Annotated in this window: 55 protein-coding genes; 35 read left to right on the top strand and 20 right to left on the bottom strand. The window is 73.7% G+C overall.

Going from position 1 to position 52,985, the window contains the following annotated elements:
* A partial coding sequence (locus LFA75_RS05045; protein WP_225232595.1) for an antitoxin occupies positions 1-401 on the bottom strand: 401 nt, incomplete at its 3' end.
* Positions 402-447: 46 nt separating this feature from the next.
* On the opposite strand from LFA75_RS05045, the gene LFA75_RS05040 reads away from it, so the two are divergent.
* The 5 genes from LFA75_RS05040 to ligD are packed head-to-tail and all read left to right on the top strand — an operon-like array spanning position 448 to position 3,711.
* The gene (locus LFA75_RS05040) at positions 448-663 is read left to right on the top strand and encodes a DUF4287 domain-containing protein (protein WP_225232594.1); all 216 of its coding nucleotides are present in this window, start codon (positions 448-450) and stop codon (positions 661-663) included.
* Between the two features lie 20 nt (positions 664-683).
* The gene (locus LFA75_RS05035) at positions 684-1,448 is read left to right on the top strand and encodes a DUF4184 family protein (RefSeq protein WP_225232593.1); all 765 of its coding nucleotides are present in this window, start codon (positions 684-686) and stop codon (positions 1,446-1,448) included.
* Positions 1,449-1,457: 9 nt separating this feature from the next.
* The gene (locus LFA75_RS05030; protein ID WP_225232592.1) at positions 1,458-1,904 is read left to right on the top strand and encodes a nitroreductase family deazaflavin-dependent oxidoreductase; all 447 of its coding nucleotides are present in this window, start codon (positions 1,458-1,460) and stop codon (positions 1,902-1,904) included.
* Positions 1,808-2,752, top strand: coding sequence for an SDR family NAD(P)-dependent oxidoreductase (locus LFA75_RS05025; protein WP_225232591.1), 945 nt, complete (start codon positions 1,808-1,810; stop codon positions 2,750-2,752). The genes LFA75_RS05030 and LFA75_RS05025 overlap by 97 nt, the downstream gene beginning before the upstream one ends.
* A complete protein-coding gene (gene ligD / locus LFA75_RS05020) occupies positions 2,749-3,711 on the top strand; it encodes a non-homologous end-joining DNA ligase (protein WP_225232590.1) in 963 nt (320 codons plus the stop codon). Before LFA75_RS05025 ends, ligD begins: the two co-directional genes overlap by 4 nt.
* A gap of 19 nt (positions 3,712-3,730) precedes the next feature.
* Here ligD and LFA75_RS05015 read toward each other — a convergent pair whose 3' ends face one another.
* From LFA75_RS05015 to LFA75_RS05000, 4 genes are all read right to left on the bottom strand, one after another.
* Positions 3,731-4,624 carry an IS982 family transposase gene (locus LFA75_RS05015; RefSeq protein WP_225232589.1) on the bottom strand — a complete coding sequence of 298 codons (894 nt, stop codon included), beginning with the start codon at positions 4,622-4,624 and terminating at the stop codon, positions 3,731-3,733.
* 83 nt (positions 4,625-4,707) lie between these two features.
* On the bottom strand, positions 4,708-5,601 hold the full coding sequence (locus LFA75_RS05010) for an IS982 family transposase (protein ID WP_225232589.1): 894 nt from the start codon (positions 5,599-5,601) through the stop codon (positions 4,708-4,710).
* 60 nt (positions 5,602-5,661) lie between these two features.
* A complete protein-coding gene (locus LFA75_RS05005) occupies positions 5,662-6,438 on the bottom strand; it encodes a putative hydro-lyase (RefSeq protein ID WP_225232588.1) in 777 nt (258 codons plus the stop codon).
* Positions 6,435-7,142 (bottom strand): GntR family transcriptional regulator, encoded by a 708-nt coding sequence (locus LFA75_RS05000; protein WP_225232587.1) that lies wholly within the window; start codon positions 7,140-7,142, stop codon positions 6,435-6,437. The genes LFA75_RS05005 and LFA75_RS05000 overlap by 4 nt, the downstream gene beginning before the upstream one ends.
* Positions 7,143-7,269: 127 nt before the next feature.
* On the opposite strand from LFA75_RS05000, the gene LFA75_RS04995 reads away from it, so the two are divergent.
* Genes LFA75_RS04995 through LFA75_RS04980 form a run of 4 tightly spaced genes read left to right on the top strand, consistent with a single transcriptional unit; the run spans position 7,270 to position 10,727 of the window.
* Positions 7,270-8,520 carry an NRAMP family divalent metal transporter gene (locus tag LFA75_RS04995; protein ID WP_225232586.1) on the top strand — a complete coding sequence of 417 codons (1,251 nt, stop codon included), beginning with the start codon at positions 7,270-7,272 and terminating at the stop codon, positions 8,518-8,520.
* On the top strand, positions 8,517-9,290 hold the full coding sequence (locus LFA75_RS04990) for a LamB/YcsF family protein (protein WP_404820932.1): 774 nt from the start codon (positions 8,517-8,519) through the stop codon (positions 9,288-9,290). The genes LFA75_RS04995 and LFA75_RS04990 overlap by 4 nt, the downstream gene beginning before the upstream one ends.
* Positions 9,290-9,898 (top strand): 5-oxoprolinase subunit B family protein, encoded by a 609-nt coding sequence (locus tag LFA75_RS04985; RefSeq protein ID WP_225232584.1) that lies wholly within the window; start codon positions 9,290-9,292, stop codon positions 9,896-9,898. The genes LFA75_RS04990 and LFA75_RS04985 overlap by 1 nt, the downstream gene beginning before the upstream one ends.
* A gap of 1 nt (position 9,899) precedes the next feature.
* Positions 9,900-10,727: a 5-oxoprolinase subunit C family protein gene (locus tag LFA75_RS04980; RefSeq protein ID WP_225232583.1), complete on the top strand. Its 828-nt coding sequence runs from the start codon at positions 9,900-9,902 to the stop codon at positions 10,725-10,727.
* Positions 10,728-10,799: 72 nt separating this feature from the next.
* Here the strand turns inward: LFA75_RS04980 and LFA75_RS04975 are convergent, their stop codons facing one another.
* Positions 10,800-12,905, bottom strand: coding sequence for a catalase (locus LFA75_RS04975; RefSeq protein ID WP_318249961.1), 2,106 nt, complete (start codon positions 12,903-12,905; stop codon positions 10,800-10,802).
* A 98-nt stretch (positions 12,906-13,003) separates the two neighbouring features.
* Entirely contained in the window at positions 13,004-14,509 is a 1,506-nt protein-coding gene (locus tag LFA75_RS04970) for an FUSC family protein (RefSeq protein WP_225232582.1), read from the bottom strand.
* Between the two features lie 141 nt (positions 14,510-14,650).
* On the opposite strand from LFA75_RS04970, the gene LFA75_RS04965 reads away from it, so the two are divergent.
* From LFA75_RS04965 to LFA75_RS04950, 4 genes are all read left to right on the top strand, one after another.
* Entirely contained in the window at positions 14,651-15,235 is a 585-nt protein-coding gene (locus tag LFA75_RS04965; RefSeq protein ID WP_225232581.1) for a class I SAM-dependent methyltransferase, read from the top strand.
* Positions 15,236-15,415: 180 nt separating this feature from the next.
* Positions 15,416-16,561 carry a dimethylsulfone monooxygenase SfnG gene (gene sfnG / locus LFA75_RS04960; RefSeq protein WP_225232580.1) on the top strand — a complete coding sequence of 382 codons (1,146 nt, stop codon included), beginning with the start codon at positions 15,416-15,418 and terminating at the stop codon, positions 16,559-16,561.
* Positions 16,562-16,781: 220 nt separating this feature from the next.
* Positions 16,782-18,401 carry an ABC-F family ATP-binding cassette domain-containing protein gene (locus LFA75_RS04955; RefSeq protein WP_225232579.1) on the top strand — a complete coding sequence of 540 codons (1,620 nt, stop codon included), beginning with the start codon at positions 16,782-16,784 and terminating at the stop codon, positions 18,399-18,401.
* A 46-nt stretch (positions 18,402-18,447) separates the two neighbouring features.
* Positions 18,448-19,758, top strand: a complete 1,311-nt coding sequence (locus tag LFA75_RS04950; protein ID WP_225232578.1) for a D-arabinono-1,4-lactone oxidase — start codon at positions 18,448-18,450, stop codon at positions 19,756-19,758.
* Here LFA75_RS04950 and LFA75_RS04945 read toward each other — a convergent pair.
* Together LFA75_RS04945 and LFA75_RS04940 are read right to left on the bottom strand one after the other, a co-directional pair.
* Entirely contained in the window at positions 19,716-21,578 is a 1,863-nt protein-coding gene (locus LFA75_RS04945; protein WP_225232577.1) for a bifunctional sugar phosphate isomerase/epimerase/4-hydroxyphenylpyruvate dioxygenase family protein, read from the bottom strand. The two genes, LFA75_RS04950 and LFA75_RS04945, sit on opposite strands and share 43 nt — an antisense overlap.
* Positions 21,571-22,455 carry a shikimate dehydrogenase gene (locus tag LFA75_RS04940; RefSeq protein ID WP_225232576.1) on the bottom strand — a complete coding sequence of 295 codons (885 nt, stop codon included), beginning with the start codon at positions 22,453-22,455 and terminating at the stop codon, positions 21,571-21,573. The genes LFA75_RS04945 and LFA75_RS04940 overlap by 8 nt, the downstream gene beginning before the upstream one ends.
* 160 nt (positions 22,456-22,615) lie before the next feature.
* Here LFA75_RS04940 and LFA75_RS04935 point away from each other — a divergent pair, with 160 nt between their 5' ends.
* On the top strand, positions 22,616-23,266 hold the full coding sequence (locus LFA75_RS04935) for a TetR family transcriptional regulator (protein WP_225232575.1): 651 nt from the start codon (positions 22,616-22,618) through the stop codon (positions 23,264-23,266).
* Positions 23,267-23,554: 288 nt separating this feature from the next.
* The gene (locus tag LFA75_RS04930; RefSeq protein WP_225232574.1) at positions 23,555-24,955 is read left to right on the top strand and encodes an MFS transporter; all 1,401 of its coding nucleotides are present in this window, start codon (positions 23,555-23,557) and stop codon (positions 24,953-24,955) included.
* 45 nt (positions 24,956-25,000) lie between these two features.
* Here LFA75_RS04930 and LFA75_RS04925 read toward each other — a convergent pair whose 3' ends face one another.
* Together LFA75_RS04925 and LFA75_RS04920 are read right to left on the bottom strand one after the other, a co-directional pair.
* A complete protein-coding gene (locus tag LFA75_RS04925) occupies positions 25,001-25,870 on the bottom strand; it encodes an oxidoreductase (protein ID WP_225232573.1) in 870 nt (289 codons plus the stop codon).
* A gap of 26 nt (positions 25,871-25,896) precedes the next feature.
* Positions 25,897-27,108, bottom strand: coding sequence for an MFS transporter (locus tag LFA75_RS04920; protein ID WP_225232572.1), 1,212 nt, complete (start codon positions 27,106-27,108; stop codon positions 25,897-25,899).
* A gap of 390 nt (positions 27,109-27,498) precedes the next feature.
* On the opposite strand from LFA75_RS04920, the gene LFA75_RS04915 reads away from it, so the two are divergent.
* Positions 27,499-28,677 carry a M23 family metallopeptidase gene (locus tag LFA75_RS04915; protein WP_225232571.1) on the top strand — a complete coding sequence of 393 codons (1,179 nt, stop codon included), beginning with the start codon at positions 27,499-27,501 and terminating at the stop codon, positions 28,675-28,677.
* A 229-nt stretch (positions 28,678-28,906) separates the two neighbouring features.
* Positions 28,907-29,860: a cytochrome c oxidase assembly protein gene (locus LFA75_RS04910; protein WP_404820931.1), complete on the top strand. Its 954-nt coding sequence runs from the start codon at positions 28,907-28,909 to the stop codon at positions 29,858-29,860.
* A 64-nt stretch (positions 29,861-29,924) separates the two neighbouring features.
* Here the strand turns inward: LFA75_RS04910 and LFA75_RS04905 are convergent, their stop codons facing one another.
* A complete protein-coding gene (locus LFA75_RS04905) occupies positions 29,925-31,433 on the bottom strand; it encodes an MFS transporter (protein WP_225232569.1) in 1,509 nt (502 codons plus the stop codon).
* Positions 31,434-31,523: 90 nt separating this feature from the next.
* Here LFA75_RS04905 and LFA75_RS04900 point away from each other — a divergent pair, with 90 nt between their 5' ends.
* Both LFA75_RS04900 and LFA75_RS04895 read left to right on the top strand, forming a co-directional pair.
* The gene (locus LFA75_RS04900; protein WP_225232568.1) at positions 31,524-32,033 is read left to right on the top strand and encodes a metallophosphoesterase family protein; all 510 of its coding nucleotides are present in this window, start codon (positions 31,524-31,526) and stop codon (positions 32,031-32,033) included.
* Positions 32,030-32,875 carry a putative RNA methyltransferase gene (locus tag LFA75_RS04895; protein ID WP_225232567.1) on the top strand — a complete coding sequence of 282 codons (846 nt, stop codon included), beginning with the start codon at positions 32,030-32,032 and terminating at the stop codon, positions 32,873-32,875. Before LFA75_RS04900 ends, LFA75_RS04895 begins: the two co-directional genes overlap by 4 nt.
* A gap of 108 nt (positions 32,876-32,983) precedes the next feature.
* Here LFA75_RS04895 and LFA75_RS04890 read toward each other — a convergent pair whose 3' ends face one another.
* Positions 32,984-33,253: a GlsB/YeaQ/YmgE family stress response membrane protein gene (locus LFA75_RS04890; protein WP_225232566.1), complete on the bottom strand. Its 270-nt coding sequence runs from the start codon at positions 33,251-33,253 to the stop codon at positions 32,984-32,986.
* Between the two features lie 357 nt (positions 33,254-33,610).
* Between LFA75_RS04890 and ctaD the strand changes: the two genes are divergently transcribed.
* Together ctaD and serB are read left to right on the top strand one after the other, a co-directional pair.
* On the top strand, positions 33,611-35,425 hold the full coding sequence (gene ctaD, locus LFA75_RS04885) for an aa3-type cytochrome oxidase subunit I (protein ID WP_455428473.1): 1,815 nt from the start codon (positions 33,611-33,613) through the stop codon (positions 35,423-35,425).
* Between the two features lie 71 nt (positions 35,426-35,496).
* The gene (gene serB / locus LFA75_RS04880; protein ID WP_225232564.1) at positions 35,497-36,753 is read left to right on the top strand and encodes a phosphoserine phosphatase SerB; all 1,257 of its coding nucleotides are present in this window, start codon (positions 35,497-35,499) and stop codon (positions 36,751-36,753) included.
* Between the two features lies 1 nt (position 36,754).
* On the opposite strand, the gene LFA75_RS04875 is transcribed toward serB, so the two are convergent.
* Together LFA75_RS04875 and LFA75_RS04870 are read right to left on the bottom strand one after the other, a co-directional pair.
* Positions 36,755-37,333 (bottom strand): isochorismatase family protein, encoded by a 579-nt coding sequence (locus LFA75_RS04875; protein WP_225232563.1) that lies wholly within the window; start codon positions 37,331-37,333, stop codon positions 36,755-36,757.
* Positions 37,330-38,613: a nicotinate phosphoribosyltransferase gene (locus LFA75_RS04870; protein ID WP_225232562.1), complete on the bottom strand. Its 1,284-nt coding sequence runs from the start codon at positions 38,611-38,613 to the stop codon at positions 37,330-37,332. Before LFA75_RS04870 ends, LFA75_RS04875 begins: the two co-directional genes overlap by 4 nt.
* Positions 38,614-38,638: 25 nt before the next feature.
* Between LFA75_RS04870 and clpS the strand changes: the two genes are divergently transcribed.
* Both clpS and LFA75_RS04860 read left to right on the top strand, forming a co-directional pair.
* Positions 38,639-38,935: an ATP-dependent Clp protease adapter ClpS gene (clpS, locus tag LFA75_RS04865; RefSeq protein WP_225232561.1), complete on the top strand. Its 297-nt coding sequence runs from the start codon at positions 38,639-38,641 to the stop codon at positions 38,933-38,935.
* Positions 38,932-39,423: a DUF2017 family protein gene (locus LFA75_RS04860; protein WP_225232560.1), complete on the top strand. Its 492-nt coding sequence runs from the start codon at positions 38,932-38,934 to the stop codon at positions 39,421-39,423. The genes clpS and LFA75_RS04860 overlap by 4 nt, the downstream gene beginning before the upstream one ends.
* Here the strand turns inward: LFA75_RS04860 and LFA75_RS04855 are convergent.
* Complete coding sequence (locus LFA75_RS04855) at positions 39,362-39,721, bottom strand: hypothetical protein (RefSeq protein ID WP_225232559.1); 360 nt, start codon at positions 39,719-39,721, stop codon at positions 39,362-39,364. The two genes, LFA75_RS04860 and LFA75_RS04855, sit on opposite strands and share 62 nt — an antisense overlap.
* 91 nt (positions 39,722-39,812) lie before the next feature.
* Here LFA75_RS04855 and LFA75_RS04850 point away from each other — a divergent pair, with 91 nt between their 5' ends.
* The 10 genes from LFA75_RS04850 to LFA75_RS04805 all read left to right on the top strand — a co-directional run bounded on the left by LFA75_RS04850 (position 39,813) and on the right by LFA75_RS04805 (position 47,647).
* Complete coding sequence (locus LFA75_RS04850; protein ID WP_225232558.1) at positions 39,813-40,286, top strand: Mov34/MPN/PAD-1 family protein; 474 nt, start codon at positions 39,813-39,815, stop codon at positions 40,284-40,286.
* 160 nt (positions 40,287-40,446) lie between these two features.
* Positions 40,447-40,722: a MoaD/ThiS family protein gene (locus LFA75_RS04845; protein WP_225232557.1), complete on the top strand. Its 276-nt coding sequence runs from the start codon at positions 40,447-40,449 to the stop codon at positions 40,720-40,722.
* Positions 40,723-40,744: 22 nt separating this feature from the next.
* Entirely contained in the window at positions 40,745-41,695 is a 951-nt protein-coding gene (locus LFA75_RS04840; protein ID WP_225232556.1) for a PLP-dependent cysteine synthase family protein, read from the top strand.
* On the top strand, positions 41,686-42,381 hold the full coding sequence (locus LFA75_RS04835) for an HAD-IA family hydrolase (RefSeq protein ID WP_225232555.1): 696 nt from the start codon (positions 41,686-41,688) through the stop codon (positions 42,379-42,381). The genes LFA75_RS04840 and LFA75_RS04835 overlap by 10 nt, the downstream gene beginning before the upstream one ends.
* A gap of 10 nt (positions 42,382-42,391) precedes the next feature.
* The gene (gene murI / locus LFA75_RS04830; RefSeq protein WP_225232554.1) at positions 42,392-43,198 is read left to right on the top strand and encodes a glutamate racemase; all 807 of its coding nucleotides are present in this window, start codon (positions 42,392-42,394) and stop codon (positions 43,196-43,198) included.
* A complete protein-coding gene (locus LFA75_RS04825; protein ID WP_225232553.1) occupies positions 43,195-43,935 on the top strand; it encodes an MBL fold metallo-hydrolase in 741 nt (246 codons plus the stop codon). Before murI ends, LFA75_RS04825 begins: the two co-directional genes overlap by 4 nt.
* Positions 43,935-44,891, top strand: coding sequence for a DNA polymerase domain-containing protein (locus LFA75_RS04820; RefSeq protein ID WP_225232552.1), 957 nt, complete (start codon positions 43,935-43,937; stop codon positions 44,889-44,891). The genes LFA75_RS04825 and LFA75_RS04820 overlap by 1 nt, the downstream gene beginning before the upstream one ends.
* The gene (locus LFA75_RS04815) at positions 44,888-45,262 is read left to right on the top strand and encodes a hypothetical protein (protein ID WP_225232551.1); all 375 of its coding nucleotides are present in this window, start codon (positions 44,888-44,890) and stop codon (positions 45,260-45,262) included. The genes LFA75_RS04820 and LFA75_RS04815 overlap by 4 nt, the downstream gene beginning before the upstream one ends.
* A gap of 137 nt (positions 45,263-45,399) precedes the next feature.
* A complete protein-coding gene (locus LFA75_RS04810; protein WP_225232550.1) occupies positions 45,400-45,885 on the top strand; it encodes a DUF4262 domain-containing protein in 486 nt (161 codons plus the stop codon).
* 91 nt (positions 45,886-45,976) lie between these two features.
* The gene (locus LFA75_RS04805) at positions 45,977-47,647 is read left to right on the top strand and encodes an HNH endonuclease signature motif containing protein (RefSeq protein ID WP_225232549.1); all 1,671 of its coding nucleotides are present in this window, start codon (positions 45,977-45,979) and stop codon (positions 47,645-47,647) included.
* Between the two features lie 107 nt (positions 47,648-47,754).
* On the opposite strand, the gene gndA is transcribed toward LFA75_RS04805, so the two are convergent.
* From gndA to LFA75_RS23780, 3 genes are read right to left on the bottom strand one after another with little or no spacing between them, the layout of a single operon-like run.
* Entirely contained in the window at positions 47,755-49,191 is a 1,437-nt protein-coding gene (gene gndA, locus LFA75_RS04800; RefSeq protein WP_225232548.1) for an NADP-dependent phosphogluconate dehydrogenase, read from the bottom strand.
* A 56-nt stretch (positions 49,192-49,247) separates the two neighbouring features.
* Complete coding sequence (bcp, locus tag LFA75_RS04795) at positions 49,248-49,733, bottom strand: thioredoxin-dependent thiol peroxidase (RefSeq protein WP_225232547.1); 486 nt, start codon at positions 49,731-49,733, stop codon at positions 49,248-49,250.
* A gap of 42 nt (positions 49,734-49,775) precedes the next feature.
* Positions 49,776-50,807, bottom strand: coding sequence for a YjbQ family protein (locus LFA75_RS23780; RefSeq protein ID WP_263639351.1), 1,032 nt, complete (start codon positions 50,805-50,807; stop codon positions 49,776-49,778).
* 164 nt (positions 50,808-50,971) lie between these two features.
* Here LFA75_RS23780 and rph point away from each other — a divergent pair, with 164 nt between their 5' ends.
* Together rph and rdgB are read left to right on the top strand one after the other, a co-directional pair.
* A complete protein-coding gene (gene rph, locus LFA75_RS04785) occupies positions 50,972-51,709 on the top strand; it encodes a ribonuclease PH (protein ID WP_225232546.1) in 738 nt (245 codons plus the stop codon).
* Positions 51,706-52,308 (top strand): RdgB/HAM1 family non-canonical purine NTP pyrophosphatase, encoded by a 603-nt coding sequence (rdgB, locus tag LFA75_RS04780; RefSeq protein WP_225232545.1) that lies wholly within the window; start codon positions 51,706-51,708, stop codon positions 52,306-52,308. Before rph ends, rdgB begins: the two co-directional genes overlap by 4 nt.
* Before the next feature lie 6 nt (positions 52,309-52,314).
* Here the strand turns inward: rdgB and LFA75_RS04775 are convergent, their stop codons facing one another.
* A complete protein-coding gene (locus LFA75_RS04775) occupies positions 52,315-52,887 on the bottom strand; it encodes a hypothetical protein (protein WP_225232544.1) in 573 nt (190 codons plus the stop codon).
* Between the last annotated feature and the right edge of the window lie 98 nt (positions 52,888-52,985).

The raw sequence follows: 52,985 nt of genomic DNA, 5'->3' as shown, positions 1-52,985 counted from the left end.
GACGGGGTGGCCGAGGGGACGGTCGGGGTGGTGCCCGGCGGTGCCCAGGACGGCGCGCTGGTGTCCGGCGCCGTGTGCGTCGGCAGCGGGTCGGGGGCAGCGGTCGGCGCGGTGGGGGTCGCCGTCGACGCCGGGGCCGCCGTCTCGGTGTCCGTCGCGAGCGGGATGTCGGGGGTCGCCGAGGTGCCGTCCGCGTGGCGGGGGACGGCGGCCTTGGCCTTCTGGGTGGCGTTGTCGATCTGGGCCGCGCGGTCGGGCATCTTGTCCTTGGCGAACTGGCCGGCCTTGTCCACCGCGCCCTCGATCCGCCCGGCGTTGTCCTTGACCGCCGTCTCGAGCTTGTCCGCACCCTGGGCCAGGGCGTCCTGCGCCTGCTTCGCGAGCTTGCCGAAATCCACCATGGCGCCCACCCTGCCGTCCGCGGGCCGAGCGCGCCACACTGCACCGGTGACCGAGAAGGTGCAGGGACCCGCCAGCTACTTCCCCGCGATGGAGAAGAAGTACGGCCGGCCGATCGGTGAGTGGCAGGAGGCGGTGCGTGCCCGCCGGGCGGAGCAGCCCGGGGCGAAGCACATGGAGCTGGTCGCCTGGCTCAAGACCGAGCACGGCATGGGCCACGGGCACGCCAACGCACTGGTCGCGCACACCCTCGCGCAGGGCTGAGGACAGCGCGGGCTGAGCCGGTGCCCTTCACCGGCAGCCACCCGGCCGCCGTCCTCCCGTTCCTGCGAACCCGCCTGCCGGCGTCGGCGCTGGTGATCGGCAGCGTCGTCCCCGACCTGCCGGCCTACCTGCCGGTGGACCCGCTGTGGAGGACCCACACCTGGACGGCGGTCGTGACCGTCGACCTGCTCACCGGACTGCTGGTCTGGGCGCTGTGGCACGGCGTCCTGAGCCGGCCGGTGGTGGCGTCCTCGCCCGCGCCGCTGCGGGCCCGGCTGGCCGGCGTCCCGCTCGGGCTGCGCGGCCGGCTGACCGGGTGGCGGGACCTGCTCGTGGTGGCGCCGGCCGTGGTGGTGGGCGCGGCGACCCACGTCGTGCTGGACGCCTTCACCCACCCGCGGCGGTGGGGCGTGGACCTGGTGCCGGCGCTGTACGAGCCGGTGGCCGGGGTGCCGGTCTACAGCTGGCTGGCCGACGGCGGCGGCGTGCTGGGCGGCCTGGTGCTGCTGGGCTGGTGCGCGCTGTGGTGGCGCCGGACGCCGGCGGCTCCGGTGGTGGCCGGTCGCGGCTGGGCGTGGGGAGTGGTGGGGCTGGCTGCCCTGGCCGGGGGCCTGGCCGGTGCGCCGGGGGAGCCGGACACCCGCAGCGCGGCGGTCGCAGCGGCGTTCGCCGGCGGGGGAGCGGCGATGGCGACCGCGGCCGTGCTGGTCCTCGGCTGGCAGGCGCGCCGGTTCCGCGATCGGGGGCGCTGCGGTGCTGGTGCCGGGCCGGCCGGGCGGCCCTAGGGGCGGGGCATGCCACTGGAAGGCGAGTACGAGCCCAGCCCGGAGAAGTGGGTCCGCGACCAGGTCGAGGCCTACGAGCGCAGCGGCGGACGCGAGGCCAACACCCTCCCGAACCGCCCCGAGCCCGTCGTGGTGTTTACCACCCGCGGTGCCAAGAGCGGCAAGGTGCGCAAGAACCCGCTCATGAAGGTCGAGCACGACGGCGTCTACGCGATGGTCGCCAGCCAGGGCGGCGCGCCCAAGCACCCGACCTGGTACTTCAACGTGACCGCGCACCCCGACGAGGTGACGGTGCAGGACGGCGACCAGGTCTGGGACGGCGTCGCCCGCGAGATCCACGGCGAGGAGAAGGCGGTCTGGTGGGAGCGCGCCGTCGCCGCGTTCCCCGACTACGCCGACTACCAGCGCAAGACCGACCGCTCGATCCCGGTCGTCCTGGTGGAGCGCCCGAGCTGACGCAGGCCCGCGTCGCCGTCGTCACCGGTGCCTCCGACGGCATCGGGGCGGCGGCGGCCCGCCGGCTGCACCGCGACGGGTGGCAGGTGGTCGTCGTCGGCCGGTCGCCGGACAAGACCGCCGCCGTCGCCGACGAGCTGCAGACCCAGGGCCACCCCGACGACCACCGCGAGGTCGAGCGGCACACCGTGGACTTCTCGCGGCTGGACGACGTCCGGGCGCTGGCCGCCGACCTCGTGGCCCGGCACCCGCGGATCGACGTCCTGGCCAACAACGCCGGCGGGTCCTTCCCGCGGCGGGTGACCACGGTCGACGGGTTCGAGACCACGTTCCAGGTCGACCACCTCGCCCCGTACCTGCTGACCCGCCTGCTGGAGGAGCCGCTGCGCGCGGCCCGCGGACGGGTGGTGGCGACGTCGTCCTTCATGCACCGGATCGGTCCGCTGCCGCGGACGGTCACCGCGGACCCGCCGCGCCCCTACTCGGGGATGCTCGCCTACTCGCGGGCCAAGACGATGAACGCGCTGACCACCCGCGAGCTGGCCCGTCGCTGGGCGCCGGACGTGACCGCTACCTGCTACACCCCGGGCGCGGTCGCGACGTCGTTCGGGGCGCGGTCGGGCGGGCTGTCCGGGCTGGCCTGGAAGCTGGGGCTGTCCCGCAGCTTCCGCACCCCGGCGCAGGGCGCGGACACCCTGGTGTGGCTGGCGACAGCGGACGAGGGCTGGCGCAACGGCGGTTTCCACGCCGACCGGTCACCGGCCCCCGCGATGCCCTGGGCCACCGACGACCGCCGCGCGCGCTCGTTGTGGGACCTGTCGGCCGGTGCGGTAGGACTGCCCGCATGACCAAGGCCGGCGACGCGATCGAGGTCGAGGTGGACGGTCTGGACGTGCGGCTGTCCAGCCCGGACCGGGTGTACTTCCCAGCGCGCGGGGAGACCAAGAAGGACCTGCTCGACTACTACCTCGCCGTCGGCCCCGGGATCGTGAACTCCCTGCGCGAGCGGCCGTGCATGCTGCACCGGTTCCCCAAGGGCGTAGAGGGCGACAAGGTGCACCAGAAGCGGGTCCCGGCCGGGGCGCCGCCCTGGATCGAGACCGTGCGGGTGCACTTCCCGCGCTGGAACCGGACCGCCGACGAGCTGTGCGTGACCCACCTGGCGCACGTGGCCTGGGCGGTGCAGATGTCGACGGTGGAGTTCCACCCGTGGAACAGCCGCCGGGCCGACACCGAGCTGCCCGACGAGTGGCGGATCGACCTGGACCCGATGCCCGACGCCGACTACGCCGCGGTCCGCCGGGTCGCCTCCGTGGTGCACGAGGTGCTCGACGAGCTGGGCGCGGTCGGCTTCCCCAAGACGTCGGGCGGCAACGGCCTGCACGTCTACGTCCGCATCCCCCCGGTGCACGGCTTCACCGACGTCCGCCGGGGCGCGCTGGCCTTCGCCCGCGAGGTCGAGCGGCGCACGGCCGACGTGACGACGACCTGGTGGCGCAAGGACCGCGACCCGACCGCGGTGTTCGTGGACTACAACCAGAACGCGCGGGACCACACCATCGCCGCGGCCTACAGCGTGCGCGGCAACGCCGAGGGCACCGTGTCCACGCCGATCCGCTGGGACGAGGTGGACGACGCCCACCCGCGTGACTTCACCATCGCCACGGTGCCGGCCCGCTTCGCCGAGCTCGGCGACCTGCACGCCGACATCGACCGCGAGGTGTTCGACATCGCGCCGCTGCTGGAGTGGGCCGAGCGCGACGAGCGCGAGGGGGCCGAGACCCCGCCGGAGCCGGACGAGGCCTAGATGAGTAAGTCCGATTGGATCAGTGGTCGTAGGCGATCAGTGATCTTGTGACTGGTTGGCCGGTGGCGCGGTTGTGCCAGATCGCGGCGGTCAGGGCCAGCAGTCGTTGAGCGATGCGTGCGGTGACACCGGTGAGGGTGCGACCGCCGTGGAGTTCCAGGTCCAGCTGGCCTTTGAGGGTGTCGAAGACCGATTCGACCAGTTGTCGGACCGGTTTGAGCAGGTGCTGGCCGGGGCGTGGTGGGCGGTTGCGGTAGGAGGGGCGCAGTAGGTCGGCGCCGCGGGCGTGCAGGTAGTCGTCCAGTTCGGCGGAGATGTAGCCCTTGTCGGCCAGCACCAGTAGCCCGGGCCGTTCGGTGATCAGGTCACCGTCGTAGTCCAGGACGCACATCAGCACCTGCCGTTCATCGATCTTGGGATCGGCCAGCGCCCAGGTGACCGGGAGTCCGGCCGGGGTACACACCAGGTGCAGGCGTAGGCCCCAGAACCAGCGGGAGTGGCTGGCGCAGTAGCCGTAGCCGGCGACCCCGGCCAGCTCCGAGCGCCGCACGGTGGGCCGGGATCGGGCGCACTCCACCGGGGTGGAGTCCACCAGCCACACCGGGTCGGCCCACAGGTCGGTGTCGGTGGCCAGGACCCGGATCAGCCGCTTGAGCAGCGGTAACGCCCCACGCAGCCGCTTGTTGTAACCGGACTGCTCGGGCAGGTAGGGGAATGCACCGGGCAGTGCAGCCGGGACCTGCCGCAGCCAGCGGGCCTCGGAATGGACTCCCAGTAGCGCTTGGGCCACGGCCAAGGTGAGCAGCTCGGCGTCGGTCAGCCGCGGAGGGCGCCCGACACGTGAGCGAGGGCCCAGGTAGTCGTCGATGCGGACATAGAGTGAGGTCAGGAGGGTGTTGAGGTCGGTCGTCACAACCCGTACCCCAGCACCCTCCGCCCTGAAATCACACCCGTGTCATTCGGACTTACTCATCTAGATGAGTAAGTCCGATTGGATCAGTGGTCGTAGGCGATCAGTGATCTTGTGACTGGTTGGCCGGTGGCGCGGTTGTGCCAGATCGCGGCGGTCAGGGCCAGCAGTCGTTGAGCGATGCGTGCGGTGACACCGGTGAGGGTGCGACCGCCGTGGAGTTCCAGGTCGAGCTGGCCTTTGAGGGTGTCGAAGACCGATTCGACCAGTTGTCGGACCGGTTTGAGCAGGTGCTGGCCGGGGCGTGGTGGGCGGTTGCGGTAGGAGGGGCGCAGTAGGTCGGCGCCGCGGGCGTGCAGGTAGTCGTCCAGTTCGGCGGAGATGTAGCCCTTGTCGGCCAGCACCAGTAGCCCGGGCCGTTCGGTGATCAGGTCACCGTCGTAGTCCAGGACGCACATCAGCACCTGACGTTCATCGATCTTGGGATCGGCCAGCGCCCAGGTGACCGGGAGTCCGGCCGGGGTACACACCAGGTGCAGGCGTAGGCCCCAGAACCAGCGGGAGTGGCTGGCGCAGTAGCCGTAGCCGGCGACCCCGGCCAGCTCCGAGCGCCGCACGGTGGGCCGGGATCGGGCGCACTCCACCGGGGTGGAGTCCACCAGCCACACCGGGTCGGCCCACAGGTCGGTGTCGGTGGCCAGGACCCGGATCAGCCGCTTGAGCAGCGGTAACGCCCCACGCAGCCGCTTGTTGTAACCGGACTGCTCGGGCAGGTAGGGGAACGCACCGGGCAGTGCAGCCGGGACCTGCCGCAGCCAGCGGGCCTCGGAATGGACTCCCAGTAGCGCTTGGGCCACGGCCAAGGTGAGCAGCTCGGCGTCGGTCAGCCGCGGAGGGCGCCCCACACGTGAGCGAGGGCCCAGGTAGTCGTCGATGCGGACATAGAGTGAGGTCAGGAGGGTGTTGAGGTCGGTCGTCACAACCCGTACCCCAGCACCCTCCGCCCTGAAATCACACCCGTGTCATTCGGACTTACTCATCTAGAGCTGCCGGTAGGCCGAGTCGGGGACGTCGGTGACGAACATGTGCCCCGGTGCGTGGGTGATCGCGAACGGCGGCCGGGAGGCCATCAGCGCCGCCTGCGGGGTCACCCCGCACGCCCAGAACACCGGGACGTCGCCGGGCTGCACGTCGACCGGGTCGCCGAAGTCGGGCCGGTCCAGGTCGGCGATGCCCAGCGCTCCGGGCGACCCGACGTGCACGGGCGCGCCGTGCACCTCGGGCATCCGGGCGGTGACCTGCACGGCGGTGGCCACCAGGTGCGCCGGGACCGGCCGCATCGAGACCACCAGCGGCCCCGACAGCCGCCCGGCCGGCCGGCACTCCCGGTTCGTCCGGTACATCGACACGTTGCGGCCCTGCTCGATGTTGCGCACCGGGACGCCGGCGTCCAGCAGCGCGGTCTCGAAGCTGAAGCTGCAGCCGACCAGGAAGGCCACCAGGTCCTCGGTCCACAGGTCGACGACATCGGTGGGCTCGTCGACCAGCTCGCCGTCCCGCCACACCCGGTAGCGCGGCAGGTCGGTCCGCAGGTCGGCGTCCGGTGCGAGCACGGTCGTCGTGCTGCCGGGGTCGGTGACGTCCAGCAGCGGCACCGGGCGCGGGTTGCGCTGGCCGAACAGCAGCATGTCCCACGCCCAGTCGCGGGACAGGACGACCAGGTTGGCCTGGGTGAGGCCGGGCGCCCAGCCCGAGGACGGGACGGCGAGGCCGCCGCGGAACGCCGCGCGGGCCTGGGCAGGGGTGGTCGCGGTCATGGCTGCTCCTCGTGGTCACGGCGGAGATCGGTCAGGTGGGCGAGGGACACGTCGAGGTAGTCCTCCAGCGCCGCGGCGGCCTCGGCGGTGCGGCCGGCGGCGACCAGGTCCAGCAGGGCGCCGTTGCGCTCGACGTAGGGCGCGTGCATCGCCTCGGCGTCCGCGCCCTGGAAGGCCAGCCGCAGCTCCGCGAGCAACCGGCTCGTGGTGGCGTCCAGCCGGGGGCTGCCGGCGAGGGCGACGAGGTGGGAGTGGAAGTGCATGTTCGCCGTCCCGACGCCGGTCCAGTCGCCGCGGGCGGCGGCCGCGGCGCCGTCGGCGACGTCGGCGCGCAGCGGCTCGAGCACCTCGGGGTCCGGGGCCGTCCCGCCCAGCCGCCGGACGACGTCGCACTCGATCGCCCGGCGCACGCGGTAGACGTCGGCCAGCTCGTCGTCGCTGAGCTCGGTGACGAACACCCCGCGGTGCAGCCGGTGCACCAGCAGGCCCTCGTGGCCCAGCAGCCGGAACGCCTCGCGCAGGGTGTTGCGGGAGACCTGCAGGACGGCGCTGAGCTGCTCCTCCGAGAGCTGGCTGCCCGGCGGCAGGTCGCCCTCCGTGACCCGGCGGCGCAGGATCTCGGCCACCCGCTCGGCGGTGCTCGCCCGGCGCAGCCCGGAGACCTCGGCGGCCAGCTCGTCGAGGAAGGACTGCTGGGTGCTCACGCCGCCATCGTGCCGTGACGGTCGCGTGTCCGGCTAGTCAATCGTTGATGTCACCTCTTGTCGGATTGTTCAACAACTCTCTAGGTTGAGGCGCAGCTCACCCCCCGTCCTGCCGAGGAGACCCGCGATGACCCAGCCCGACGACGCGCCCGCCACCGGCGCGGCACCACCGGCCGGGGGCGGGCGGTTGGCCACGAGCACCCGGTCCACCCTGCTCGGCGCCATGTTCCTGATGGCCACCTCGGCCATCGGCCCGGGCTTCATCACCCAGACCACGACCTTCACCGTCCAGCTGGGCGCGGCCTTCGCCTTCGCGATCGTCATCTCGATCCTGGTGGACATCGCGCTGCAGCTGAACGTGTGGCGGGTCATCGGCGTCAGCGGACGTCGGGCGCAGGAGCTGGGCAACCTGGTCCTGCCCGGCCTGGGCTGGGTGATGGCGGGGTTCCTGCTGGTCGGCGGCCTGGTGTTCAACATCGGCAACGTCAGCGGCGCCGGCCTCGGGCTGGACGCCATGCTCGGCCTGGACCCGAAGATCGGCGGCGCGCTGTCCGCGCTGGTCGCGATCGGCATTTTCCTGTCCAAGAAGGCCGGGGTGGCCGTCGACCGGATCGTCGTCGTCCTCGGGCTGGTCATGATCGCGCTGACCACCTACATCGCGATCACCTCAGGACCGCCGGTCGGGCAGGCGCTGCGGAACGTGGTGCTGCCGGAGGACGTGTCGATCCTGGCGATCACCACGCTGGTGGGCGGCACGATCGGCGGCTACATCGTCTACGCCGGGGCGCACCGGCTGCTGGACTCCGGCGTCACCGGGCCCGAGCACGTCCGCGACATCACCCGGGGCTCGGTCACCGGCATCCTGATCACCGCGGTCATGCGGATCGTGCTCTTCCTGGCCATCCTGGGCGTCGTCACCGGAGGCGCGGCGCTCGACCCGGAGAACCAAGCGGCGTCGGCGTTCGGCCAGGCAGCCGGCGAGGTGGGCATGCGGGTGTTCGGCGTCGTGCTCTGGGCCGCGGCGATCACCAGCGTCATCGGCGCCAGCTACACCTCGGTGTCCTTCGTGACCTCGCGGACCGGGACGTCGGACCGCACCCGGACGCTGCTCGTCGTCGGGTTCATCGCGGTCACCTCCGGCGCGTTCCTGCTGATCGGGGCCGCACCGACCACGCTGCTGGTCTTCGCCGGGGCGTTCAACGGGCTGCTGCTGCCGATCGGGATCGCCGTCCTGCTGTGGGTGGCGACCCGGCGCACCGACCTGCTCGGCGGCTACCGGTACCCGCGCTGGCTGCTGGGCATCGGCTGGGTGGCCTGGCTGCTGACCCTGTACCTCGCGGTCAACTCCGTCCGCCCCGTCATCGACCTGTTCTCATGAGTGCCGTGGACCCTGCGACCGTGGACCTCAACTCCGACCTCGGCGAGGGCTTCGGCTCCTGGACCCTCGGCGACGACGACGCCCTGCTGGAGATCGTCACCAGCGCCAACGTGGCCTGCGGCTTCCACGCCTCCGACGCGAAGATCATGCGGCGCGTCTGCGAGCGGGCCGTCGAGCACGACGTCGCGATCGGTGCGCAGGTCGGCTACCGCGACCTGCCCGGGTTCGGCCGCCGGTTCATCGACGTCGACCCGCACGAGCTGACCCAGGACGTGATCTACCAGCTCGGCGCGCTCGACGCGTTCGCCCGGGTGGCCGGCTCGCGGGTCCGCTACCTCAAGCCGCACGGCGCGCTCTACAACGCGATCGTCACCCACGAGGAGCAGGCCGCCGCCGTGGTCGCCGCCGTCGTCGACGTCGACCGCACCCTGCCGGTGCTGGGGCTGCCCGGCTCGGCCTGGCTGCGGCTGGCCGAGGAGGCCGGGCTGACCACGGTCGCCGAGGCCTTCGCCGACCGGGCCTACACCCCCGAGGGGGCGCTGGTGTCGCGGCGGCTGCCGGGCGCGGTGCTGCACGACGTCGAGGAGATCGCCGCGCGCTGCGTCGCGATGGCGACCGGGCAGCCCGTCCGGGACGTCGACGGCGGCGAGCTGGTGCTTCAGCCGGGCTCGATCTGCGTGCACGGGGACACCCCCGGCGCGGTGCAGATCGCCCGCCGGGTGCGCGAGGCACTCACCGGTGCGGGGCTGTCGCTGGCCCCGTTCAGCTGATGCGGGTGCTGCCCAGCGGGGACGCCGCCGTCCTCGCCGAGCTCGACGACCTGGATCAGGTGCTCGCGCTGCACGCGGCGCTCGGGCAGCCCCCGGACGGCGTGCTGGACGTCGTCCCGGCCGGGCGCACCGTGCTGGTGGCGCTGGACCCGACCCGGACGTCGGTCGACGCGGTCACCCGGTGGGTCCGGGACGCCCGACCGGTGCCCGGGGCGCGGCCGGAGGCCGAGGAGCTGGAGGTGCCGGTGGTCTACGACGGCGCGGATCTCGCCGACGTGGCGGAGGTGCTGGGCTGCTCGCCGGCCGAGGTGGTCGCCCGGCACACCGGCACGGTCTGGACGGTGGCGTTCTGCGGGTTCGCGCCCGGGTTCGGCTACGCCACGGCGGCGGACGGCGACTGGGCGATCCCGCGGCGGGCGAGCCCCCGCACCCGGGTGCCGGCCGGGTCGGTCGCGCTGGCCGGGGAGTTCAGCAGCGTCTACCCGCGGGAGTCCCCGGGCGGGTGGCAGCTGCTGGGCCGCACCGACCTGGCGATGTTCGACGTCGACCGCGAGCCCGCGGCCCTGCTGCGGCCGGGCGTGCGGGTCCGCTTCCGGGACGTGTCCTGACGTGCTGACGGTGCTCTCCGCGGGGCCGCTGACCACCGTGCAGGACCTCGGCCGACCGGGGCGGGCGGCCGAGGGCATCGGCCGGTCCGGTGCCTGCGACCGGACGTCGGCGGCGCTGGCCAACCGGCTGCTGGGCAACGACGTCGGTGCGGCGGTGCTGGAGGTGACCGCCGGCGGGCTCGCGGTGCGGGCCGAGACCGGGGTGTGGGTGGCGCTGACCGGCGCCCGGTGCGCGGGGACGCCGTACGGGGCGCCGACCTGGTTGCCGGCGGGTTCGACGCTCCGGCTGGGGCCGCCGACGACGGGGTTGCGCAGCTACCTGGCGGTGCGCGGCGGGATCGCCGTCGAGCCGGTGCTGGGGTCGCGGTCGACCGACCTGCTGTCCGGGCTGGGTCCGGCGCCGCTGGCGGTCGGCGACGTGCTGCCGGTCGGCACGGCGGGGAACTGGCCCGGGGTCGACCTCGCCCCGGTCGCCCAGCCGGTCCCGGAGGAGCTGGTGGTCGCCGTCCGGCCCGGGCCGCGGGCGGACTGGTTCGCCGACGCCGTGCACCGGACCCTCACGGCCACTGCCTGGGAGGTCACCGGCGACAGCAACCGGGTCGGGCTGCGGCTGGCCGGGCCGGCGCTGGAGCGCCGGCGCGACGGCGAGCTGGCCAGCGAGGGCATGGTGCGGGGGGCGCTGCAGGTGCCGCCGTCCGGGCAGCCGGTGCTGTTCCTGGCCGACCACCCGGTCACCGGCGGCTACCCGGTCATCGGCTACGTCGCCGACGCCGACGTCGACCGCTGCGCCCAGCTCGCCCCCGGCCAGACCCTGCGCCTGCGTCCCTGACCCCGAGAACGGGGTTCCCGCCCTCATCCAGAGCTGGATGAGGGCGGAAACCCCGTTCTGCAGTTCAGGCGGTCAGACGGCCGGGGGGACGGCGGAGGCGGTGACCAGGTCGGCCCGCTCCCACACCCGGTGCTGGCCCATGGCGGCGACCAGGTCGGCCACCACGTCGTCGACGCCCTTGCCGGTGAACACACCGGGTCCGGACACGCCGGCCGTGGTCAGCACCTCGGCGCCGTCGCCCCAGGCCGCGAACGGCTTGAGCTGCCGCAGCGCCTCCTGGAGCAGGACGGTGGCCTTGATGTCGCCGTCCTTCGGTGCTCCGTCGGCCACGACGACGGCGTCGAACTCGATCGACCGGGCGGTCACGTTGGTCCGCTCGACCACCTGCTGGTTCTTGCCCGTGCCGAGCTTCCCGCCGCGCGGGGCCAGCACCTTGAGCTGCACGCCCTCGGCGTCCAGCGCCTCGCGGAGCGCGGCGATCCCGGCCAGGTCGGAGTCCGGCCCGGCGACGACGGCGACGAGCCGGCCGTCCAGCGGGAACGACTCGCCCGTCACCTGGGCCAGTGCCGGGGACGGCGGCAGGTGCTCGGCCACCTTCCCCTTCGGCGCCGGCAGGCCGAGGCCCTCGGCGACGAGGGTGGCCAGCTCGGTGTCGATGTTGGCGAGGACGCCGAGCACGCGCTCCTTGATCGCCTGCTCGTACACCTTGCCGAGCTCGAAGGTGTAGGCCTCGATCGTGTGCGTCTTCTCCACGTCCGAGAGCGACGCGTAGAACATCGCCGGCTGGCTGAAGTGGTCCTCGAAGGACGCGGCCACCTCGCGCACGACCTGGCCCTGGACCTCCCGCGGCACGACGACGTAGCCGCCCTCCTCCCAGTCGGCGGGCTGCGGGCTCTCGCCGTCCACGGTGTTGGGGCTGTAGGGCGCCTCCCCGGTGGGGATCCCCTGCTGCATGAAGCCGTCGCGGTGGTTGTCGTTCACCGGCACCTGCGGCCGGTTGATCGGCAGCTGGGTCCAGTTGGGGCCGCCCAGGCGGGTCAGCTGGGTGTCCTGGTAGGAGAAGTTGCGGCCCTGCAGCAGCGGGTCGTTGGTGAACTCGATGCCCGGGACGACGTGGCCGGTGTTGTAGGCGACCTGCTCGGTCTCGGCGAAGTAGTTCGTCGGGTTGCCGGTCAGCCGCAGCGTCCCGATGGTCTGCACCGGGACCATCTCCTCGGGCACGATCTTCGTGGAGTCGAGCAGGTCGATGCCCTCGTAGGTCTGCTCCTCGTTGTCCGGGAACACCTGGACGCCGAGCTCCCACTCAGGGAACGCGCCGGCCTCGATGGCGTCGGCGAGGTCGCGGCGGTGGAAGTCCGGGTCGGTGCCCATCGCCAGCTGCGCCTCCTCCCAGGTCAGGGAGTGCACACCCAGCTTCGGGGTCCACTTGAACTGCACCAGCACGGTCTCGCGGTCCTGGTTGACCAGCCGGAAGGAGTGGACGCCGAAGCCCTCCATCATCCGGTAGCTGCGGGGGATGCCCCGGTCGCTCATGTTCCACAACGTGTGGTGGGTGGCCTCGGTGTGCAGGGACACGAAGTCCCAGAACGAGTCGTGCGCCGACTGCGCCTGCGGGATCTCCCGGTTCGGGGAGGGCTTCGCGGCGTGGATCAGGTCGGGGAACTTGATGGCCTCCTGGATGAAGAAGACCGGCATGTTGTTGCCGACCAGGTCCCAGGTGCCCTCCTTCGTGTAGAACTTCGTCGCGAACCCGCGGGTGTCCCGGGCGGTGTCGGCCGAGCCGCGCGAGCCCAGCACGGTGGAGAACCGCACGAAGACCGGCGTCTCCAGACCCTTCTCCGCGAGCACGGGCGCCCGGGTGATGCTGGCCGCCGAACCGTTGGCGGTGAACACGCCGTGCGCGCCGGCGCCGCGGGCGTGCACGGCCCGCTCCGGGATCCGCTCGTGGTCGAAGTGGCTGATCTTCTCCCGCAGGTGGAAGTCCTCGAGCAGGGTCGGCCCGCGCCGGCCGGCCTTGAGCGCGTGGTCGGTGTCCGGGATGCGCACGCCGTTGGGCGAGGTGAGGTGGTCACCGCCCTGGGCCCGCGGGTCGCGGTCGACCTCGGCGGCCTCGAAGGGGACACCCGAGGCGCTGACCTGGGCGGGGGCGGACTGGTCGGCCTTGCGGACCGGAGGCATGGTTCTCCCTGGAGAAGGGGGACAGGGGGGACGACGACGCCGTTCTCTGGACGCGCAGCCTCCCGGACCTCCCCGGCCCAGGGGGGGTCCGAAACGGTTCAGCGCCCGGCGCGCACCCGGTCGGCCAGGACGTCCGCCAGGTCGTCCTCGCCGCGCGCCCGAGCGGCCAGCAGGCCCCAGCCCAGGTCGCTGGTCCACCGACCGCGGCGCAACCACTCCGCCGTCCCGGGTGCCGGGCGGAGCTCGGCGCGGGCCGCCGTCGCCACCTCGTTGAGCGTGTCCAGGGCCGCGTGCAGCGCCTGCTCGTCGCCCGTCCCGGCCACCAGCTCGGCGGTGCGGCGGCCGGCCAGCGCGACGACGCCGGGCAACCGCCGGCTGGCCGCGCGGGGGAGCAGCAGCAGGCCGGCCGCCAGCGCCAGCGCGATGCCGACCAGCGTCTCCGCCAGCCGGGTGGTGATCAGCTCGGTGCCGGTCCGGTCGGGCACGCCGACGTGCACCAGCAGCAGCGACAGCGGGGTGATGAAGGAGACGGCGAGGGTGTACTGGTGGGCGACCAGCAGCTCGACGCCCATCAGCAGCACGCCGACCACGGCCACCTCGACCCCCACCGGCAGGTCGGCGGCCAGCAGCAGCGCGGCGACGCCCACGCCGACGAGGGTGCCGGTGATCCGGTGCACCGACCGGGCGCGGGTGGCCCGGGCGTCGGTGCCCAGCAGGATGGCCACCGCGGTCGTCGAGGCCCAGTACGTGCTGGCCAGGCCCAGCCCGGCCGCCAGCAGCCCGGCCGCGGTGACCCCGACGGTGATCCGGGTCGAGGTGGCCACCCAGGCCGGGAAGGCGCGGGACGCGGGCGCCGGACCGGGGTCACCCGGCGGCGCCGGGACGTCGGCCACCGGCAGCTCCTGCAGGAACCGCGCCTCCAGCTCCCGCACCCGGGGGCGCAGGGAGGCCCGCCGGCGGCTGCCCCCCGCGACGGCCGCGTCGGCGGCGCGGAGGGCCCGGGCCACCACGGCCGGCCGGACGGCGGCCGCGCCCGCGACGGCGGCCTCCGCGGCGGCGACGGCCCGGCGCTCGGGACCGGCCGGGTCCCACAGCCACGGCCGCACCACGACCACCCAGGCCAGCAGCGCCCCGGCCGCCGCGGCGGCCACGTGCCCGGCCAGCACGGTCGGCGCCGCACCCAGCGCGCTGGCGCTGCCCCCGACGAGGACGACGCCCAGCGCGCCCGGCGGCCCGATCCGCAGCACCGCGGTGCCCGCCGCGGCGGCGCCGGCCAGCAGGCCCAGCACCACCGACAGCAGCCACGGCGTCCCGCCGGTCAGCCCGCCGAGCGCGACGGCCAGCACCAGGACCGCACCGCAGCCGGCGACGACCCGGGCCCGGCGGCGGTAGGAGAGCTGGTGGCCGTAGATCGCGGTGAGCCCGCCCAGCGCAGCGGCCGAGCCCAGGTCGGCGTGCCCGGTGGCGACGCCCAGGCCCAGCGGCACGGCCACCGAGAACGCGGCCGACACCGCCTTGCGCCCGCCGGCGGCCCACAGCGCCGCCGCCGTCGGGGGACGCCGGCCCACCAGGTGCGGCAGCGCGCGGCGGACGACGGGGGGCACCGGACCATCCTCGGGGTCGACCCGCGGGCACCCGGCGCCGGCGACCCCGTCCAGCGGAAGCCCGCGACCGGGCTCACGTCGTCCGACGAGCCGCGCAGCGGAGCCCCCCGCCGCACAGGCTCGGGGGCTACGTTCCCGCCCGTGCACGCCACCGACTGGGACGCCCGGTACGCCGACAAGCAGCAGTGGTCGGCGACGCCGAACCCCGTCGTGGCGCAGCTGTGCGGCGACCTGCCGCCGGGCCACGCCGTCGACCTGGCCGCGGGGGAGGGCCGGCACGCGCTGTGGCTGGCCGCCCGGGGCTGGCGGGTCACCGCCGTGGACTTCTCCGCCGTCGGCCTGGACCTCGGCCGCTCGACGCCCTACGGCCACGACGTCGAGTGGGCCGTCGCCGACGTGGCGGGGTGGCGGGCCGCCGAGGCGTCGCTGGACCTCGTCCTGGTGGCCTACCTGCACCTGCTCGAGGCCGAGACCGCCGCGCTGCTGACCCGTGCGGTGGGCTGGCTGCGGCCCGGCGGGCACCTGCTCGTGCTGGGCCACGACGTGGACAACGTGGCGCACGGCGGGGGCGGCCCGCAGGACCCGGCGATCCTGCACTCGGTCCACCGGCTGGCCCCGGTGGCCGCGCTGCTGGACGTCGACCGGTGCGAGCAGGTGCGCCGGGAGACCCCCGGCGGCACCGCGCTGGACACGCTCCTGTGGGGGACGCGACCCGTCTCGAGGTGAAGTCCACCAGGTCGGTGTGCTTTCCTGGCCGGGTGCCGACCCAGGAGCTGACCCGACGCCGCGTCGTGGACTTCTGCCGCGTCTCCAGCACCGCGTGCACGACCGCCCGTCCGCGCTGAGCTCCCGCTCCCGCACCGGCCCACGCACGTCTCCCCCCACCTCCGTGAGGACACCCCTGCCATGAGCGCACCCACCACCCCCGACGACGAGCTCCAGGCCTCGAAGTTCGCCTACTGGGTCCCCAACGTCAGCGGCGGCCTGGTCACCTCGACCATCGAGCAGCGCACCGACTGGGGCTACGACTACAACAAGAAGCTCGCCCAGACCGCCGAGGCGGTCGGGTTCGAGTACGCGCTGAGCCAGGTCCGCTACATGGCCAGCTACAGCGCCGCGTTCCAGCACGAGTCGGTGTCCTTCTCCCTGGCGCTGCTGCTGGCCACCGAGCGGCTCAAGGTCATCGCCGCCGTGCACCCCGGCATGTGGCAGCCCGGTGTGCTGGCCAAGCTGGGTGCGACCGCCGACCACCTGAGCAACGGCCGGTTCGCCGTCAACGTCGTCTCCGGCTGGTTCAAGGGCGAGTTCACCGCCATGGGCGAGCCGTGGCTCGAGCACGACGAGCGCTACCGCCGCAGCGAGGAGTTCATCAGCGCGCTGAAGGGCATCTGGACCGAGGACGGCTACACCCTCGGTGGCGACTTCTACCGCTTCCGCGACTTCGACCTGCAGCCCAAGCCGCTGTCCTCGCCGGGCCGCCCGCACCCCGAGGTCTTCCAGGGCGGCAACTCCACCGCGGCCCGGCAGATGGCCGGCCGGGTCTCGGACTGGTACTTCTCCAACGGCAAGGACCTGGCCGGCATCGACGAGCAGATCCGCGACGTCCGCGCCGTGGCCGACCCGCTGGGCCGCCGGGTCCGGTTCGGCCTGAACGGCTTCGTCATCGCCCGGGACACCGAGGCCGAGGCGCACGACACCCTCCGCGAGATCGTCGCGAAGGCCGACCGGCCCGCCGTCGAGGGGTTCCGGGACGCCGTCGCCCAGGCCGGCAGCTCGACCGGGGACAAGAAGGGCATGTGGGCGGACTCCTCGTTCGAGGACCTGGTCCAGTACAACGACGGCTTCAAGACCAACCTGATCGGGACGCCGGAGCAGATCGCCGAGCGGATCGTCGAGTTCCGCCGGCACGGCGTGGACCTGTTCCTCACCGGCTTCCTGCACTTCCAGGAGGAGATCGAGTACTTCGGCGCCAAGGTGCTGCCGCTGGTGCGCGAGATGGAGCAGGCCGCCGGCTTCGCGCCGACCGAGTTCCAGCCCGCCGCCTCGGTCTGACCCCGGTACGGTCCCGCCCATGATGGTCGAAGGACCTCGTCCTCCTCAGCACGAGCAAGCTCGCGCCGAGCCTCTGGACGAGGCCGGACTGTGATGGACCGGGACAAGCAACGCGTGGTGGCGGGGATCGTCGTCCTGGCGATGGTGCTCGCCGCCGGCGCGGTGGTGTTCTCGATCCTGCTGGGCTGACCCGGCCCGGTCGTCCGGGACACTGGTCGGCGTGGGATACGTCGACGTCACCGGGATCCGGTTCACCCTGCCCGACGGGCGGGTCCTGCTGGACGACGTCTCCTTCCGCGTCGGCGACGGCGCGGTCGCCGCGCTGGTGGGGGAGAACGGCGCCGGCAAGACCACCCTGCTGCGGATCATCACCGGCGACCTGACCCCCGACGCCGGGTCGGTCGCCCTGGTCGGCGGGCTGGGCGTGATGCGCCAGTTCATCGGCTCCGTCCGCGACGCCACCAGCGTGCAGCAGTTCCTGGTGGACCTGGCACCGCCCGCCGTCCGCGACGCCTGGCACGCCGTCGAGGCCGCCGAGCTGGCGATGATGGAGGCCGACGACGAGCCCACCCAGATGGCCTACGCCAACGCGCTCGCGCACTGGGGCGACGTCGGCGGCTACGACGTCGAGGTCACCTGGGACACCGTGACCGTCGCCGCGCTCGCCGTCCCCTACGAGCAGTGCAAGTACCGCGAGCTGCAGACCCTGTCGGGCGGTGAGCAGAAGCGGCTGGCGCTGGAGTGCCTGCTCCGCGGACCCGACCAGGTGCTGCTGCTCGACGAGCCGGACAACTACCTCGACGTCCCCGGCAAGCGCTGGCTGGAGGCCCGGCTGGCCGAGACCCGCAAGACCGTGCTGTTCGTCAGCCACGACCGCGAGCTGCTGGACACCGTCGCCACCCGGGTGGTCACCGTGGAGGGCGGGACGGCGTGGGTGCACGGCGGGAACTGGCAGACCTACCCGGCCGCCCGCGAGGCCCGGCACGAGCGGATGGCCGAGCTGCGGCTGCGCTGGGAGGAGGAGCACCAGCGGCTGGTCGACCTCACCCGCACGATGCAGCAGCAGGCGGCGAACTCCCCGGACATGGCCAACCGGTACCACGCGATGCAGACCCGGCTGGCCAAGTTCGAGGCCGCCGGCCCGCCGCCGGAGCGCCCGCCGCAGCAGGAGGTGGCGATGCGCCTGAAGGGTGGCCGCACCGGCATCCGGGTGCTGGTGGCCGCCGACCTGGAGCTGACCGGGCTGATGAAGCCCTTCGACGTCGAGCTGGACTACGGCGACCGGGTCGCGGTGCTGGGCTCCAACGGCGCCGGCAAGTCGCACTTCCTGCGGCTGCTGGCCGGTCAGGACGTCGACCACACCGGCACGTGGAAGCTCGGCGCCCGCGTCGTCCCCGGGTTCTTCGCCCAGACCCACGCGCACCCGGAGTGGATGGAGCGCACGCTCACCGACCTGCTCTGGCACGGCGAGGCCGGCCGACCCGGGATCGACCGGGGGCGGGCGATGGCCGTGCTGCGCCGGTACGGGCTGGCCCCGGCCGGGGACTCGCTGTTCCGGTCGCTGTCGGGTGGTCAGCAGGCCCGGTTCCAGGTGCTGCTGCTGGAGCTGTCCGGCGCGACCCTGCTGCTGCTCGACGAGCCCACCGACAACCTGGACGTGCTCAGCGCGGAGTCCCTGGAGCAGGCGCTGGCCGCCTTCGACGGCACCGTCGTCGCGGTCACCCACGACCGCTGGTTCGCCCGCTCCTTCGACCGGTTCCTGGTCTTCGGCTCCGACGGCCGGGTCCGCGAGACCCCGGAGCCGGTCTTCGACGAGGCGCGGGTGCAACGCGCCCGGTGACCGGCGTGCTTGACCCGCCGGACGCCGCCGGGCAGCGTCCACCCGCATGAGGTGGCGGAACTGGGCGGGCAACCAGCGGGCCGACGGCATCGACGTCCGGCGGCCGCGCACCACCGGTGAGATCGCCACCGTGCTGCACGAGGCCTCGGTCGCCGGTCGCCGGGTGCGGCCGATCGGCAGCGGGCACTCGTTCTCCGGCATCGGCCGGCCCGAGCAGGTGCAGCTGGTGCTGGACCGGCACGCCGACCTCGTCGACCTGACCGCCGACGGCCTGGTGACCGTGCAGGCCGGGATGCCGCTGCACCGGCTCAACGCGGTGCTCGCCCGGGAGGGCTGGGCGCTGACCAACCTCGGCGACATCGACCGGCAGACCGTGGCGGGGGCGCTGTCCACCGGCACCCACGGCACCGGCGCACGGTTCGGCGGGCTGGCCACCCAGGTGCGCGCCCTGCAGCTGGTGACCGCCGACGGCGCGGTCCTGGACTGCTCGGCCACCGTCGAGCCCGAGGTGTTCGCCGCGGCCCGGGTCGGCCTGGGGGCGCTCGGGGTGCTGGCGACGGTCACGCTGCAGGCCGAGCCGGCCTTCGCGCTGCAGATGGACGAGCGGCCGATGCCGCTGGCGGAGGTCCTGGAGGACCTGGACGGGTTCATGACCTCGACCGACCACGTCGAGTTCCACTGGTTCCCGCACACCGACATGTGCCTGGCCAAGCGCAACACCCGGGTGCCGGTCTCGGCCGGTCTCGCGCCGCTGCCCCGCCGGCAGGTGCTGTGGGAGGACGAGGTGCTGGCCAACGGCGCCTACTCCGCGCTGATCGCCGCCGGTCGCGCCGTCCCCGCGCTGGTCCCGCCGCTGGCCCGGTTCGCCTCCACCGCCCTGAGCCCCCGGACGGCGACCGACCTGTCCCACCGGGTCTTCGTCTCCACCCGCCGGTTCCGGTTCCGGGAGATGGAGCAGGCCGTGCCGCGCGAGTCGGTGGCCGACCTGCTCCGGGAGCTGGCCCGGCTGACCGCGGCGCGCGGCTGGCGGCTGCCGATCCCGACCGAGGTCCGCTACGCCGCTGCCGACGACGTCCCGCTGTCCACCGCGTCGGGCCGGGACACCGCCTACGTGGCGGTCCACGTGCCGGCCCGCAGCGACCCGACCGACTACTTCGGCACCTTCGCCGCGCTGGCCGGGGAGGTCGGCGGTCGCCCGCACTGGGGCAAGGAGCACGATCTGGACGCCGCGGTGCTGGCGCAGCGCTACCCCCGGTTCGACGAGTTCGTCGCCGTCCGGGACCGCCTGGACCCCGCCGGCGTGCTCGGCAACGCCTACCTGGACCGCGTGCTGGGAGCCGCTGCCCGGGTCTCCTGACGGGCCCGCCGGTGGGCGGCCATCCGGACCGGGCTGTTGACCGCGCCGTACCCGTCGTAGCCAGCCAGCCGCTGCACCACCTCGAAGAACACCCGGCCGCCCAGCACCTCGGTGTAGAGGTGCAGGAAGGCGCCGTCGGCGTCGGCGTCGTAGAGCAGGCCGTGCTCGCGCAGGTCGGCCAGCAGGGCCGGGTCGAGGTCCAGGCGGGCGTCGAGGTCGTCGTGGTAGTTCGCCGGCACCGCCAGCAGCGGCGCCCCGGCCGCGCGCAGCGCGCGGGCCGTGCCCACGGCGTCGTCGGTGGCGAAGGCGACGTGCTGGGGGTCGGGCACCCCCGGCGCCCAGCCGCCGCCGCGGCGCAGCAGCGACACGGACAGCGCCAGCCGGACGCCGCGGTCGGGGGTGGTGACCCCGCGGGATCGGACCAGGCCGAACGGCGCGGCGACCTCGGACCCGCTGCCGGCGTCCAGGCCGAGGACGGAGTCGTAGAACAGCCCGGCCTCGTCGTAGGCGTCGAAGGGCTGGGTGAGCCCCACGTGGTCGGTCCGGGTCAGCCCGGCGCCGGCGGAGGTCTCCCCGGTGGGCAGGAAGTCCGCCGGCCACCCGTCGGGCCCGGTCCGCGCGAAGAACACCTGGGTGCCGTCCGGGGCGGCCACCGCGGACAGCTCGGCCTCGGCGTTCCCCCGTGTTCGCGGCAGCACCGGCGCCAGCAGCGCCTCGGCCCGGGCGGCCGAGCCCGTCGGGTCCACCGACTCCACGGCCAGCGCGACCACCGCGGCCTCGCCGTCGGCGGGGCGGGCGGCACCGGCGTTCAGCAGCACCCGCGCGCTGCCCTGCTCCCACAGCTGCACCGGCTTGGACCGGTGCTGCCCGGTGTGGGCGAACCCCAGCCGGCCCAGCACGTCGGCCACCACCGGCCCGGAGGAACCGTCGACGGCGAGCTCGGTGAACGCGTGCCCGGTCAGGGCCGGGGCGGGGGGCAGCACCAGCGGGTCGACCGGCAGCGCGGCCTCCAGGGCCAGCAGCGACCGCATCGCGTCCACCGCCGTCCGGGCCGGGTCGGACTGCCGGAAGACGTCGTTGAAGACCTCCAGCGACAGCGGCCCGGCGTACCCGGCGGCCAGCACGGAGCCGAGGAAGGCGGGCAGGTCGAAGGCGCCCTGGCCGGGGAAGAGCCGGTGGTGCCGCGACCACTGCAGGACGTCCATCGACAGCTGCGGGGCGTCGGCCAGCTGCAGGAAGAACAGCTTGTCCCCGGGGACGGCGGTGAAGCCGGCCGGGTCGCCGCCGCGCGAGAGCACGTGGAAGGAGTCCAGGCACAGTCCCAGCGCCGGGTGGTCGGCGGCGCGGACGAGGTCCCAGCTGTGGTCCCAGGTGGACACGTGGGTGCCCCAGGCCAGCGCCTCGTAGGCGATCCGGAGCCCGCGCTCGCCGGCCAGCTCGGCGGCCGCGTGCAGCTGGGCGGCCAGCTCGTCGTCGTCGGTGACCGCGTCGGGCGCCACGGCCGAGCAGACCAGCACGGTGTCCACGCCGAGGGCGGCCATGACGTCGAACTTCGCCCGCGCCCGGCGCCGGTTGCGGGCGACGGTGGCCGGGTCGGTGGAGTCCAGGTCGCGGAAGGGCTGGTACAGGTCGATCGCCAGCCCCAGGTCGGCGCAGCGGGCGGCCAGCTCGGCCGGTGACCACGGCGAGGCCACCAGGTCGGGCTCGAACACCTCGATGCCGTCGAACCCGGCGCCGGCCGCGGCGACCAGCTTGTCCTCCAGCGTCCCGGACAGGCAGACGGTGGCCACCGCCCGCCGCCGGGTCGACCGGTCAGCCAACGGGGGAGCCCGCGGGGTCCACCAGCGCGGCGAAGTGCGCCAGCATCCGGTCGGCGTCGGGCTCGAGCCCGGTGAACAGGCGGAAGGAGTCCACGGCCTGGAAGACCGCCATGCCGCCGCCGTCGAGCACCCGGCAGCCCCGCTCGCGCGCGGTGGTGACCAGCTCGGTGGCCAGCGGGCGGTAGACGATGTCGGCCACCCACAGGTCGGGCCGCAGCAGGTCCGCCGGCACCGGCGAACCGGGGTGGGCGGCCATGCCGGTCGGGGTGGCGTGCACCAGGCCGTCGGCCGCGGCCACCGCCGTCCCGAGGCCGGTCAGGTCCCCGCCCCCGGCGCGGCCGGCGCCGAAGCGGCCGGTCAGCGCGCGGGCCAGCTCGGTGGCCCGGGCGGCGTCGACGTCCAGCACGGTCAGCCGGTCGGTGCCCAGCGTGAGCAGGGCGTGCGCGACCGCGGCCCCCGCGCCGCCGGCCCCCAGCAGGACGACCCGGTCCATCGCCGCGTCGGGCAGGCCGCGGTCGACGTTGCGGGCGAAGCCGGACCAGTCGGTGTTGTGGCCGACGGCCCGGCCGTCGGCGAGCACCACCGTGTTCACCGCGCCCAGGGCGGCGGCGTCGGGGGAGAGCTCGTCGAGGTGCTCGAGGACCAGCTGCTTGCACGGGTGGGTCACGTTCAGCCCGTCGTAGCCCGCCAGCTGCGCGGCCCGGACCAGCTCGCCGACCTCCTCGGGGGCCTTGCCCAGGACGTCGAGGTCCAGCCGGCGGTAGACGTACCGCAGGCCGAGCGCGTCGGCCTCGGCCTCGTGCAGCTGCGGGGACAGCGAGGGCCCGATGCCCGAGCCGATCAGCCCGACGACGGTGCCGGGACGGGCTGGGCTCACGGGCGACCTCCGTATGTACCAACTGGTGAGTTGCTGCACCCCAGGACACCACACCGTGACGCCGGGCACCACCCCTCCCGGGGGATCGGCCCGCGGCGCCTGCACACCCGGCCCTAGGCTCGGGACGCCGCCACCCGGGCGGACCAGCGAGGAGGACGGCGTGTCAGCCCAGCCGACCGGCACCCCGCCCGAGCGCACCCGGGACGCCGAGCGGACCCGGGCCGAGATCCTGACCGTCGCCACCGAGGAGTTCGCGCACTCGGGGTACGCCGGCGCCCGGGTCGACGTCATCGCGGCCAAGACCAGCACCACCAAGCGGATGATCTACTACTACTTCGGCGGCAAGGAGCAGCTCTACGTCGCCGCCCTCGAGGCCGCCTACACCCGGATCCGCGGGCTGGAGCAGCAGCTCGACGTCGAGCACCTCGACCCGGTCGAGGCGATCCGCGAGCTCGCCGGCCTCACGTTCGACCACCACGAGGCGCACCCGGACTTCATCCGCCTGGTCAGCATCGAGAACATCCACCACGGCGAGCACATCGCCGGCTCCGCGGTGCTGTCGAACCTGGCGAACCCGGCCCTCGACGTGCTCGGGGCGATCCTGGACCGCGGCCGGGCCGACGGCGTCTTCCGGGCCGACGCCGACGCCCTGGACGTCCACCAGGTGATCAGCAGCTTCTGCATCTTCCGGACGGCGAACCAGCACACCTTCGGCGCGCTCTTCGGCCGCGACATGCTCGCCCCCGGGCTGCGGGACCGCCAGCGCGCGCTGCTCGGCGACCTGGTGCTCGGGTATCTGTGCTCATCGTGATCCTGCGGATCACACCGCGGCCAAGGGCCGTGCCCGGCCGGCGCTGAGCCGTTGGTGGTCCCTCCTCGGGGAGGGGCGCTCGTGCCTCGCGACCCTCCCGTCGTCGGGACGCCGGCTGCCGGCCGTCCCCGGCCGACGTCGCCGTCCTGCCCGGGGTGGTCGCGACCCGCTGGACCCCGTGTCCCCTTGACAGGGTGATCGGGGCCACCTCATCCTCTGGTTCGTACTAACCAGTTGGTACATAAGCCCGATCCAGGCACCGACGCCATAGATCCAGGAGCCCTGCGCATGACTGCGACCCCGAGCCCCCCGGCCGCCCCGCCCGTGAAGCGGACACCCGTGAAGGCCGCGCTCAGCGGCTGGCTGGGCAGTGCGCTGGAGTACTACGACTTCTTCATCTACGCCCAGGCCGCCGCGCTGGTCTTCCCGACGGTGTTCTTCCCGGCCGACGACCCGCAGGTCGCCGTCGTCGCCTCGCTGGCCACCTTCGGGGTCGGCTACGTGGCCCGGCCGATCGGCGCCTTCGTCCTCGGCCACTGGGGTGACACCCACGGGCGCAAGAACATGCTCGTGCTCTGCATGCTGATGATGGGCATCTCGACCTTCCTGGTCGCCGTGCTGCCCACCTACGGCCAGGTCGGCGTGCTCGCCCCGGCGCTGCTGGTGCTCATGCGGCTGATCCAGGGCTTCGCCGTGGGCGGCGAGATCGCCGGTGCCAGCACGATGACGATGGAGCACGCGCCGTTCGGCAAGCGCGGCTTCTACACCAGCTTCACCCTGCAGGGCGTCCAGGGCGGGCAGCTGCTGGCGGCGGCGATCTTCCTGCCGCTGGCCGCCGTCCTGCCCGAGGACGACTTCCAGAGCTGGGGCTGGCGCATCCCGTTCCTGCTCAGCTCCGTGGTGATCGTGGTGGGCCTGGTCGTGCGTCGGAAGGTCGAGGAGACCCCGGCGTTCCAGGAGAAGGCCGCCACCGGCGAGGTGCCGAAGGCCCCCATCGTGCAGGTGGTCCAGGAGAACGGTCTGGACATGCTGCGGGTGGTCGTCATGGCCCTGATGAACGCGGTGCCGTTGACCGCCACCGTCTTCGGGGCCACCTACGCGACCAGCGAGGCCTACGGCGTGGGCTTCTCGACCGCGACCTACCTCTGGATCTCGGTGGTCGGCAACCTGGTCGCCATGGTGCTCATCCCGTTCGTCGGGAACCTCTCGGACCGGATCGGCCGGCGCCCCTGCATCATCGTCGGCTCGCTCGGCTCGACCGCCATGGCCTACGCCTACCTGTACGCGATCAGCATCGACAACGTGTTGCTGGCGTTCGTGTTCGCCCTGGTCATGTGGGGGTCGGTCTACCAGGGCTACAACGCGGTGTTCCCGAGCTTCTACCAGGAGCTCTTCCCGACCCGGACCCGCGTGACCGGCTTCGCGGTGAGCCAGAACATCGGCACGATGATCACCGCGTTCCTGCCGTCGTTGTTCGCGGCGATCGCCCCGCCCGGGTCCAACGTGCCCCTGATCGTCGGCAGCATCGTGTTCGGGATCGGCATCGCGGTCGCCGTCGCCGCGTGGTCGGCGCGGGAGACCCACCGGGTGGCCCTGGACGACCTGGGCAGGTCCGACGCCGTCCCGCTGGACAAGGCCGAGTTCGAGCGCCTGCGCAACCAGCGGGAGTCCGTCGCCGAGACGGTCTGAGAACCGTCCCGCCCCCCGGTGCGGGCCGGGGGGCGGGACGTGGTGTCAGGGGCCGCCGATGGCGTCCAGCTCGGCCAGCTCGGCCGGGCCGAGCACCCGCGCGGCGGACTCCAGGTTGGACTCCAGGTGGGCCACCGACGAGGTGCCCGGGATGAGCAGGATGTTGGGCGAGCGGGCCAGCAGCCAGGCCAGTGCGACCTCCATCGGCGTGGTCTCCAGCGTCCGGGCCACCGACTCCAGCGCCTTGCTCTGCAGCGGGGAGAACCCGCCCAGCGGGAAGAACGGCACGTAGGCCACGCCCTCACGGGCCAGCGCGTCGATCATCGCGTCGTCGTCCCGGTGCACCAGGTTGTAGTGGTTCTGCACGCAGACGACCGGGGCGATCGACTGCGCCTCGGCCAGCATCGAGGTGCTCACGTTGCTGATCCCGATGTGCCGGACCAGGCCCTCGGACTGCAGCGCGGCCATGGTCTCCATCGGCTCGACGACCGAGCGCTCCACGGGCTCCGCGAAGCCGGGCATCCGCAGGTTCACCACGTCCAGGGCGTCGAGCCCGAGGTGGTCGAGGTTGTCGTGCACCGCCTGCCGCAGCTCGTCGGCGCCCAGCGCCTCGGGCCACTCGCCCTCCGGCGTCCGGCGCGCGCCGATCTTGGTCACCAGGGTCAGCTGCTCCGGGTAGGGGTGCAGCGCCTCGCGGATGATCTCGTTGGTCACGTGCGGGCCGTAGTAGTCGCTGGTGTCGATGTGGTCCACACCGAGCTCGACCGCCCGGCGGAGCACCGCCACGGCGGCCTCCCGGTCGGCCGGCGGACCCATCACGTGCGGTCCGGCCAGCTGCATGGCGCCGTAGCCCATGCGCTGCACGGTGCGGTCGCCGAGGGCGAACTGCCCGGCGCGGTCTGCCGTCGTCGTCATGGCTCCGGTGTACCCCGCGGGGCGGGTCAGCGCACGGTGGCGGTGACCCGCTCCCAGGTGTCGACGTCGGCGACGACCGGGTCCGGCGTCCGGGCGTCGACGTGCTCGGTGCGCAGCGCGACCAGGCAGACCGCCGTCCCGGCCAGCGCGAGCGCCGCGCCGACCCAGATCGGGGCGGTGTAGCCCAGCCCGGCCGACAGCACCCCGGCGCCCAGGGCCGCGCCCAGGGCGTTGGCCACGTTGAACGCGCCCTGGTTGGCGGCGGACACCAGCGAGCCCCCGCGCACCCGGGCCGCCTCGATCACCTTGTTCTGCACGACCGGGCCGGCCGCGAACGCCACGGTGCCGAACAGCACCAGCAGGACGACGGCGGCCGCCGGGGTCCGGGCGGTCAGCGCGAACCCGACCAGCAGGACGGCGCTGACCAGCAGCCCGACCACGACGAACCGCAGGCCGTACCGGTCGCCCAGCCGGCCGCCGGCCAGGGTGCCGATCGTCGTGCCGATGCCGAACAGCGCCAGGACCGGGGTCACCCAGCCCTCGGTGAGCCCGCCGAGCTCGGTGAGGATGGGGGAGACGTAGGAGTAGACGGCGAACAGCGCGGCGAAGCCGATCATGGTCACGCCCAGCACCATCCAGACCTGCCGGCGGCCGAAGGCCCGCAGCTCGCTGCGCAGGTCGGTCCGCTCCCCGCTGACCGCCGGCATCCAGGCCGCCAGCCCGGCGATGGTGACCAGACCGATCACCGCGCACGCCGCCAGCACCAGCCGCCAGCTGGTCTGCTGGGCCACGAACGTGCCCAGCGGGACGCCGATGACGTTGGCCAGGGTCAGCCCGACCATCATCAGCGAGATGGCCTGGGTGGCCTTGTCCCGCGGCACGAGCCGGCGCGCGGCGACCGCGCCGACGCCGAAGAAGGAGCCGTGCGCGAGCGCGGTGAGGACCCGGGCGCCGACCAGCGTGCCGTAGGTCGGGGCGAGCGCCGAGAGGGCGTTGCCGACGACGAAGACGACCATCAGCCCGATCAGGGTCTGCTTGGGCGTGAACCGCACGCCCAGCGCCGTGAGCGTCGGCGCACCGAGGACGACACCGACCGCGTAGGCGCTGATCAGCAGCCCGACGGCGGAGACGGACACCCCGAGACCGTCCGCGATCTCGGGCAGCATGCCCATGACGACGAACTCGGTGGTGCCGATGCCGAAGGCACCGATGGACAGGGCGAGCAGGGCGCGGGGCACAACAGTCCTCTGCGACGGAGACGAGGGGCTTCCCCCAGCCAAGGCCATCGGACCCCCGGAGCCATCCTGGCCCGGCCATGAGACCGGTCACGTCCAGGAGCGATCAGATCGAAACGGTTCCGTTCCTGACGGAAGCGCACAGACACCCGCGAGCACAGCTACCCGACGGTGCGTGCCGTCGAGTTCACCGTGCGTAGGGCTGCCCACCGGTGCGGCGTCACCCGGGGCGCTGTGCATTCGACACGTCACGCAGGGTCGTCAGTTGGCAGGTCTGGTGGTGACGTATCCCACGAAATGGCCCGAATGTGACCTGGAGCCTGGTCACGGCCAGGTCACGGCATGTTTACATGGGCCCCGCCCACCCCCCGTAACGCAACGAGAGCCAGGTGCATGAAGCCGCAACACCCGGAACACCCCCTGGTCACCGACGGGGACCGACAGCTCGGTGGGGCGCTGTCGCTGGACACCCGCAATCCCTCGACCGGGGAGTGGAACGCCATCGTCGGCGTCTGGGCCGACGAGTACGGCTACGGCTCCGGCTCCGCCGTCCCGCTCGCCCCCGTCGCCTGCCCCGTGCCGGCCGTGGTCGCCGCCACCGGTGAGGACGTCGTCCGCGAGGTGGCCCGCCGGGCCGGCCGCGAGCTCGACGCCGACCTGGACCCCGCCGCGGGCACCGTCGCCCGCGAGGACGCCGTCGACGGCGACCTCGTGCTGGCCGACGAGCCCCGCGAGGACGTCGAGGTGTCCGCCGCCGAGATCATCGCCGCCATCGCCGAGGGCCGCGTCCCCCGTGGCCGGCACCGCCAGCCCAAGACCTCCCGCCCCGCGCCGTCGGGCCCGGCGCGCATGCGCAAGCCGACCCTCTACCTGGCCGCCGCGCTGGTGGGGGCGACCGGCGTGGGGCTGCTGACCACCACCGGCGACCCGCAGGCCCAGGCCGACCAGGCGGTCACCGCCAGCGAGGCCACCGCCGCCGAGGTGGTCAGCGTGGCCGACGCCCTGGGGCTGGCCGCCGCGCCCGACGCCACCGTCGCCGAGACCGACGCGGTGACCCAGCTGCAGCAGATGGCCGCCAGCCGCGCCCAGCGCGAGACCGAGCAGGCGGCCGCGGCCGCGACCCAGGCCGCCGCCGACCAGGCCGCCGTGGACGCCGCGGCGGAGGCTGCGCGCCCCCAGGCCGTGATGCCGATCAACGGCGCCCGGCTGACCAGTTCCTTCGGCTACCGCTGGGGGACCATGCACGCCGGCCTCGACCTCGCTGCGCCCATGCTGACCCCGGAGTACGCCGCCATGGACGGGGTGGTCATCAAGGCCGGCGAGGCCAGCGGTTTCGGTCAGGCCGTGTACATCCAGCACGAGAACGGTGACGTGACCGTCTACGGCCACATGGAGACGATCCTCGTGACGGAGGGCCAGGTCGTGCAGGCCGGCGACACGATCGCGCTGGTGGGCAGCCGCGGCCAGTCCACGGGTCCGCACCTGCACTTCGAGGTGCACGCCGGTGGCATCGACGGCGAGCGGATCGACCCGGTGCAGTGGCTGGCGGAGCGGGGCGTCACGGTCCCCTGAGCCGGCAGCCCTCGTCCGGGCCCCGTGGTGCGGCCTCCACCGGGACGCCCCGACCGCCGGCGCCCCGGTAGCGCCTCCTCGGGCTGCCCCGGGCCGCGCGGGCTGCCGGCGGTGACGGTGCCCGCTGTGGTGGTCCGGCGTCGGTCTCCCGATCCGCCGACCGTGGAGCACGCCGGCCCGCACCGGGGCAGTGCGACGCAGTCGGGCCACCGGGTGCACCATGGAGCACGTGCTCGACCACTCCGACATGTGGATGCCCACCGATCCGCCGACCTGGGCACGGCTGTTCACGCCGCGCCTGGACGGTTGGTCCTGGATCGCCGTGCTGAGCCTGCTGGTCCTGGTGGCCTACCTGGTGGGCCTGGTCCGACTGCGACGTGCCGGCGTCCGGTGGGCGTGGTGGAGGACGTCGTCGTTCACCGCCGGTGCTGTCTCCCTGTTCGCGGTGACCGGTACGGAGCTGCACGGCTACTCGATGGTGCTGTTCAGCGTGCACATGGCCCAGCACATGGTGCTGTCGATGGTGTCGCCGCTGCTGCTGCTGCTCGGCTCCCCGGTCACGATGGCGCTGCGGGCGCTGCCCCGGGGCCGGGGTGCGGCCGGGGCGCCCCGGGCACTCCTGCTGGAGGTGCTGCACAGCCGGGTGGCCCGCTTCCTGTCCCACCCCGGGTTCACGATCCCGCTGTTCATCGCCAGCCTCTACGGCGTCTACTTCACCCCGGTCTTCGACGACCTCATGGCCGACCCGCTGGGCCACCAGGTGATGCTGGCGCACTTCCTGGTCACCGGGCTGCTGTTCTTCGGCCCGATCCTGGGCGCCGACCCGTGGCCGCGCACCGTCGGACACGCCGGCCGGATGCTCGAGCTGCTGCTCCCCATGCCGTTCCACGCGTTCTTCGGCGTCGCGATCATGATGGCCGGCAGCCTGGTCGTGGACACGTTCTCGATGCCGCCGGCCGGGTGGGGCGTGGACCCGCTGGCCGACCAGAACACCGCCGGGGCGATCGCCTGGTCCTTCGGCGAGCTGCCGACCGTGCTCGTGCTGGCGGTCGGCTTCTTCCCGTGGGCCGGGTCGGAGAACCGCCGCAACCGGACCCGCGACCGCACGATCGACCGGGTCGGCAACGCCGAGCTCGACGCCTACAACGCCCGGCTGCGGGCGATGGCGGCCGCCGACGGCTGAGCTGCCCGCAGACGCACGACGGCCCGGCACCCGCGAGGGGAGCCGGGCCGTCGTGCGTGCGGGGTCAGCCGGCGTGCACGGCCATCTCGGCCGGCAGGTCGTCCTTGCCGGCCTTGATCAGGACGGCCGAGGAGATCGCGGCCACCAGCAGCAGCGCGGCGCCCCAGGTGAACGCGGTCGTGTAGCCCTCGACCTGGGCAACCAGCGGCGCGGTCGGGTCCTCCGGCGTCGGCGGCCGCTCGCTCAGCGAGTTCGTGATCGCGGTGACCGAGAAGGTCGCCAGCAGCGCGGTGCCGATGGAGGCACCGACCTGCTGCACGGCCTGCAGCACGGCGCTGGCCGCACCGGCGTCGTGCTCGCCCACCCCGACCAGGGCCAGGTTCGACAGCGGCACGAAGGTGAAGCCCAGCCCCAGGCCCAGCAGCACCTGGCCGGGCAGTGCTACCTGCCAGAACGGGGTGTCCAGGCCGAGGAAGGACAGCGTGAACAGCCCGGCCGCGGCGAAGACACCGCCGGCGACCATCAGCGGCTTGGGCCCCACGCGGGGGACCAGCTGGCTCGCGGTGCCCGCGGCCACGAGCACGCCGCCGGTGACGGGCAAGGAGGCGAACCCGGCGCTGACCGGGGTGTAGCCCAGCACCTGCTGGAAGTACAGGCTGAGGAAGAAGAACGAGCCGATCAGCCCGGCGCCGACCAGCGTGGCGGTGAGGTAGGCGCCGCCGCGGTTGCGGTCGAGCACCAGGCGCATCGGCAGCAGCGGGTTGCGCACCCGGAACTCGACGACGACGAAGGCCACCACCAGCACGACGCCGATGCCGATGAACGCCAGGGCCGGGCCGTCGGACCACGGGCTGCCGCCGTCGGAGGCCTGCGCGGCCTCGGCGACCTTGGTGAACCCGTAGACCAGCGAGGCCAGGCCCACGGTGATCAGCACGGCACCGGGGACGTCGTACTTCGTCTCGCCGGAGGCCTTGCTCTCCGGCACGATCCGCCAGGCGGCGACGACGGCGAGGACGGCGATCGGCACGTTCACCCAGAAGCACCAGCGCCAGTCGGCGTACTCGGTGAGCACCCCGCCCAGCAGCAGGCCGACGGCGGAGCCACCGCCGGCGATCGCGCCGTAGACGGCGAAGGCCTTGGCCCGCTCGGCGGCGTCGGTGAACAGCACGGTGATCAGGGCCAGGGACGCCGGGCCGAGGAGGGCGCCGAAGGTGCCCTGCAGGGCGCGCGCGGCGAACAGCAGCGCCTCGTTGGTGGCCAGGCCGCCCAGGGCGGAGGCCAGCGCGAAGCCGACGGCGCCGACCAGGTAGGTGCGCTTGCGGCCCCAGAAGTCGGCGATGCGTCCGCCCAGGAGCAGGAAGCCGCCGAAGGTCAGGGTGTAGGCGGTGACGATCCACTGCTGGTTCGCCTCGCTGATGCCCAGGTCGACGGAGACGGCGGGCAGCGCGATGTTCACGATGGTCGCGTCCAGCACGATCATCAGGACGGTCACGGCGATGACGGCGAGGGCCAGCCAGCGCTGCGGGTAGGGGTGGTCGTCGACCGCGGTGCGGTCGCGGGCGGGGTCGGTCACTGGGGTCTCCGAGGTGTCGGGGGAGCGGGAGCCACGGTGCGGACGACGTCGGCCGACGGCTGGACGGTAGTGCCCTGCCACGATGGGCGCGTGCCCGTTTCCCTGCTGCTGCTGGCGGACACGCACGTCCCGAAGCGGGCCCGCGACCTCCCGCATTCCCTCTGGGCCGAGATCGACGCGGCCGACGTCGTCGTGCACGCCGGCGACTGGGTGGACGTCGCCCTGCTCGACCAGCTGGAGGAGCGCGCGCGGCGGCTGGTCGGGGTGCACGGCAACAACGACCACGGCGAGCTGCGCGAGCGGTTGCCGGAGGTCGCCCGGGTCGAGCTCGACGGCGTCGGGATCGCGGTGGTGCACGAGACCGGCGACGCGAAGGGCCGGGAGGAGCGCTGCTCGGCCCGCTACCCGGACGTCGATGTGCTGGTCTTCGGGCACAGCCACATCCCGTGGGACACCACGACGACGAGCGGGCTGCGGCTGCTCAACCCCGGATCGCCCACCGACCGCCGGCGGCAGCCGTCCTGCACCTACCTGACCGCGGTCGCCGACGCCGGGCAGCTGCGCGACGTCGAGCTGCACCGCCTCCCGGCCCGCGGGTGAGCCCGCCGCTGCCGCCCGCCGCCGTCGCGGTGCTGGCCTGCCCGGTGTGCGGTGCCGGGTTCGCCGTCGTCCCCACCGGACTGCGGTGCACGGCGGGGCACACCTTCGACCGGGCCCGGCAGGGCCACGTCACCCTGCTCCCGCCCTCGGGCAGCCCGCACGACGGGGACTCCGCGCAGATGGTGGCCGACCGGGTGGAGTTCCTGGCCGCCGGCCACTACGCCGGGGTGACCGCCGCGCTGGCCGCGGCGGTGCTCGCCGACGGTCCGCCGCGGAGCGTGCTGGACCTGGGCGCGGGCACCGGGGCGCACCTGGCCGGGGTGCTGGACCGGGCGCCGGACGCGGTCGGGATCGGCCTGGACGTCTCGCGGTACGCCGCGCGCCGGGCGGCCCGCGCCCACCCGCGCGCGCTGGCCGTGGTGGCCGACACCTGGGCCGGGGTGCCCGTCCAGGACGCCTCGGTCGACCGGGTGCTGGTCGTCTTCGCCCCGCGCAACGGTCCCGAGACCGCCCGTGTGCTGCGCCCGGACGGCCGGCTGGTCGTCGTCACCCCGGCCGCGGACCACCTGGGGGAGCTGGTCGGGCCGCTCGGGCTGCTGGCGGTCGACCCGGACAAGGCCGGGCGGCTGGCCGGCAGCCTGGAGCCGCAGCTGGCCAGGACCGCCGTCCGGACCCACCGGGAGGAGCTCGAGCTGGACCGCGCCGCGGTGCGGGTGCTCGTGGGCATGGGCCCGCACGCCCGGCACCTGGGCGCCGGGCAGCTGGACGCGGCGCTGTCCGCGTTGCCCGAACCGGTGCGGGTCACCGTCGCCGTGGACGTCGGGATCTACCGCCCGTCGTGAGCCGGGTACACGAACGGGGGCCCGGTCTGTGGGACCGGGCCCCCGTCGGAGGTCCTGCAGTCGCGCCCGGGATCCGGGGCGACGGGGGCGGCGCTCAGCCGCCCCGGGTCAGCGCCGGACGCTCTTGCGGCCGGTGACGGCCACGTACACGCCGAGCACGATGATCGCGCCGACGATGGAGCCGATCCAGCCGGCGGTGCCCAGCTCGAAGCCGTTGCCGCTGATCAGGCTGCCGAGCAGGTTGCCGACCAGCGAGCCGATGATGCCCAGCACGATGGTGGCGACGATCGAGAGCTTCTGCGAGCCGGGGATGACGGCCCGGGCGATGAAGCCGGCGACCAGACCGATGACGAGCAGGACGATGATGTTCCAGAGCATGAGGACCTCCAGGTGGTGACGGGGTGGCGCTGCGCCGGTCTCTCCCGGCGTCAGTGGAGATGTGTCCACGCTGAGACCTGCCGAAACCTGGGGTAGGTCACGTTCTGGTCATCGCCGGCCGGGCTGTTTGGCAACTACTGCCCGCACAAATCAGATTTCCTGCCGCATAGCTGTCCTCTCGGCCCAGCATTGTGGAACGGCTCCAGATCGGCCGCCGGACGCGCGGCGGGGCGCCCCCGGTCCGCCGCACGGGCGCCTGCGCCACCGACTACTCTCGCCTCCGTGACGATCGCCCCCGCTCCGATCGTGAGCCGTCCCAGTCCGGTGCACGTGGCCGAGAAGGGTTCGCGGCTGTCGATGTTGCTGCGGACCACTGATCACAAGACGATCGGCTTGATGTACCTGGCTGTGTCGTTCACGTGGTTCATGGTCGGTGGCCTGATGGCCATGTTGATGCGTGGTGAGCTGGCCCGGCCGGGGTTGCAGTACTTGTCCAACGAGCAGTACAACCAGTTGTTCACCATGCACGGCACGGTGATGTTGTTGTTCTTCGCGACGCCGTTGTTCTTCGCGTTCGCGAACTTGATCCTGCCGTTGCAGCTGGGTGCCCCGGATGTGGCGTTCCCGCGGTTGAACGCGTTCTCGTTCTGGTTGTTCCTGTTCGGCGGGTTGATCATGATCTCGGGGTTCGCCACCCCTGGTGGTGCTGCGGACTTCGGGTGGTATGCCTATTCGCCGTTGTCGGATGTGACGAACTCACCCGGTGCCGGGGCTGATCTGTGGATCGCCGGGCTGGCCGTCAGTGGTCTGGGCACGATCTTGGGTGCGGTCAACTTCATCACCACGATCGTGTGTCTGCGGGCGCCGGGGATGACGATGTTCCGGATGTCGATCTTCGGGTGGTCCTCGCTGGTCACCAGCATCTTGATCTTGTTGGCGTTCCCGATCCTGACTGCGGCGTTGTTGGCGTTGCTGGCCGACCGGCACCTGGGTGCGTTGGTGTTCTCCGCGGCGAACGGTGGGCCGATGCTGTGGCAGCACCTGTTCTGGTTCTTCGGCCATCCCGAGGTCTACATCATCGCGTTGCCGTTCTTCGGGATCATCTCCGAGATCATCCCGGTGTTCGCCCGCAAGCCGTTGTTCGGCTACAAGGGCATGGTGTTCGCGATCATCGGGATCGGGGCGTTGTCGTTGACGGTGTGGGCGCACCACATGTACGCCACCGGGGCGGTGCTGCTGCCGTTCTTCAGCTTCTTGACCTACCTGATCGCCGTGCCGACCGGGATCAAGTTCTTCAACTGGATCGGCACCATGTGGCGCGGGCAGTTGACGTTCGAGACCCCGATGCTGTTTGCGATGGGGTTCCTGGTCACCTTCTTGCTGGGTGGGTTGACCGGGGTGCTGCTGGCGTCCCCGCCGCTGGACTGGCAGCTGAACGATTCCTACTTCGTGGTCGCCCACTTCCACTACGCGGTGTTCGGGACGGTGGTGTTCGCCGCCTACGGCGGCATCTACTTCTGGTTCCCCAAGATGTGCGGGCGGATGATGGATGAGCGGTTGGGCAAGGTGCACTTCTGGTTGACGTTCATCGGGTTCCACATGACTTTCTTGGTCCAGCACTGGCTGGGCAACCAGGGCATGCCCCGCCGCTACGCCGACTACCTGCCCACCGACGGGTTCACCACGCTGAACACGATCTCCACGATCGGGTCCTTCATCCTCGGGGCCTCCACCATCCCGTTCCTGTACAACGTGGTGAAGTCCTGGAAGTACGGCCAACTCGCCCTGCGCGATGACCCCTGGGGCCACGGCAACTCCCTGGAGTGGGCCACGTCGTCCCCCCCGCCGCGGCCCAACTTCACCGAGATCCCCCGCATCCGCTCCGAACGCCCCGCCTTCGAGCTGCACTACCCCCACCTCAAGGAGCGCNATGACCCCTGGGGCCACGGCAACTCCCTGGAGTGGGCCACGTCGTCCCCCCCGCCGCGGCACAACTTCACCGAGATCCCCCGCATCCGCTCCGAACGCCCCGCCTTCGAGCTGCACTACCCCCACCTCAAGGAGCGCCTGGACGCCGAGGCGCACGCGGGGAAGAAGCACGACCCGTACGCCAGCGAGCTGCTCAGCGGCACCGGCAAGCGCGCCGGGGCCAACGACCCCGACCCGCTGTAGCCACGACGCACCCAGGACGCCCCCTCGGCCCGGCCGAGGGGGCGTCCTGCGTCTGCGGCACCATGACGGGCGTGACCGGCCCAGCCCAGGACCTGCCCGCCGCCGACGCCCCCGACGTCCCCGGGGACGACGTGCCGCACGCCGGCGCACTGCTCACCGTCACCGGCGCCGACCGCCCCGGGGTCACCGCCCAGCTGTTCACCGCGCTGGCCGGGGTGCCTGCGCTCGAGGTGGTCGACGCCGAGCAGGTGGTCGTGCACGGCCAGCTGGTGCTCGGCGTGGTGGTGCACGAGCACGGCGGCACCGACGACGCCGCCTTGGTCGCCCGGCTGGCGCCGCTGGCGGCCGAGGTGGGCACGGCGACCGGTGTGGCTGTGCTGGTCGAGCCGGCGGCGGGGGCCACCGGTCTGGGCCTGGACGGCGTGCGCCGGCACCACGTGATCGTGCTGGGCCGCCCGGTGCCCCCGGACGCCGTCGGCGGCGCAGCCCGGGCCATCGCCGACGTCGGCGGCAACATCGACGCCATCCGGCGGCTGTCGGACTACCCGGTGACCAGCTTCGAGCTGACAGTGTCCGGGGCCGAGGCCGGCGCGCTGCGGGCGGCGCTGGGGGCGGTGGCCGCGGCCACCGGCGCGGACATCGCCGTCGAGCAGGTCGGCCTGGCCCGGCGCAGCAAGCGGCTGATCGTGCTCGACGTGGACTCCACGCTGGTGCGCGGCGAGGTCATCGACGAGCTGGCCGCCCGGGCCGGCCGGGCCGCCGAGGTCGCCCGGATCACCGCGGCGGCGATGAACGGCGAGCTGGACTTCGAGCAGTCGCTGCGCGCCCGGGTGGCGGCCCTGGCCGGCCTGCCGGTGGGGGTGCTCGACGAGGTCCGCGAGCACCTGGTGCTCACCCCCGGCGCGCGCACCCTGATCCGCACCCTGCAGCGGCTCGGCTTCCGCTGCGGCATCGTCTCCGGCGGCTTCACCCAGATCACCGACCCGCTGGCCGCCTCCCTGGGGCTGGACTTCGCGGCGGCGAACACCCTGGAGGTGGCCGACGGCGTGCTGACCGGCGGACTGGTCGGCGAGATCGTCGACCGCCCGGGCAAGGCCCGGGCCCTGGCCCGGTTCGCCGCCGAGCACGGCATCCCGCTGGAGCAGACGGTCGCGGTCGGCGACGGCGCCAACGACCTGGACATGCTGACCACCGCCGGGCTCGGCATCGCGTTCAACGCCAAGCCGTTCGTCCGCGAGCAGGCGCACACGGCGCTCAACCAGCCCTACCTGGACGCCGTCCTGCAGGTCCTCGGCTTCACCCGCGACGAGGTCCTGGACGCCGGCTAGCTCAGAAGCGCTGGGGCTCCCCGGTGAGCTCGACGCCGGCAGTGCGCAGCTGGTCCAGCGCGGCCGCCGTGGTGCCCTCGGCGACGCCGACGGTGAGCGGCAGCAGCACCCGGGTCGCGAAGCCCTCGGCGACGGCGTCCAGCGCGGTGGCCCGGACGCAGTGGCCGGTGGCGATGCCGACCACGTCGACGGTGTCGACGCCGTGCCCGCGCAGCCAGTCGGCCAGCCCGACGCCGTCGGCCGCGCCCTCGAAGCCGGAGTAGGCGGCGGCGTGCTCGCCCTTGTCGAAGACGGCCTGCAGCGTGCCGCGGTCCAGCGCCGGGTGCAGCTCGACGCCGTCGGTGTCCACGACGCAGTGCCGCGGCCAGGTGTCCAGGAAGTCGGGGCTGTCGGAGAAGTGGTCGCCCGGGTCGACGTGGTGGTCACGGGTGGCCACGACGTGCGCGTACTCCCCGCGCTCGAGCCCCTGCCCGGCGTGCGCCGTGATCGCCCGCGCGACGGCCGCGCCGCCGGCGACGGCCAGGCTGCCGCCCTCGCAGAAGTCGTTCTGCACGTCCACCACGATCAGCGCCTTGGTCACCGGTCGACCGTATCGATCGCCGGCTCGCCGCGGGACAGCGACCAGGCCTCGGCGGGCAGCGCCGTCCGCACCTTCTCGTGGTGCCCGCGCGCGGTGCGCAGCCAGGCCGCCGGGTCCGCGTCGGTGACCCGCACGCCGGCCTGCACCAGCGGCACGACCAGACCGCGGTCACCGTCCTGAGGGCTGATCGCGCCCGGGACGACGACCTCGGCGGTCGCGGTGCCGGAGCCGTCGTGCCGGCGCACCGCGGACTTGCGCCCGCCCACCGAGCGCTTCCCCTCGGCGGTCTTGGCCACCGGCACGCCGTCCCGCTCGACCAGCTTGTAGACCATGCCGGCGGTGGGGGAGCCCGAGCCGGTGACCAGGGAGGTGCCCACGCCGTAGCCATCGACCGGGGCGGCGGCCAGTGCGGCGATGGCGTACTCGTCCAGGTCGCTGGTGACCGTGACCCGGGTGCGGTGCGCGCCGAGGGAGTCCAGCAGCTCGCGGGCCTGCACGGCCAGCAGCCCCAGGTCGCCGGAGTCCAGCCGCACGGCGCCCAGCTCGGTGCCGGCCACCTCGATCGCGGTGCGGATGCCCTGCATCGTGTCGTAGGTGTCCACCAGCAGCGTCGTCCCGGTGCCCAGGGTGTCCACCTGGGCGCGGAAGGCGGCGGCCTCGTCGTCGTGCAGCAGCGTGAAGGCGTGCGCGCTGGTGCCCGCCGTCGGCACGGCGTAGCGGGCACCGGCCGCCAGGTTCGACGTCGAGGCGAACCCGACCAGCCAGGCCGCCCGGGCCGCGGCGACCGCGGCCTCCTCGTGGGTGCGCCGCGAGCCCATCTCGATGCACGGGCGCCCGCCGGCGGCGCCGACCATCCGCGCCGCGGCCGAGGCGATGGCGCTGTCGTGGTTGAGGACCGACAGCACCAGGGTCTCCAGCAGCACCGCCTGCCCGAACGGCGCCCGGACGGCGAGCACGGGGGAGCCGGGGAAGTAGAGCTCGCCCTCGGCGTAGCCCTCGACGTCCCCGGCGAACTCGAAGTCGGCCAGCCAGGCCAGCAGGGCCGGGTCGGTGATGCCCTGCTCCTGGAGGGCGGCCAGGTCCTCGTCGCCGAACCGGAAGTCCGCGAGGGCGTCGAGCAGCCGGCCGGTGCCGGCCAGCACGCCGTAGCGGCGGCCGTGGGGGAGGCGGCGGGCGAACACCTCGAAGACGCAGTCGCGGTCGGCGGTGCCGTCGGCGAGGGCGGCGGCGAGCATCGTCAGCTCGTACCGGTCGGTCAGCAATGCCGGGCTGGGAGGCATGGGAAGGCAGCCTAGAGTGGGCGGCGTGGCCGGACCGATGGCGCCCGAGCGGACGACCGAGACCGCCACGGACGCCGAGCACGAGCTCGACCGCCCGTGGGTGACCGTGGTGTGGGACGACCCGGTCAACCTGATGACGTACGTGACGTTCGTGCTGCAGGACCTGTTCGGCTACGACGAGCAGAAGGCGAGCACCCTGATGCTGCAGGTGCACCACGAGGGCAAGGCCATCGTGAGCTCGGGTCCGCGCGAGAAGATGGAGCACGACACCAGCCGGCTGCACGCCTACGGCCTGTGGGCCAGCTACCAGAGGGACGCGTGAAGCCCTTCCGGCGGCGCGGCGACCACGTGGTGGCCGGGCTGTCGGCGCAGGAGTCGGAGATCCTCGGCCTGCTGCTCGAGCAGCTCGACCAGCTGCTCGACGAGGACGCCGCCGACGTCCCGGCCGACCCGGTCCGCGCCCGGCTGTTCCCCGCGGGGCACGCCAGCGACGCCGAGATCGCCCGCGACTACCGGGACCTCACCGAGTCCGCGCTCCGGGAGGGCAAGGCCGGTGACCTGGCGCTGGTCCGCGCGACGGTGCCCGCGGACGGCGGCGACGTCCGGCTCGACGACGACCAGGCCCGGGCCTGGCTGCGGACGACGAACGACCTGCGGCTGGCGCTGGGCACCCGGCTGGGCATCACCGCCGAGACCGGTCCGCCGGACCCCGACGACGGGTCGCAGCAGATGTCGGTCTACCACTGGCTCACCGCCGTGCAGGGGTCCCTCGTCGACGCGTTCGTGTCCGGCGCGGGGCGCCGGAGGTGAGCACCACCAGCGCGGCCAGCAGCAGGTCCAGCACGAAGGCCACGTAGACCAGGCTCGGCAGGTCGTGCAGGTCCTTCACCATGGCGCCGATCGTGGCCACCAGCACCAGGGTGGACAGCACCAGGATCAGCAGCAGCCCCAGCACCCGGCCGACCAGCACCACCACGAACTCCGACGTCGTCCCGCCCGGGGTGCGCAGGCTGCGCGGGCCGCGCCGGTTCAGCCGGCTGCCGCCGAGCACCAGCGCCGGCAGGGCCAGCACCACGACACCGACGGCCATCAGGACCTGGATCACCACGAGCGCACCACGATCCGGGACCGTACCGGTTGGCGCGGTCGGGTACCGGCCACCGCGGTCGGCCGGCCGACCTGGCCGTAGACTCCCCGGTGTGCTGCGCATCGACCGGGCGTCCTACGACGCGATCGTGGCGCACGCCCGGCGTGACCACCCGGACGAGGCGTGCGGCGTCGTCGCCGGCCCCGAGGGCAGCGACCGGCCCGAGCGGTTCATCCCGATGCTGAACGCGGCGCGCTCGCCCACGTTCTACGAGTTCGACAGCGGCGACCTGCTGCGGCTCTACCGGGAGATGGACGACCGCGACGAGGTCCCCGTCGTCGTCTACCACTCGCACACCGCGACCGAGGCCTACCCCTCGCGCACCGACATCAGCTATGCGTCCGAGCCCTTCGCGCACTACGTGCTGGTCTCCACCCGCGAGCACGGCGAGCAGACCGGCCTGGCCGGGGACGACGTCGAGCTCCGCAGCTTCCGGATCGTCGACGGCCAGGTCACCGAGGAGGACGTCGACGTCGTCGAGTCCTACCTGTTCGGCCACACGCCGACCACCGTCGTCTACGACTGACGGAAGGACCCCCTCGCCCCCCACGACGTGCTCCGCACGCCGCGGGGCCCTGCGAGGGGGCCGGCGGAATCCCTGCCCGTCGCAGGGCGTTCTGCCCCTCAGTGACCGGCCCCGCTGCGTGCTGCGCGAGGCGTCCCCCACCCCCACGGAAGGCACCACCATGGCCATCGAGGTCCGGATCCCCACCATCCTGCGCACCCACACCGGCGGCAACAAGATCGTCTCCGGCTCCGGGAGCACCCTGTCGGCGCTCGTCGACGACATCGACGGCCAGCACCCCGGCATCAAGGGCCGCCTCGTCACCGACGAGGGCAAGCTGCACCGCTTCGTGAACGTCTACGTCAACGACGAGGACGTCCGGTTCACCGGCGCGCTGGACACCGAGCTCAAGGACGGCGACTCGGTCACCATCCTGCCCGCCGTCGCCGGCGGCTGACCCACCCGTAGGAGGTCCCACCGTGGCCCGCTTCGCATCCCTCGTCGACTCCCTCGGCGGCACGCCCCTGGTGGGGCTGCCGTCGCTGTCCCCGACGGCCGACGTCCGGCTGTGGGCCAAGCTCGAGGACCACAACCCGACCGGTTCCATCAAGGACCGGGCGGCGATCGCGATGATCGAGGCGGCCGAGAAGGAGGGCCGGCTGCAGGTCGGGTCCACCATCCTGGAGCCCACCAGCGGCAACACCGGCATCTCGCTGGCCATGGTCGCCCGCCAGCGCGGCTACCGACTGATCTGCGTGATGCCGGAGAACACCTCGATCGAGCGGCGGCAGCTGCTGGAGATGTACGGGGCGCGCATCATCAGCTCCCCGGCCGCCGGCGGCAGCAACGAGGCGGTCGCGGTGGCCAAGCGCCTGGCGGGGGAGAACCCGGACTGGGTGATGCTCTACCAGTACGGCAACCCGGCCAACGCCGAGGCGCACTACACCGGCACCGGCCCGGAGATCCTGGCCGACCTGCCCTCCATCACCCACTTCGTGGCCGGTCTGGGCACCACCGGGACGCTGATGGGCGTGGGCCGTTACCTGCGCGAGCACAAGCCCGAGGTCCAGGTGATCGCCGCCGAGCCCCGCTACGGCGAGCTGGTCTACGGCCTGCGCAACATCGACGAGGGGTTCATCCCCGAGCTGTACGACCCCTCGATGCTGGACAGCCGGTTCTCCGTCGGTCCCGACGACGCCGTGCACCGCACCCGTCAGCTGGTGGAGCGCGAGGGCATCTTCGCCGGCATCTCGACCGGGGCGATCCTGCACGCGGCGCTGGGCATCGCGGACAAGGAGGTGGCGGCCGGGCGCAAGGCCGACATCTGCTTCATCGTCTGCGACGGCGGCTGGAAGTACCTGTCCACCGGCGCCTACGCGGGCACCCTCGACGAGGCCACGGCCGCCCTGGAGGGCCAGCTGTGGGCCTGAGCGACGACACCGCGCTCGCCCCCGACCTGCACGTCCCGGCCACGGGGCTGCTGTTCGACAACGACGGCGTGCTGGTCGACAGCATCACCGCCGTGGAGAACGCCTGGAGCCGGTGGGCCCTCGCCTACGACGTGCTCCCCGAGCGGGCGCTGTCGATCGTGCACGGCCGGCGGGCCGCGGACACCGTGGCGCTGCTGGTCCCCGAGGACGTGCGGGTGGAGGCGACGGCACTGGTCGACGCCTACGAGCTCGAGGACGCCGAGCTGGTCGCCGCGATGGCCGGCGTCCCCGCGCTGCTGGCCATGCTGCCGCCGGGCACCTGGGCCGTCGTCACCTCCGGCACCCGGGCGCTGGCCACCGCGCGGCTGACCGCTGCCGGCATCCCGGTGCCCGAGGTGTTCGTCGCCGCCGAGGACGTCGCCGTGGGCAAGCCCGACCCGGCCGGCTACCTCGCCGCCGCCCGAGGCCTGGGGCTGACCCCGGCGGAGGCGCTGGTGCTGGAGGACAGCCCGAGCGGGATCGCCGCGGGGAAGGCCGCCGGGTGCCGCGTGCTGGGCATCGGCGAGGAGGCGCTGGCCACCGGCGCCGAGCTCGTCGTCCGGGACCTGGCCGGGGCCCGCTGGTCCGGCGACGGGCTGCTGCTGCCCGCGGCGACCGTGCTGCGCGGTCCGGCGGGGGCGCACTAGCCTTTCCCCGGTGGGGACCTCGCCGAGCGCCGACGCGCCCCTCGGGGTCTTCGACTCCGGGGTGGGCGGGCTGACGGTGGTCCGCGCGATCCTCGACCAGCTGCCGCACGAGGCGGTCCGCTACGTGGGGGACACCCGCAACGGGCCCTACGGTCCGCTGCCCATCGCCGACGTCCGGCGGCACTCCCTGGCGGTCATGGACGACCTGGTCGAGGCCGGGGTCAAGATGCTGGTGGTGGCCTGCAACTCGGCCACCGCGGCCTGCCTGCGCGACGCCCGGGAGCGCTACGACGTGCCGGTGGTGGAGGTCGTGCTGCCGGCGGTCCGGCGCGCGACGGCGGCCACCCGCACCGGCCGGGTCGGCGTCATCGGGACCACGGCGACCGTCACCTCCGGCGCCTACGCCGACGCCTTCGCCGCCGCCCCGCACATCACGGTCACCAGCACCGCCTGCCCGAGCTTCGTCGACTTCGTCGAGCGCGGCGTCACCAGCGGCCGCCAGCTGCTGGGCCTGGCGCAGTCCTACCTCGAGCCGCTGCTGGCCGCCGACGTCGACACCGTCGTGCTCGGCTGCACCCACTACCCGCTGCTCACCGGCGTCCTCTCGCTGGTGCTCGGCCCGGAGGTGACGCTGGTGTCCAGCGCCGAGGAGACCGCCCAGGACGTCTACCGGGTGCTCACCGGGGCCGACCTGCTCCGGCCCGACGACGCGGCGCCGCCGCAGCACGCCTTCCTGGCCACCGGTGACCCCGAGCCGTTCGCCCGGCTGGGCCGCCGGTTCCTCGGCCCGGTCGTGGACACGGTGCTGCCGGCATGAGGCTCACCGTCGTCGGCTGCTCGGGGTCCGGGCCCGGTCCCGAGTCGCCGGCGTCGAGCTACCTGGTGGAGCACGAGGGGTACCGGGTCGTGCTGGACCTGGGCAGCGGGGCGTTCGGCGCGCTGCAGAAGGTGCTGCCGCCCGACGACGTCGACGCCGTCCTGCTGTCCCACCTGCACGCCGACCACTGCCTGGACGTCGCCCCGTTCGTGGTGTGGCGCCGGTACTCGGGGCTGACCACGCGCGGTCCGGTGCCGCTGTACGCGCCGGTGGGCGCCGACCGCCGGCTGCGGCTGGCCTACGACCTGTCCGACGGGCCGATCGACGACGTGTTCGAGGTGTTCGGCATCGGGCCGGGGTCCTGGGAGCTGGGGCCGTTCCGGGTCGAGACGGCCCGCACCGCGCACCCGGTCGAGTGCTACGCGTTCCGCCTCACCGCCGGCGGCCGGTCGCTGGTCTACACCGGCGACACCGGGGTCTGCCCGGCCGTCGTCGAGCTGGCCCGGGGCGCGGACGTGCTGCTCGCGGAGGCCGCGCACCCCGACGTCCCGGGGTTGCCGGCCGACCTGCACCTGACCGGCCGGGAGGCCGGGGAGCACGCGCGGGACGCCGGGGTGGTCCGGTTGCTGCTGACCCACGTGCCGTCCTGGGTCGACCCGCAGGCGCAGCTGGCCGACGCCGCGGCGGTCTTCCCGGCGTCCGAGCTGGTCGGCCCGCTCGCGGTCTACGACATCTGATGGCCGCCCGGGAGGAACGCGACGGGGTCTCCTTCTCCTCGCTGGACGCCGAGGTCGGCGACGGGCTGGGCGTCACCAAGCGGGCGCTGGCCGACCACTACGACGCCTTCGCCGACCGGCTGGTGCCGCTGCTGTCCGGCCGGCCGCTGACCATGGTGCGGATCCGCCCGGGGGCGGCGGCGTTCGTGCAGCGCGACATCCCCAAGGGGGCGCCGGACTGGGTGCGCACGGTGGCCACCTGGTCCGACCGCACCCGGCGCGAGGTGCATCAGGTCCTCGTGGAGGACCGTCGCACCCTGCTGTGGCTGGCCAATCAGCGGGCCGTCGAGCTGCACGTGCCGTTCTCCCCGGTCGTGGACGGCGCGTTCGCCGAGCCCACCGGCCTGGTGCTGGACCTGGACCCGCCCGAGGACGGCGCGTTCGCCGACGTCGTCGCGGTGGCCCGGCTGGCCCGCCGCGCGCTGGCCGACGCGGGGCTGGCGGCGGCGGTGAAGACGACCGGGTCCAGCGGCCTGCACCTGGTGGTGCCGGTGCACGGGTCCTCCCACGAGGACGTCGCCGCGGCCACCCGCGCGCTGGCTGCCCGCACCGCGGCGCTGGACCCCGAGGTGGCGACGACGGAGTACGTGGTCACCGAGCGGGGCGGCCGGGTGTTCGTGGACTCGACGCGCTCGGGCCGCGGCACGATCGCCGTCGCCTACTCACCCCGCGCCCGGCCGGGCCTGCCGATCTCGGCGCCGGTGGGCTGGGACGACCTGGACGGGGCCACGCCGCGCGGGGTGACCGTCACCGACGCCGCGGACCGGATCACCGGCGACCCGTGGGCCGACGCGCTGCCCGACCCGCAGGCCCTGCCGGCCGACCTGGTCGCCGAGGGCCACACCATCCCGGTCGCCCGGGTGGCCGCGATGCACGAGGGCAAGCGCCGCAAGAGGGCGGCCGAGGACGGTAGGTGAGACGGCTGCCCACGGCGGCGGCCGTCGTCGTGCTCGCCGCGCTGACCGCGGCCGTCCACCTCGCCGTCCTCGGGTGGGACACGGGGTACGACGTCGACGCGACCACCGGTCAGGTCGCCGGGCCCTACGCGGTCTGGCAGGTGGCGCTGGCGGGCGCGCTGCTCCTGCTGCTGGGACTGGCTGCAGCGTGGCGGGGGGCGGCGTGGCTGGTCGCCGTCGTCCCGGTCGTCTTCACGGTGGCCTGGGCGGTGTCGGCCGCATCCGCGCCGGACGGCGACGGGCTCTGGCCGGTGGGCGCGGCGCTCGTCGCGGTCGGGACCGGGATCGGCGCGTGGGTGTGCCAGCGGGTCGTCGGGGTCGTCCGACGCTGACCGGCCGGGCGGCGGTCGTCGCGGGAGGGCGGCACGGATCGACCGCACGGTCAACCGACCTTGTGGACGAGGGCCGCCGTCCACAGGGGCGGGTCTGACCGCCCGGATACGTCGGGGGTCGCCCCGATGGTCCCGCCATGACGACACCGCAGGAGACAGCCTGGCTCGACCAGGAGGACACCGATCGCTCGCAGCTCATCCGAATCCACCGCTGGACGGTGCAGTACGTGGGGCGCGGTGAGGAGGCGGACGAACCGCCGTTCGGCTACACCGTGGGCCTGTTCGGCCTGGGGCACCCCGAACTCGTCGTGGTCGGGGTGGGACCCGAGGACGCCTACGCGATGCTGCAGCGGGTTGCGGACCTGGTGGTCGACGGTCGGGACCTGATCCCGGGGGAGCTCGTCGTGTTCCCCGACCGACCCGACGGATTGGTCGTCGAGCACCTGCCCAACCCGGCCGAGATCCTCTTCGCCGCGAACCGGCACTACCGCCGGCCGGACGAGTTCTCGGTGCCGGCCTACCAGCTCGCGTGGGCGCACCAGGACGGGACCCATCCCTGGGATCCGGCCTACCCGTGCGATCCGGCTGACTGCCAGCCGCGCCCGGGGACGTGGCGCGCGTGACCATCCGCAGCTGTCTGGTCACCCCGTATTGCCTGCTCAGAGGCTTGATGAGGAATACAGAACTGTCGTACCCCTCTGGTGGACTACGTCCATGACAGCGACGGCGCGACGGTTCCGGGTGGAGGTGACCCCCTACGTCACCGCCGTGCCCGTCGACTCCGCGCCGGTGCCGCGGCTGACCGAGCTCGCTGCTGCCGCCGGGCTGTCCGGTGCTGAGTTGGACGCCGAGTTGGCGTCGGTGCAGAAGCAGATGTCGGCCCTGGCCGCGTACCGCGCCGGCCTGATCGAGCGCAAAGCCACCCTGGGCGCCCGCCAGCCGCTGCCGTTCGCGCCGGGTGCCCGCACCGACACGAGGCCGGACACCGATGATGACCCGTCGCTGCAGGTGGCGGATGACTTCTTGCCCGACGAGGTCGCGGTGCTGCTGAACATGTCGGTGGGATCGGCTCGGTATCTGGTGGACGACGACCTGACCCTGGTCCGGCAGCTGACGGCGGTGTGGGAGGCGTTGGCTGATCAGCGGATCGACGAGACCCGCGCCAAGGCGATCGTGCGGGCGTTGCGCTACCAGGCCCGTTCGTGGGGCGGCCCGGTCGACGACGCGATCGTCGATGCGGTCGCTGCCCGCGGTGTGGCGTGGGCTGCGGCCGGGTGCGCGCCGTCGACGTTGCGGGGTCGGGTCGAAGCCGCACTGATCGCTGCGGACCCCGAAGCGGCGGACCGGCGGCGGGAGTTGCGGAAGCGGGAGGCCGGGGTGCGGGTGCAGAGCACCGGTGACGGACTGGCGGACGTGCGGGTGACCGGGATGGAGGCGGCCACGGCGAAGCTGGTCAAGGCGCAGCTCGGCGCGTTCGCACGGGAGCGAAAGGCCGACGGGGACGACCGCCGCACCGGGGAGATCGAGACCGACCTGGTGGCCACCTTGATCACCCGGCCCTGGGTCCAGCAGGACCCGGCGGTCGCGCACCTGACCATCAACGCCGACCTCGCCGACCTCCTCCCCACCGCCCCGGCCGAGGCCGGGTCGGCGACAGCCGACGACACCGTCCCCGGCGACGAGGCGACGCAGGACGAGGCGCCCCGAGACGAGGCACCTGGAGTCGAGGCAACCGAATGCGAGGCAACCGAAGGCGAGGCGATCTGCGCCCCGGCGGCCGGTGTGACCGACGGTGGGAGCCGGGTCGGGCACATCGGCGGGCTGCCGGTGACCCCGGCCGCGGTGCGGTCGCTACTGCATTGGATCGACGCCCTGGGGCTCACCCATCCCGAGGGCGGCGACCTGGCGTTCACGATCACCGGTGATCGCGGCCGGCTGCTGGCCGTGGCCACCCCCGAGGAACTGGTCGCCGCCGCCAAGGCCGGCCGCGGCGTCGGTCCACCCCCTCCAGCTGCTGGCTACGGTCCGACCGCCGCCCAGTACCGGTACTTGCGCGCCCGCGACCGACACTGCCGGTTCCCAGGGTGCCGGCAGGTCGCCAGGTCCTGCGACGCCGACCACGTCGTCCCCTACGACCACCACAAGCCAGAGCGCGGCGGACCCACCTGCGTCGGCAACCTGGCGATGCTCTGCCGCCGCCATCATCGGCTGAAGACCCACGCACCCGGCTGGCGCTTCGAGATGGACGACGACGGCACCCTGCACGTCACCACCCCCGGCGGTACCACCCGCATAACCCGGCCACCGGCCATGGGCGGAGTCCTGGACCTGCTGACCGAGCCGCCACCGCCCTACGACCCGGCAGCCGATCCGCCTCCGTTCTGACGAGGTGTGCTGCCGTGAGGGGCCCTAGGCCCGGCTGCACCGCCTGCTCCGACGCTCAGGTGGCGCAGCCCGGCCTGGCACACGGGTGCCCAGGGCGGCGACGTGGCTCAGGCCTCGACCTCGCGGCGGTCCTCGGACCACATCGTGTGGAACGAGCCCTCGGCGTCGACGCGCTTGTAGGTGTGCGAGCCGAAGCGGTCGCGCAGGCCCTGGATGAGGGCGGCGGGGGAGCGCTCGGCGCGCAGCCCGTCGTAGTAAGCCAGGGCGCTGGCGAAGCCGGGGGCGGGGACGCCGTGCCGGGCGGCGCCGGCCACGACCTGGCGCCAGCCCTCCTGGGCGTCGGCGACGGCGTCCCGGAAGTACTCGTTGGTCAGCAGCGTGGTCAGGTCGGGCTCGTCGGTGAACACCTGGCGCACGCGGTCCAGGAACGCCGCCCGGATGATGCAGCCGTCCCGCCAGATCGCGGCCAGCGCGCCGCGGTCGACGTCCCAGCCGTGCTCCTCGGCGCCCTTGGCGATCTGGTCGAAGCCCTGGGAGTAGGCGACCACCTTCGCCGCGTACAGCGCCTGCCGGACGCTCTCGGTGAATGCCTCGCGGTCGGCGACCTGGTCGTCCCAGTCCCGGCCCGGGCCGGGCAGCACCTTCTGCGCCGCCGCCCGCTGGTCGACGTGGCCGGACAGCGCGCGGGCGAAGACCGCCTCGGCGATGCCGGAGACCGGGGTGCCCAGGTCCAGCGCGGACTGCACGGTCCAGCGCCCGGTGCCCTTCTGCTCCGCCTCGTCGAGCACGACGTCGACGAACGGCTTGCCGGTCCGCTCGTCGGTGTGCCGCAGCACCTCGGCGGTGATCTCGATCAGGTAGGACTGCAGGTCGCCCTCGTTCCAGGTGGCGAACACGTCCCCGATCTCGGCCGGCGACAGGCCCAGGCCCTGGCGCAGCAGGTCGTAGGCCTCGGCGATGAGCTGCATGTCGGCGTACTCGATGCCGTTGTGCACCATCTTCATGAAGTGCCCGGCGCCGTCGGTGCCCACGTGGGTGCAGCACGGCTCGCCGTCCACGTGCGCGGAGATGTCCTCCAGCAGCGGGCCGATGACCGCGTAGGCCTCGGCGGACCCGCCGGGCATGATGCTCGGCCCGTTCAGCGCGCCCTCCTCGCCGCCGGAGATGCCGGCGCCGACGAAGTGCAGACCGCGCTCGCCGAGCTCCGCGGTGCGCCGGATGGTGTCGGTGTACCGGGCGTTGCCGCCGTCCACCAGCACGTCGCCCTCGTCCAGCAGCGGCGCGATGGCCTCGATCACTGCGTCCGTGGGGTCACCGGCGGCGACCATGATGATCACATTGCGGGGTCGTTCCAGGGCGCCGACCAGGTCCTCCAGGGACTCGACCGGGACCAGGTCACCGTCCTCGCCGTGCGCGCCCATCAGCGCGTCGGTCTTGGCCTTCGTCCGGTTGTGCACGACCACGTGGTGGCCGTGCCGGGCCAGGTTGCGGGCGAGGTTGGCCCCCATCGTCGCGAGCCCGGTGACGCCGATCTGTTCGCTCATGCACCCGGTCGTGCCCGACCGGGTGGAGTGCTACACGTGTCGAGGGACTCCCCGCGTCAGTCCAGACCGAGGTCGCGGCGCAGCTTGGCGACGTGCCCGGTGGCCTTGACGTTGTAGGCGGCCTTCTCGACCGTGCCCTCGGCGTCGAGGACGAAGGTCGAGCGGATCACGCCGACGACCTCCTTGCCGTACAGCTTCTTGGGGCCGAAGGCGCCGTAGGCGGTCAAGGTCTCCTTGTCGACGTCGGAGACCAGCGTGATCGACAGCGACTCCTGCTCCCGGAAGCGGGCCAGCTTCTCCGGGGCGTCCGGCGAGATGCCGATGATGTCCAGCCCTGCCTCGGCGAACTCCCCGGCCGCCGAGGTGAAGTCCACCGCCTGGGTGGTGCAGCCCGGCGTCAGCGCGGCCGGGTAGCAGTAGACGACGACCCGGCGCCCGCGGTACGAGCTCAGTGACACCGGGGTGCCGTCGGCGTCGGGCAGGGTGAAGTCCGGAGCCCGGTCACCGGGGGACAGGCGGGTCACGGCGGCGCTCTCGGTCATGCGGGCATGGTGGCAGACCGGGGTGACGGTCGTGTGCGGCGGTCAGCCGGGCAGGAAGCTGAACCGCACGTGCCGGGTCGGGTTGTCGCCGTTGGTGTCCACGAAGCAGATCCGCTGCCAGGTGCCCAGCGCCAGTCGGCCCTCGAGCACCGGCACGGTCGCGTGCGGCGGCACGAACGCCGGCAGCACGTGGTCCCGGCCGTGCCCCGGCGAGCCGTGCCGGTGCCGCCACCGCCCGTCCGTGGGCAGCAGCACGTCCAGCTGGGCCAGCAGGTCGTCGTCGCTCCCGGCGCCGGTCTCGATGATCGCGATGCCGGCGGTCGCGTGCGGCACGAAGACCTGCAGCAGGCCGTCGGCCTCGGCGCGGACGAACTCCGCGCACTCGTCGGTCAGGTCGACGACGACGGGCACCCCGCCGGTGCGCACCTGGCGCAGCTCCGAACGCATACCGGCGATGGTGCCCCCGTCGGCGGACTCCAGCGCGACGAGCAGCTGCACCAGCCCGACGACCAGGCCGATCGTGCCGACGCCCAGCATCACGGCCTGGGGGACCAGGCTCGTGAAGACCGACGCGATGCCGGCGGAGAACAGCGACAGGGCCAGGAACACGGTGGCGACGTCGAACTGCCCGCCCTGCTCGTCGGCGGCCCGCGCCGCGGCGAAGACGCTCTCGGACTGCTCGGTGAGGTCGTTGCCCTGCGCGTACTCCTCCAGCGCGTAGGGCGAGCCGGCGTCGGTGTCGAAGGGGTCGGTGACCTCGTCGCCGGTCTCGGTGTCGCCGGTGACCAGGTAGCCCGCGTAGGTGAGGAACAGCCCGCGGTCGTAGTTGAACTGGCCGTTGGCGTCGCCGTAGACGTCGGCGGCCTGGCTGGTCAGGTTGTTCGCCTCGCTGTACCCGGCGATGGCGTCGCCGCCGAGGGAGCCGCTCTCGTAGGCGGCGAAGGCGGTGGCGGTGGCGGCCAGACCCAGCACCAGGGCGGCGCCGAGCTCGAGGAACCGGTGCGTGCGCTCCGCCGGGGTCTCGACGGGCTCGGCGGGGGTCGCGTCGTCGGTGCGGTCGGCGTGCTGGGACATCGGTCGGTCGGCCTCGTTCTCGGGCGCGGGGCGTCGGGCGGTCCCGACGCGGGCGGCCGGACGGCAACCGCCGGTCGGGCCGTCGCGGCCGGTCTGCGCCCGGGGTCGGGCCGCCGGTCCGGCGCGGTCGGCGCTCCTGCCCCGGCCCACTACCCTCGTCCCACGTGACCCGCCCCGACGGCCGTGCGGCCGACCAGCTCCGTCCGGTGACCATCACCCGCAACTGGCTCGACCACGCCGAGGGCTCGGTGCTCGTCGAGTTCGGGCGCACCCGCGTGCTCTGCGCGGCCAGCGTCACCGAGGGCGTGCCGCGCTGGCGGCGCGGCTCCGGGCTGGGCTGGGTGACCGCCGAGTACTCGATGCTGCCCCGGGCCACCCACACCCGCAGCGACCGCGAGTCGGTGAAGGGCAAGATCGGCGGCCGGACGCACGAGATCAGCCGGCTCATCGGCCGCTCGCTGCGCGCCTCGATCGACCTGTCCGCGCTCGGGGAGAACTCGATCGCGCTGGACTGCGACGTGCTGCAGGCCGACGGCGGCACCCGGACCGCCGCGATCACCGGGGCCTACGTCGCCCTGGCCGACGCGGTGTCCTACCTGGGGGAGCGCGGCAAGCTGGCGAAGAAGGCACCGCTGGCGCAGTCGGTGGCCGCGGTCAGCGTCGGCGTCGTGGACGGCGAGCCCCGGCTGGACCTGGCCTACGAGGAGGACGTGCGGGCGGGGACGGACATGAACGTCGTCTGCACCGGGGACGGCGGGTTCGTCGAGGTGCAGGGGACGGCGGAGGGCGCGGTGTTCGACCGGGCCACCCTGGACCAGCTGCTGGACCTCGCGGTCGCCGGCTGCGCGGACCTGACCCGGATGCAGACCGAGGCGCTGCAGGCCGAGGCCCGGTCCCGGTGAGCCGCCTGCTGCTGGCCACCCGCAACGCAGGCAAGCTCGCCGAGCTGCAGCGGCTGCTGGCCACCGCCGTCCCCGGGGTCGAGGTGCTCGGGCTGCGCGACGTCCCCGAGTACCCGGAGGCACCGGAGACCGGGGCCACCTTCGCGGAGAACGCCCTGCTCAAGGCCCGCGAGGCGGTGCGGTACACGGGGCTGGCGGCGGTCGCCGACGACTCCGGCATCACCGTGGACGCGCTGAACGGGATGCCCGGCATCCTGTCCGCGCGCTGGTCGGGCCGGCACGGGGACGACCCGGCCAACACCGCGCTGCTGCTGGGCCAGCTGGCCGACGTCCCGGACGAGCGCCGCGGGGCGGGCTTCGTCTGCGCCGCCGCGCTGGTCCTGCCCGACGGCACGGAGCGGGTGCTCGAGCGGACCTGGCGGGGGGCCGTCCTCCGCGAGCCGCGGGGCAGCAACGGCTTCGGCTACGACCCGGTCTTCCTGCCCGAGGGCCTGGACCGGACGTCGGCGGAGCTGGCAGCGGCGGAGAAGGACGCGATCAGCCACCGCGGGCAGGCCTTCGCCGCCCTCATCCCGGTGGTCGCCGAGCTGCTGGCCTGAGACCGGTCAGCGGTTCGCGGTCCAGGTGACGAAGGCGATCGCCCCGGTCACGAAGACCGGCGGGAACGCCAGCACCAGGAACGCCGCGAACACCCGGTCGCTGCGCCAGCGCACCCGCAGGCGCGAGGGCAGGCCGGCCCGGCGCTGGGCGGCCAGCGGCACCTGCGCCACGGCCGACTGCTCGCGGCCGGACAGCGGGGCCGACCGGACGGCCTGCCAGGCCTCCACCCGCGCCCAGCCCGGGGCCAGCCCGCACACGACCGCGGTGACCACCAGCGCCAGCAGCACCGTGACCAGGTGCTCGGTCTCGAGCACCACGACCCCGGCGGACGCCGCACCGGCCGCGAAACCGGCGATGGTGATCGCGCCCAGGGAGAAGACCAGGCCGAAGAGCACGGCGGCCGACACGCACATGCCCAGCGCGAGCACGTGCAGGTCGGTCCGGGTGAGCACCCCGGCCACGAGCTCGACGACCAGCAGCGCCAGGGCGACCAGCAGCACCGAGCCCATCGGGATGCGGATCGGGTCGCGCGGTGCCGCGGGGGCCGGCAGCGCGGCGGACGTGTCGGCGACGGTCACCGGGGAGCCTCGTCGACCGCCCAGGACAGCAGGCCCCGGCCGGCCGGGCGGGCCGGACCGCCGGGGTCGGCCGCGGCGTGCCGGGGGCGGTGACCGGT

The organism is Klenkia terrae, assembly GCF_900491935.1.
GTDB classification, from domain to species: Bacteria; Actinomycetota; Actinomycetes; order Mycobacteriales; family Geodermatophilaceae; genus Klenkia; species Klenkia terrae.
This window is presented reverse-complemented; position numbering and strand designations above follow the sequence as displayed.

Bases quoted from the DNA above. Each gene is read 5' to 3' on its own strand.
- LFA75_RS04825 (WP_225232553.1), top strand. From the start codon at position 43,195: ATGAGGCTCACCGTCGTCGGCTGCTCGGGGTCCGGGCCCGGTCCCGAG.
- gndA (WP_225232548.1), bottom strand. From the start codon at position 49,191: ATGAGCGAACAGATCGGCGTCACCGGGCTCGCGACGATGGGGGCCAAC.
- LFA75_RS04805 (WP_225232549.1), top strand. From the start codon at position 45,977: ATGACAGCGACGGCGCGACGGTTCCGGGTGGAGGTGACCCCCTACGTC.
- LFA75_RS23780 (WP_263639351.1), bottom strand. From the start codon at position 50,807: ATGTCCCAGCACGCCGACCGCACCGACGACGCGACCCCCGCCGAGCCC.
- LFA75_RS04950 (WP_225232578.1), top strand. From the start codon at position 18,448: ATGAGGTGGCGGAACTGGGCGGGCAACCAGCGGGCCGACGGCATCGAC.
- LFA75_RS04995 (WP_225232586.1), top strand. From the start codon at position 7,270: ATGACCCAGCCCGACGACGCGCCCGCCACCGGCGCGGCACCACCGGCC.
- LFA75_RS04870 (WP_225232562.1), bottom strand. From the start codon at position 38,613: ATGCCTCCCAGCCCGGCATTGCTGACCGACCGGTACGAGCTGACGATG.
- LFA75_RS04990 (WP_404820932.1), top strand. From the start codon at position 8,517: ATGAGTGCCGTGGACCCTGCGACCGTGGACCTCAACTCCGACCTCGGC.
- LFA75_RS04845 (WP_225232557.1), top strand. From the start codon at position 40,447: ATGGCCATCGAGGTCCGGATCCCCACCATCCTGCGCACCCACACCGGC.
- sfnG (WP_225232580.1), top strand. From the start codon at position 15,416: ATGAGCGCACCCACCACCCCCGACGACGAGCTCCAGGCCTCGAAGTTC.
- LFA75_RS04985 (WP_225232584.1), top strand. From the start codon at position 9,290: ATGCGGGTGCTGCCCAGCGGGGACGCCGCCGTCCTCGCCGAGCTCGAC.
- ligD (WP_225232590.1), top strand. From the start codon at position 2,749: ATGACCAAGGCCGGCGACGCGATCGAGGTCGAGGTGGACGGTCTGGAC.
- LFA75_RS04820 (WP_225232552.1), top strand. From the start codon at position 43,935: ATGGCCGCCCGGGAGGAACGCGACGGGGTCTCCTTCTCCTCGCTGGAC.
- LFA75_RS04890 (WP_225232566.1), bottom strand. From the start codon at position 33,253: ATGCTCTGGAACATCATCGTCCTGCTCGTCATCGGTCTGGTCGCCGGC.
- LFA75_RS04810 (WP_225232550.1), top strand. From the start codon at position 45,400: ATGACGACACCGCAGGAGACAGCCTGGCTCGACCAGGAGGACACCGAT.
- bcp (WP_225232547.1), bottom strand. From the start codon at position 49,733: ATGACCGAGAGCGCCGCCGTGACCCGCCTGTCCCCCGGTGACCGGGCT.
- LFA75_RS04930 (WP_225232574.1), top strand. From the start codon at position 23,555: ATGACTGCGACCCCGAGCCCCCCGGCCGCCCCGCCCGTGAAGCGGACA.
- LFA75_RS05005 (WP_225232588.1), bottom strand. From the start codon at position 6,438: ATGACCGCGACCACCCCTGCCCAGGCCCGCGCGGCGTTCCGCGGCGGC.
- LFA75_RS05030 (WP_225232592.1), top strand. From the start codon at position 1,458: ATGCCACTGGAAGGCGAGTACGAGCCCAGCCCGGAGAAGTGGGTCCGC.
- LFA75_RS04915 (WP_225232571.1), top strand. From the start codon at position 27,499: ATGAAGCCGCAACACCCGGAACACCCCCTGGTCACCGACGGGGACCGA.
- LFA75_RS04925 (WP_225232573.1), bottom strand. From the start codon at position 25,870: ATGACGACGACGGCAGACCGCGCCGGGCAGTTCGCCCTCGGCGACCGC.
- LFA75_RS04975 (WP_318249961.1), bottom strand. From the start codon at position 12,905: ATGCCTCCGGTCCGCAAGGCCGACCAGTCCGCCCCCGCCCAGGTCAGC.